At 32.1% G+C, this 57,671-nt stretch carries 51 protein-coding genes and 1 pseudogene (2 of these 52 running past the window's edge); 30 read left to right on the forward strand and 22 right to left on the reverse strand.

Annotated elements, in window-relative coordinates; translation table 11 throughout:
• The 4 genes from ileS to B2989_RS01755 form a co-directional block, all read left to right on the forward strand.
• Window positions 1–2,494, forward strand: partial view of an isoleucine--tRNA ligase gene (gene ileS, locus B2989_RS01740; protein WP_292943253.1) — the 3' portion only. It extends 914 nt beyond the left edge of the window; the window shows 2,494 of its 3,408 coding nt (coding positions 915–3,408); its start codon lies beyond the left edge, outside the window; its stop codon occupies window positions 2,492–2,494.
• Between the two features lie 4 nt (window positions 2,495–2,498).
• Window positions 2,499–2,882, forward strand: coding sequence for a TraR/DksA family transcriptional regulator (locus B2989_RS01745; RefSeq protein WP_145005623.1), 384 nt, complete (start codon window positions 2,499–2,501; stop codon window positions 2,880–2,882).
• Between the two features lie 76 nt (window positions 2,883–2,958).
• Window positions 2,959–3,585: a DUF4097 family beta strand repeat-containing protein gene (locus tag B2989_RS01750; RefSeq protein WP_292943257.1), complete on the forward strand. Its 627-nt coding sequence runs from the start codon at window positions 2,959–2,961 to the stop codon at window positions 3,583–3,585.
• Between the two features lie 23 nt (window positions 3,586–3,608).
• Window positions 3,609–4,235, forward strand: coding sequence for a lipoprotein signal peptidase (locus tag B2989_RS01755; protein ID WP_292943260.1), 627 nt, complete (start codon window positions 3,609–3,611; stop codon window positions 4,233–4,235).
• Here the strand turns inward: B2989_RS01755 and B2989_RS01760 are convergent.
• The 4 genes from B2989_RS01760 to B2989_RS01775 are packed head-to-tail and all read right to left on the reverse strand — an operon-like array spanning window position 4,232 to window position 7,075.
• A complete protein-coding gene (locus tag B2989_RS01760; protein ID WP_292943263.1) occupies window positions 4,232–4,795 on the reverse strand; it encodes a 5-formyltetrahydrofolate cyclo-ligase in 564 nt (187 codons plus the stop codon). The two genes, B2989_RS01755 and B2989_RS01760, sit on opposite strands and share 4 nt — an antisense overlap.
• A 6-nt stretch (window positions 4,796–4,801) precedes the next feature.
• Window positions 4,802–5,770 carry a succinylglutamate desuccinylase/aspartoacylase family protein gene (locus B2989_RS01765; RefSeq protein ID WP_292943266.1) on the reverse strand — a complete coding sequence of 323 codons (969 nt, stop codon included), beginning with the start codon at window positions 5,768–5,770 and terminating at the stop codon, window positions 4,802–4,804.
• A 3-nt stretch (window positions 5,771–5,773) separates the two neighbouring features.
• Window positions 5,774–6,652 (reverse strand): 30S ribosomal protein S6--L-glutamate ligase, encoded by an 879-nt coding sequence (gene rimK / locus B2989_RS01770; protein ID WP_145005641.1) that lies wholly within the window; start codon window positions 6,650–6,652, stop codon window positions 5,774–5,776.
• A complete protein-coding gene (locus B2989_RS01775; protein ID WP_145005644.1) occupies window positions 6,653–7,075 on the reverse strand; it encodes an ATP-dependent zinc protease in 423 nt (140 codons plus the stop codon). It lies immediately after the preceding gene.
• Between the two features lie 148 nt (window positions 7,076–7,223).
• On the opposite strand from B2989_RS01775, the gene uvrC reads away from it, so the two are divergent.
• The 11 genes from uvrC (at window position 7,224) to B2989_RS01830 (ending at window position 23,752) form a co-directional block, all read left to right on the forward strand.
• The gene (gene uvrC / locus B2989_RS01780; protein ID WP_292943272.1) at window positions 7,224–9,017 is read left to right on the forward strand and encodes an excinuclease ABC subunit UvrC; all 1,794 of its coding nucleotides are present in this window, start codon (window positions 7,224–7,226) and stop codon (window positions 9,015–9,017) included.
• A complete protein-coding gene (locus tag B2989_RS01785) occupies window positions 9,014–11,245 on the forward strand; it encodes a patatin-like phospholipase family protein (RefSeq protein ID WP_292943275.1) in 2,232 nt (743 codons plus the stop codon). Before uvrC ends, B2989_RS01785 begins: the two co-directional genes overlap by 4 nt.
• Window positions 11,246–11,582: 337 nt before the next feature.
• A complete protein-coding gene (locus tag B2989_RS01790) occupies window positions 11,583–12,743 on the forward strand; it encodes a homogentisate 1,2-dioxygenase (RefSeq protein ID WP_292943278.1) in 1,161 nt (386 codons plus the stop codon).
• A 140-nt stretch (window positions 12,744–12,883) separates the two neighbouring features.
• Window positions 12,884–14,047: a 4-hydroxyphenylpyruvate dioxygenase gene (gene hppD, locus B2989_RS01795; RefSeq protein ID WP_292943281.1), complete on the forward strand. Its 1,164-nt coding sequence runs from the start codon at window positions 12,884–12,886 to the stop codon at window positions 14,045–14,047.
• A gap of 144 nt (window positions 14,048–14,191) precedes the next feature.
• Window positions 14,192–14,974, forward strand: coding sequence for a DUF3108 domain-containing protein (locus tag B2989_RS01800; RefSeq protein ID WP_145005659.1), 783 nt, complete (start codon window positions 14,192–14,194; stop codon window positions 14,972–14,974).
• A gap of 7 nt (window positions 14,975–14,981) precedes the next feature.
• Window positions 14,982–15,905, forward strand: coding sequence for a tryptophan 2,3-dioxygenase family protein (locus B2989_RS01805; protein ID WP_292943285.1), 924 nt, complete (start codon window positions 14,982–14,984; stop codon window positions 15,903–15,905).
• Complete coding sequence (locus B2989_RS01810; protein ID WP_292943288.1) at window positions 15,863–17,182, forward strand: M23 family metallopeptidase; 1,320 nt, start codon at window positions 15,863–15,865, stop codon at window positions 17,180–17,182. The genes B2989_RS01805 and B2989_RS01810 overlap by 43 nt, the downstream gene beginning before the upstream one ends.
• A complete protein-coding gene (gene pgi / locus B2989_RS01815) occupies window positions 17,182–18,825 on the forward strand; it encodes a glucose-6-phosphate isomerase (protein WP_292943291.1) in 1,644 nt (547 codons plus the stop codon). The genes B2989_RS01810 and pgi overlap by 1 nt, the downstream gene beginning before the upstream one ends.
• Window positions 18,826–18,993: 168 nt before the next feature.
• A complete protein-coding gene (locus B2989_RS01820; protein WP_292943294.1) occupies window positions 18,994–21,525 on the forward strand; it encodes a TonB-dependent receptor in 2,532 nt (843 codons plus the stop codon).
• Window positions 21,526–21,537: 12 nt separating this feature from the next.
• Window positions 21,538–23,208: a choice-of-anchor J domain-containing protein gene (locus B2989_RS01825; protein WP_292943296.1), complete on the forward strand. Its 1,671-nt coding sequence runs from the start codon at window positions 21,538–21,540 to the stop codon at window positions 23,206–23,208.
• A 109-nt stretch (window positions 23,209–23,317) separates the two neighbouring features.
• Entirely contained in the window at window positions 23,318–23,752 is a 435-nt protein-coding gene (locus B2989_RS01830) for a hypothetical protein (RefSeq protein WP_145005677.1), read from the forward strand.
• A 55-nt stretch (window positions 23,753–23,807) separates the two neighbouring features.
• Here the strand turns inward: B2989_RS01830 and B2989_RS01835 are convergent, their stop codons facing one another.
• Window positions 23,808–24,902 carry an endonuclease/exonuclease/phosphatase family protein gene (locus B2989_RS01835; protein WP_292943302.1) on the reverse strand — a complete coding sequence of 365 codons (1,095 nt, stop codon included), beginning with the start codon at window positions 24,900–24,902 and terminating at the stop codon, window positions 23,808–23,810.
• A 140-nt stretch (window positions 24,903–25,042) separates the two neighbouring features.
• Here B2989_RS01835 and B2989_RS01840 point away from each other — a divergent pair, with 140 nt between their 5' ends.
• From B2989_RS01840 to B2989_RS01885, 10 genes are all read left to right on the forward strand, one after another.
• Entirely contained in the window at window positions 25,043–27,850 is a 2,808-nt protein-coding gene (locus B2989_RS01840) for a TonB-dependent receptor (RefSeq protein WP_292943305.1), read from the forward strand.
• 39 nt (window positions 27,851–27,889) lie between these two features.
• A complete protein-coding gene (locus B2989_RS01845) occupies window positions 27,890–29,251 on the forward strand; it encodes a DUF5689 domain-containing protein (protein WP_292943308.1) in 1,362 nt (453 codons plus the stop codon).
• Window positions 29,252–29,315: 64 nt separating this feature from the next.
• On the forward strand, window positions 29,316–29,693 hold the full coding sequence (locus B2989_RS01850; protein ID WP_292943311.1) for a hypothetical protein: 378 nt from the start codon (window positions 29,316–29,318) through the stop codon (window positions 29,691–29,693).
• A gap of 259 nt (window positions 29,694–29,952) precedes the next feature.
• Window positions 29,953–31,716 carry an OmpA family protein gene (locus B2989_RS01855; RefSeq protein WP_292943314.1) on the forward strand — a complete coding sequence of 588 codons (1,764 nt, stop codon included), beginning with the start codon at window positions 29,953–29,955 and terminating at the stop codon, window positions 31,714–31,716.
• Window positions 31,717–31,795: 79 nt separating this feature from the next.
• Complete coding sequence (locus tag B2989_RS01860) at window positions 31,796–32,668, forward strand: hypothetical protein (RefSeq protein WP_292943317.1); 873 nt, start codon at window positions 31,796–31,798, stop codon at window positions 32,666–32,668.
• Between the two features lie 81 nt (window positions 32,669–32,749).
• Complete coding sequence (locus B2989_RS01865) at window positions 32,750–33,343, forward strand: hypothetical protein (protein ID WP_292943320.1); 594 nt, start codon at window positions 32,750–32,752, stop codon at window positions 33,341–33,343.
• Window positions 33,344–33,407: 64 nt separating this feature from the next.
• Window positions 33,408–33,956, forward strand: a complete 549-nt coding sequence (locus B2989_RS01870; protein WP_292943323.1) for a hypothetical protein — start codon at window positions 33,408–33,410, stop codon at window positions 33,954–33,956.
• A gap of 8 nt (window positions 33,957–33,964) precedes the next feature.
• Entirely contained in the window at window positions 33,965–34,591 is a 627-nt protein-coding gene (locus B2989_RS01875) for a hypothetical protein (protein WP_292943326.1), read from the forward strand.
• Complete coding sequence (locus tag B2989_RS01880) at window positions 34,573–35,385, forward strand: sensor histidine kinase (RefSeq protein ID WP_292943329.1); 813 nt, start codon at window positions 34,573–34,575, stop codon at window positions 35,383–35,385. Before B2989_RS01875 ends, B2989_RS01880 begins: the two co-directional genes overlap by 19 nt.
• Entirely contained in the window at window positions 35,363–36,118 is a 756-nt protein-coding gene (locus B2989_RS01885; RefSeq protein WP_292943332.1) for a LytR/AlgR family response regulator transcription factor, read from the forward strand. Before B2989_RS01880 ends, B2989_RS01885 begins: the two co-directional genes overlap by 23 nt.
• A 4-nt stretch (window positions 36,119–36,122) precedes the next feature.
• Here the strand turns inward: B2989_RS01885 and B2989_RS01890 are convergent, their stop codons facing one another.
• From B2989_RS01890 to B2989_RS01910, 5 genes are all read right to left on the reverse strand, one after another.
• Window positions 36,123–36,512, reverse strand: a complete 390-nt coding sequence (locus tag B2989_RS01890; RefSeq protein WP_292943335.1) for a hypothetical protein — start codon at window positions 36,510–36,512, stop codon at window positions 36,123–36,125.
• A 28-nt stretch (window positions 36,513–36,540) separates the two neighbouring features.
• Window positions 36,541–37,089 carry a carboxymuconolactone decarboxylase family protein gene (locus B2989_RS01895; protein WP_292943338.1) on the reverse strand — a complete coding sequence of 183 codons (549 nt, stop codon included), beginning with the start codon at window positions 37,087–37,089 and terminating at the stop codon, window positions 36,541–36,543.
• 26 nt (window positions 37,090–37,115) lie between these two features.
• Window positions 37,116–37,283, reverse strand: coding sequence for a hypothetical protein (locus tag B2989_RS01900; protein ID WP_157814064.1), 168 nt, complete (start codon window positions 37,281–37,283; stop codon window positions 37,116–37,118).
• Between the two features lie 133 nt (window positions 37,284–37,416).
• Window positions 37,417–38,244 carry a helix-turn-helix domain-containing protein gene (locus B2989_RS01905; RefSeq protein WP_292943348.1) on the reverse strand — a complete coding sequence of 276 codons (828 nt, stop codon included), beginning with the start codon at window positions 38,242–38,244 and terminating at the stop codon, window positions 37,417–37,419.
• A gap of 39 nt (window positions 38,245–38,283) precedes the next feature.
• The gene (locus tag B2989_RS01910) at window positions 38,284–39,189 is read right to left on the reverse strand and encodes a histone deacetylase family protein (protein WP_292943351.1); all 906 of its coding nucleotides are present in this window, start codon (window positions 39,187–39,189) and stop codon (window positions 38,284–38,286) included.
• A 129-nt stretch (window positions 39,190–39,318) separates the two neighbouring features.
• On the opposite strand from B2989_RS01910, the gene B2989_RS01915 reads away from it, so the two are divergent.
• Both B2989_RS01915 and B2989_RS01920 read left to right on the forward strand, forming a co-directional pair.
• On the forward strand, window positions 39,319–39,663 hold the full coding sequence (locus tag B2989_RS01915; protein WP_292943354.1) for a hypothetical protein: 345 nt from the start codon (window positions 39,319–39,321) through the stop codon (window positions 39,661–39,663).
• A 93-nt stretch (window positions 39,664–39,756) separates the two neighbouring features.
• The gene (locus B2989_RS01920) at window positions 39,757–40,257 is read left to right on the forward strand and encodes a hypothetical protein (RefSeq protein ID WP_292943357.1); all 501 of its coding nucleotides are present in this window, start codon (window positions 39,757–39,759) and stop codon (window positions 40,255–40,257) included.
• A 57-nt stretch (window positions 40,258–40,314) separates the two neighbouring features.
• Here the strand turns inward: B2989_RS01920 and B2989_RS01925 are convergent, their stop codons facing one another.
• The 5 genes and pseudogenes from B2989_RS01925 to metG form a co-directional block, all read right to left on the reverse strand.
• Window positions 40,315–42,435, reverse strand: coding sequence for a Tex family protein (locus B2989_RS01925; RefSeq protein ID WP_292943360.1), 2,121 nt, complete (start codon window positions 42,433–42,435; stop codon window positions 40,315–40,317).
• A gap of 87 nt (window positions 42,436–42,522) precedes the next feature.
• Entirely contained in the window at window positions 42,523–43,230 is a 708-nt protein-coding gene (locus B2989_RS01930; RefSeq protein WP_145005732.1) for an OmpA family protein, read from the reverse strand.
• A gap of 5 nt (window positions 43,231–43,235) precedes the next feature.
• Window positions 43,236–43,706: a lipocalin family protein gene (locus tag B2989_RS01935; protein ID WP_292943365.1), complete on the reverse strand. Its 471-nt coding sequence runs from the start codon at window positions 43,704–43,706 to the stop codon at window positions 43,236–43,238.
• A gap of 141 nt (window positions 43,707–43,847) precedes the next feature.
• Window positions 43,848–45,275, reverse strand: coding sequence for a hypothetical protein (locus B2989_RS01940; protein ID WP_292943368.1), 1,428 nt, complete (start codon window positions 45,273–45,275; stop codon window positions 43,848–43,850).
• A 27-nt stretch (window positions 45,276–45,302) separates the two neighbouring features.
• Window positions 45,303–47,396, reverse strand: a pseudogene (gene metG, locus B2989_RS01945) (methionine--tRNA ligase); the annotation flags it as partial.
• 27 nt (window positions 47,397–47,423) lie between these two features.
• On the opposite strand from metG, the gene B2989_RS01950 reads away from it, so the two are divergent.
• Both B2989_RS01950 and B2989_RS01955 read left to right on the forward strand, forming a co-directional pair.
• Window positions 47,424–48,431 carry a S66 peptidase family protein gene (locus tag B2989_RS01950; protein ID WP_292943371.1) on the forward strand — a complete coding sequence of 336 codons (1,008 nt, stop codon included), beginning with the start codon at window positions 47,424–47,426 and terminating at the stop codon, window positions 48,429–48,431.
• Window positions 48,431–48,790 (forward strand): YraN family protein, encoded by a 360-nt coding sequence (locus tag B2989_RS01955; protein WP_292943374.1) that lies wholly within the window; start codon window positions 48,431–48,433, stop codon window positions 48,788–48,790. The genes B2989_RS01950 and B2989_RS01955 overlap by 1 nt, the downstream gene beginning before the upstream one ends.
• A gap of 70 nt (window positions 48,791–48,860) precedes the next feature.
• Here B2989_RS01955 and B2989_RS01960 read toward each other — a convergent pair whose 3' ends face one another.
• Complete coding sequence (locus B2989_RS01960) at window positions 48,861–50,207, reverse strand: TlpA family protein disulfide reductase (RefSeq protein WP_292943377.1); 1,347 nt, start codon at window positions 50,205–50,207, stop codon at window positions 48,861–48,863.
• Window positions 50,208–50,238: 31 nt separating this feature from the next.
• Window positions 50,239–53,577 carry a transcription-repair coupling factor gene (gene mfd, locus B2989_RS01965; protein WP_292943380.1) on the reverse strand — a complete coding sequence of 1,113 codons (3,339 nt, stop codon included), beginning with the start codon at window positions 53,575–53,577 and terminating at the stop codon, window positions 50,239–50,241.
• A 265-nt stretch (window positions 53,578–53,842) separates the two neighbouring features.
• On the opposite strand from mfd, the gene B2989_RS01970 reads away from it, so the two are divergent.
• Complete coding sequence (locus B2989_RS01970) at window positions 53,843–54,274, forward strand: TerB family tellurite resistance protein (RefSeq protein ID WP_145005756.1); 432 nt, start codon at window positions 53,843–53,845, stop codon at window positions 54,272–54,274.
• A gap of 50 nt (window positions 54,275–54,324) precedes the next feature.
• On the opposite strand, the gene B2989_RS01975 is transcribed toward B2989_RS01970, so the two are convergent.
• The 5 genes in view from B2989_RS01975 to fbp are tightly spaced (at most 49 nt apart) and all read right to left on the reverse strand, a layout consistent with a single transcriptional unit that may run on beyond the window.
• Entirely contained in the window at window positions 54,325–55,845 is a 1,521-nt protein-coding gene (locus B2989_RS01975; protein WP_292943385.1) for an ATP-binding protein, read from the reverse strand.
• Window positions 55,846–55,859: 14 nt separating this feature from the next.
• Window positions 55,860–56,351 carry a Rab family GTPase gene (locus B2989_RS01980; protein WP_292943388.1) on the reverse strand — a complete coding sequence of 164 codons (492 nt, stop codon included), beginning with the start codon at window positions 56,349–56,351 and terminating at the stop codon, window positions 55,860–55,862.
• Window positions 56,338–57,156, reverse strand: coding sequence for a cell envelope biogenesis protein OmpA (locus tag B2989_RS01985; RefSeq protein WP_292943391.1), 819 nt, complete (start codon window positions 57,154–57,156; stop codon window positions 56,338–56,340). The genes B2989_RS01980 and B2989_RS01985 overlap by 14 nt, the downstream gene beginning before the upstream one ends.
• A gap of 15 nt (window positions 57,157–57,171) precedes the next feature.
• Window positions 57,172–57,528 carry a fructose 1,6-bisphosphatase gene (locus tag B2989_RS01990; RefSeq protein WP_292943394.1) on the reverse strand — a complete coding sequence of 119 codons (357 nt, stop codon included), beginning with the start codon at window positions 57,526–57,528 and terminating at the stop codon, window positions 57,172–57,174.
• Window positions 57,529–57,577: 49 nt separating this feature from the next.
• A protein-coding gene (gene fbp, locus B2989_RS01995; protein WP_145005771.1) for a class 1 fructose-bisphosphatase crosses the window boundary here: on the reverse strand, window positions 57,578–57,671 show its 3' portion. Its footprint extends 914 nt past the window's final position; 94 of the gene's 1,008 nt are visible here — the last part of the coding sequence; the start codon falls outside the window, past its right edge; the stop codon is at window positions 57,578–57,580.

Genomic DNA, 57,671 nt, shown 5'->3' on the forward strand with positions numbered 1-57,671 from the left:
TAAGCAAATCCCTTTTTATGTTGTAAAAGAATTTAAAGGAAAAGATCTTGTTGGTATTAAATACGAACAATTATTACAATACGCATTACCAAATGACAATCCAGAGAATGCCTTTAGAGTCATTGCTGGAGACTTTGTAACGACTGAAGATGGTACAGGTATCGTACATACAGCACCAACATTTGGAGCAGATGATGCCTTAGTAGCAAAACAAGCTTCGCCAGAAATACCACCATTATTGGTAAAAGACGATAATGGAAACTTAGTGCCTCTTGTAGATTTACAAGGTAAGTTTAGACCAGAAATGGGAGAGTTTGGTGGAAAGTATGTTAAGAATGAATACTATAATGATGGCGAAGCTCCAGAACGATCAATAGATGTTGAGCTAGCGATTAAGTTAAAAGAAGAAAATAAAGCCTTTAAGGTTGAAAAATATAAGCACAGTTATCCACATTGCTGGCGTACAGATAAACCAATCCTATATTACCCATTAGATTCTTGGTTTATTAAAGTGACTGATGTTAAAGAAAAAATGGTAGCAAATAATGATACCATTAACTGGAAACCAAAATCAACAGGGACAGGACGTTTTGGTAATTGGTTAGCCAATGCAAACGATTGGAATTTATCTAGATCTCGTTATTGGGGAATTCCTTTGCCAATCTGGAGAACAGAAGATGGTAAGGAAGAAATCTGTATTGGATCTGTTGAAGAGCTTAAAGCCGAAATGCAAAAAGCAGTTTCAGCTGGTGTTTTATCTAAAGATATCTTTGAAGATTTTGAGGTTGGAAACAATTCCGAAGAAAACTATGCTAAGTTAGATTTACATAAAAATATTGTAGATGGTATTGTATTAGTGTCACCTAGTGGACAGCCAATGCAACGCGAAAGCGACTTAATAGACGTTTGGTTTGATTCTGGATCAATGCCTTACGCACAATGGCATTACCCATTTGAAAACAAAGAAAAAATAGATAATAACGAAGCTTTTCCTGCAGATTTTATTGCAGAAGGAGTGGATCAAACTAGAGGTTGGTTTTATACCTTGCACGCAATTGCAACAATGGTATTTGACTCGGTTGCCTATAAAAACGTAGTGTCTAACGGATTAGTGTTAGATAAAAACGGACAGAAAATGTCTAAACGTTTAGGTAACGCGACAGATCCATTTGAAACTTTAGATACTTATGGAGCAGATGCAACACGCTGGTACATGATATCTAACGCAAATCCATGGGATAACTTAAAGTTTGATTTAGATGGTATTGAAGAAGTAAAACGTAAGTTTTTCGGTACACTTTATAACACCTATTCATTCTTTAGTTTATATACTAACTTGGATAAGTTTAGTTACGCTGAAGCGGAAATTCCATTAGCAGAGCGACCAGAATTGGATCGATGGATTTTATCAGAATTGCATACTTTAATTCAGAAAGTTGATGAGTATTATGCAGAATATGAACCAACTAAAGCAGCACGTGCTATTTCAGATTTTACACAGGATTATGTAAGTAACTGGTTTGTACGTTTAAGCAGAAGACGTTTCTGGAAGGGAGACTATCAAACAGATAAGATTTCGGCCTATCAAACCCTATACACTTGTATGGTTACCATAGCCAAGTTAGGAGCGCCAATTGCACCATTTTTCATGGATAAGCTGTATTTAGATTTAAACTCAGTAACTAATAAAGAGGCTTTTGAGAGTGTGCATTTAGCAGAGTTCCCTAAGTTTGACGCTAGTTATGTTGATAAATTATTAGAGCGTAAAATGGAAAACGCGCAAACCATCTCTTCTTTAGTGCTATCATTAAGAGCTAAAGAAAAAATAAAAGTGCGTCAACCGTTGCAAAAAATTATGATTCCGATAGATTCAGAACAACAAAAAGAAGAAATTCTAGCAGTTGCGGATTTAATTAAGCATGAGGTAAACATAAAGGAAATCCAAATTTTAGAAGATGCATCAGATATATTAGTAAAACAAATCAAACCTAACTTTAAAACGTTAGGACCTCGTTTTGGTAAGGACATGAAAACTATCGCTGGAGCAATAAATAAAATGACTGCAGACGATATTAAAATTGTTGAACAAAAAGGAGAAATAGATGTTGATTGTAATGGAAAAATAGTTAAATTACAACGTGATGATGTCGAAATTACCTCTCAAGATATTGAAGGGTGGTTAGTTGCAAATGAAGGTAATATTACAGTAGCTTTAGACGTTACAATATCAGATGCTTTAAAAGAAGAAGGTATAGCTAGGGAGTTAGTAAACCGTATTCAAAATTTACGTAAAGACTCTGGATTTGAAGTAACAGATAAAATTAGTGTGCAATTACAAGAAGATGTTAACATCACGCAAGCGGTAAAAACAAACTTAGATTATATTAAAGCGGAAACTTTAACTGATGATCTAAAAATTATTAATCAATTAAATAGTGGTATAGAAATTGCTTTTGATGACGTAAATACCAAACTATTTATACAAAAAATTTAAAATTATGGCTTCAGATATTAATATTAGATATTCAGATAAAGAATTAGCAGGATTTAAAGTGCTTATTCAAGATAAAATAAAACAAGCTAAACATGATTTAGAGCTTATTCAAAGTGCGTATATGAATGACCATAATAATGGTACAGATGATACATCACCTACATTTAAAGCGTTTGACGAAGGAAGCGAAACAATGAGTAAAGAATCTAATTCAGCATTAGCGATTAGACAAGAAAAATTTATTCGTGATTTAAAAAATGCTTTAATCAGAATTGAAAACAAAACTTATGGTGTTTGTCGTGTAACTGGAAAGCTAATAAATGCAAAACGATTAGAACTAGTACCTCATGCAACATTAAGTATAGAGGCTAAAAATATGCAACAATAATAAAAGATAGAGTCTTTAATTTTATAAACGCTTCAATATATTTTGAAGCGTTTTATATTTAAAATAGTTTGACCTTTTGAAACTTAAAAGTACCATTTTATTACTATTAATAGCAATTACATCTGTATGTGCTCAAAAAAGTACTGAAAAAATATGGAATGCAGATGTGATTAATACAATAGTAATAGATGGAGAAAATGTGTTTAATATTACGGTTTCAAATAGTCTATCTAACACTATCTTATTAAAGGTAAAAATTGAAGGTGAACATGCTAATCAACTAGTAATGGTTGATAGTATTGTAAACAAGCAATTGTATATATCCTCATCATTTCAGCCATTATTTGTAAAAGACAACGACAAATTAAGTGCGCACAAGGTTATGTCTGTAGAGTATCAATTGTTGGTACCTAAAAATATTAAATTAGAGATTAAAAGTAATATTGGATCTGTGGATTTGGTTGGGACGTATCCATCGGTTTTTATTGAATTAAATCAAGGAAATTGTAATCTTAAACAGTTTTTAGGAAATGCCTCCATTAACACGGTAAATGGGGATATTAATATCGAAACAGATCACGCAAAAGTAGAAGCTTTTACTAAAACGGGACAGATTACATTAACCCAATTTAAATTTTTAAAATTTAATCTAAATTGTCATACCATTAATGGTGATATAAAGATTACTAAAACTGAAAAATAGCACTACTTTTGTTTAATTAGATTATGAATTTCAAAAAAGCCACAGCATTAATTTTTGTTATTTTACTTATTGATCAAATAAGTAAAATTTACGTAAAAACACACTTTGTTTTAGGCGAAGATGTAACTGTTTTTAATTGGTTTAAAATTTATTTTATTGAAAATAGTGGTATGGCTTGGGGAACAAAACTAAGCGATATTTTACCATTTATGACGGATAGAACAGCAAAATTAAGCCTGACAGTATTTAGGGTTTTTGCTATTATTGGTATTGGATATTGGTTAGTTAATACTATCAAAAAGCAACAATCTAAAACATTAATATTAGCATTAGTATTTATTTTTGCTGGTGCCTTAGGTAATATTTTAGACTCTGTGTTTTATGGTGTTATGTTTGAAGACAGTATTAGTCAAGTTGCTTCTTTTTTACCTGGTCAAGGTTATGATAGTTTATTACATGGTAAGGTTGTAGATATGCTATACTTTCCGTTATGGAAAGGCTATTTACCAGAATGGATTCCAGGAATTGGTGGTGATTATTTCACGTTTTTTGAACCTGTATTTAATATTGCTGATGTTGCAATTAGTATTGGTTTTGGAATATTAATTTTCTTTAACGGAAAAGCATTTCCTAAACATGAACAAGATTAAAATTTGTAAATCTGCTTCGGAGTTACGCAGTAATCCATAGGGATATCTCCATCAAAAACATCTTCAATTTCAGCTTCAGCTTCAAAAAAGGACAAGCCAATTTTAAGGGTATTGGGTTTGCAAGACGCTAATAAATTATCATAAAATCCTTTACCATAACCTACACGATTTCCTTTTAAATCAAACGCTAAAAGCGGTACAAATACGACGTCTATATTATGGTTTAAAATCTCAATGCCATCTATTGGTTCTGGGATATTATAATCACTTAATTTAAATGTGGTAGCGTCTGTTAGCAAATAGTTGGTTAACGTATTGTTGGTAAAATTACTTTTAGAAACAACTATGTTTTTATCCTTTCCTGATAAGATATTTAAAATATAATCGGTATTAACTTCATGTTGTGATGTGATAGTTAAAAATAAATGGTAAAAACTATAATCCCAAATAGGAAGGGTTAGTAACTGATTAGCAATAGTAATGCTTAGTGCTTCAATTTGATCTTGATTAAGTAAGCGTCTTAGTGATTTATATTTTTTTCGTAATTCAATCTTTTTCATCTTAAACTATTTTAAGACTTCTGTAGAGATATGAAACAATGCGTCACCTTGATAAACAATAGGTGATTGATTAATATTAATTATGTAACCAGAGTGTTTTGCTTTAACAAAGTGATTAAATTTACCATAAGGATCTGTTATGTTTCCTATGTCATCACCTATTTTAACCTCTATACCAACTTTTATAGTAGCTTTAAACATACCAGAGTGTTTAGCACGCATCCAAGAGCTTTCGGTTATTTTAACACACTCTTTTTTAGGCTCTGTAACCTTAAATTGTCTGCGTAACATCCCAAAATGATTCATGATGCGTTTTGCACCATTAACACCTGTATTAGTAACCGTATTGTCTAAATCAAAAGATTTTCCACCTTCATAAAGTAAGATGGGTTTTCCTAATTTGTTGCACGCGTTTCTAAACGATTTATTAAGGTTTTTAGAATATAAAATAAATGGTGCTCCAAATATTTCGGCCATTACATCATCATCTTCGCTGCCTTTTTCAATACGTATTTGTGGTGCATTAAAACGATAAGCACCTCCTGTATGAAAATCTACTATAAAATCTACATGTGGTACAACCTCATGTATCAACTCGTAAGCCACACGACTGGCTAATGACCCATTTTTTACTCCAGGAAACACACGGTTTAGATCACGACCATCAGGAAAAGCGCGAGCCATGTTTATAAAACCAAAAATGTTAAGTACTGGAATACAAATTGTGGTACCAATTTTAGGTTTATTTATCCCTTTAGAGATTAGTTGTCGTACAATTTCAATACCATTAATTTCGTCACCATGTATACCTGCTGTAAATAAAATAGTAGGACCAGGTTTTCTAGAGCGTTCTATAATAATAGGAACATCTACTGGAGTTCTTGTATGTAGCTTAGCAACATTAAAACTGACCTCTGCACTTTGACCAGGTTTTATAGCTTCACCTAAAATTTCTAAAACGTCGTTTGTTTGCATCAATTATTTTTTGGTATTTCTTTCTATGTAATTAATAATGCTTTTAGCAATGTTTTTACCTGTAGCATTTTCAATACCTTCCAAACCAGGACTAGAGTTAACTTCTAGTAATAAAGGACCTCTGTCCGATTGTAGCATGTCAACACCACATACTGGTAGCTTCAATGCTTGTGACGCTTTCATTGCAACGCTTAATTCAGCTTCACTTAATTTAATAATCTGTGCATTTCCACCACGATGTAAATTAGATCTAAATTCACCTTCTTTACCTTGGCGTTTCATAGCTCCAACAACTTGACCATCAACTACAAGCGCACGTAAATCAGCACCTTTAGCTTCTTTTATAAATTCTTGAACAATTACTCTAGCTTCTAAACCATTAAAGGCTTCTAAAACAGATTCGGCAGCATTTTTGCTTTCTGCTAACACAACTCCTAAACCTTGTGTACCTTCTAGTAATTTAATAATTACTGGCACACCACCTACATGTTCTATAACTTCTTCAACGTCTCTAGAGTAGTTTGTAAAAACCGTTTTTGGCATTCCAATTCCGGCTTTACTTAATCTTTGTAAACTTTTAAGCTTATCTCTAGATCTTAAAATAGCTTCAGAAGATGCTGTTGTAAAAACATTCATCATTTCAAATTGCCTTACCACAGCGCAACCATAAAAAGTTATTGAAGCACCAATACGTGGTATAATAGCATCTACATAATCTAAATAACGATCTTTGTAGTAGATGGTTGGTTTTTCTTTTTCAATAATAATATCACATTTTAAAGGATCTATTATTTCTATTTTGTGGCCTCTATTTTCGCCTTCTTCAACTAAACGGTCTGTGGAGTATAAGTTAGCGTTTCTAGATAAAATTACAATGTTCATTTATTTATTATAGTTAAAGGATTGGTTTTGTATATCGACATCTACTAAAAATTTTCGTTTTAAAAACTGTCTACCAATTAAAACCGGAAATCTCATATCGTCTCTTGTGCTTAAAGTTAAGTTAATCTTGTATGTTTTACCAAAAAAAACAACATCTGTTTTTATTTTATAACGGTTTTCTACAAAACCATTGCTGCTTTTTACATCAGTAAAAGTGTAATCTTTAAAAACTTTAGTTTTACTATTAAAATTAGGATGACCTTTGCTGTAAAATGTGCAATGTAAGCCATCTTCTTTAACTTCTACCAGAGAGCAGTGTATTGCAGACGTGTAAGCACCTGTATCTATTTTGCAGTCTATTTCAAAAAGATCTAACACTGGAAAGTTAATTTTGTCTGTTCTTCCTATGGTTTTTTTTGTCATTTGTAAAGTTTAAAAAGAGGTGCAAGGTACTAAATAACTAAGCGTGATTAATTTATTTTTAGGTTAAAATTTAGGCGATAAAGGTTAAGTTGTTTTTAAATAATTACCTTTGAATAACTATCAATTTTCTTCGATTTTAAAGTGTAAGATGAGTCAAACTTCTTTAGATGTACAACTTAAAACCCTTCCAGAATCACCTGGAGTTTATCAGTATTTTGATACAGAAGGTACAATAATATACATTGGTAAGGCAAAAAATTTAAAGAAGAGAGTAAGTTCGTATTTTACAAAAACTCACGAAAATGGTAAAACTAGAGTTTTAGTAAAACGTATTGCTAATATTAAACACATTGTTGTACAGACAGAAACAGATGCACTTTTATTAGAAAACAACCTAATTAAAAAACATAGACCACGTTATAATGTTTTACTAAAAGACGATAAAAGCTACCCATGGATTTGTATAAAAAAAGAGCGTTTTCCAAGAGTATTTAGTACAAGACGCTATATAAAAGATGGAAGCGAATATTTTGGACCTTACACCAATATTAAAACGGTTTATACCTTATTAGATTTAATTAAAGGCTTGTATCAGATTAGAACGTGTAATTATGATTTGGCAGAAAGCAAAATCGAGTCAGGAAAATATAAAGTATGTCTAGAGTACCATTTAGGGAACTGTAAAGGACCTTGCGAAGGTTATGAGGATGAGGAAAGTTATAACCAAAACATAAAGGCAATTAGAGAAATTTTAAAAGGAAATTTTAAAGAATCTTTAGGCGAATTTAAAGCACAAATGAGCCAATATGCTCAGGATATGCAGTTTGAAGAAGCCCAAAAAATTAAAGAAAAAATTCAGGTTCTAGAAAATTATCAAGCCAAATCTACTATTGTAAACCCTAAGATTAGCAATGTGGATGTGTTTTCCATAGTTAGTGATGCAGGTCATGGCTATATTAACTTTTTGCAATTATCATATGGGTCAATAATTAGGTCACATACTTTAGAGATTAAAAAGAAGTTAGACGAGACAGATAAAACCTTACTAGAATTAGCAATTGTAGAAATCCGAGCACGTTTTAACTCAAGGTCTAAAGAAGTTTACGTACCTTTTAAAGTAGATTTAGGTCAAGATATAAAAGTAACTATTCCACAATTAGGAGATAAAAAACATATCTTAGACTTATCTGTTAGAAATGCCAAATATTACAGATTAGAGCGTTTTAAACAGGTAAAAATTACAGATCCAGATCGTCATGCTAATCGTATCATGGCACAAATGAAGGTGGATTTGCGATTAGGAGAAGAGCCAAGACATATCGAGTGTTTTGATAACTCCAACATACAAGGTACAAATCCAGTAGCAGCTTGTGTTGTGTTTAAAAACGGAAAGCCTAGTAAAAAAGATTATCGTCACTTTAATATCAAAACAGTAGAAGGTCCTGATGATTTTGCCTCAATGGAAGAAGTGGTATTTAGACGCTACAGACGTTTGTTAGAAGAAAAACAACCTTTACCACAATTGATAATTATTGATGGAGGAAAAGGACAATTATCTTCAGCTTTAAAAAGTTTAGATGCTTTAGGGTTAAGAGGAAAAATAGCCATTATAGGAATTGCAAAACGATTAGAAGAATTATTCTACCCAGACGATCCAATTCCCGTATATTTAGATAAAAAATCAGAAACACTAAAAATAATACAACAGTTACGTAATGAAGCCCATCGCTTTGGGATAGAGCATCATCGTAACAAACGAAGTAAACAGGCATTAAATACAGAAATGGAAACCATTCCTGGTATTGGAGAAAAAACAATTGTAGAATTATTAAAAGTATTTAAGTCCGCAAAGCGAATTTCAAATGCTAAAATTGACGAGCTAGAAGAGGTTGTCGGAAATTCTAGAGCAACAAAAATTTATAATTATTACCATAAAGAATGAAGCAGATATACATTGTAATTATAACATTATTAGCGTTAAGTACCAATCTTAACGCGCAAGATGCACAAGCTGCAGAGCCAAAGGTTGGTCTAGTATTAAGTGGTGGTGGAGCCAAAGGTTTTGCTCACATTGGTGTTTTAAAAGTTGTAGACAGTTTAGGGATTAGGGTAGACTATATTGCAGGGACAAGTATGGGAGCAATTATTGGGTCACTTTATGCTTCAGGATATTCAGGTAAACAATTAGATTCTATTTTTAAAGGCGTAAATTTTGATGACATTTTAAATGATAATATCCCAAGATCAGCTAAGTCAACCTATGAAAGAGAAATTTCAGAAAGATACGCAATAACACTACCCTTTGATCATCTTAAAGTAAAGCTGCCAACAGCATTATCCAAAGGGCAAAACACCTTTAATTTATTAACAAAATTATTGCTTCATGTAAGTAGTGAGGACGACTTTTCTAAATTACCAATCCCTTTTTTCTGTATTGCTACAGATGTAGAGACTGGTCAGCAAGTTATTTTAGATAAAGGTAATTTACCACAAGCAGTTAAAGCATCAGGAGCTTTTCCTTCATTATTTCAACCAGTAGATATTGATGGTAAATTGTTAATCGATGGTGGTGTTGTAAATAATTACCCAATAAAAGAGTTAAAGGCAAAAGGCATGGATATTATTATTGGTGTAGACGTACAAGACGGATTAGCCAATAGAACAGATCTGTCTTCAGCACCACAAATTTTATTTCAGATAAATAATTTTAGAACCATTAATGACATGAAAATCAAGTCTAAAATGACTGATATTTATATTAAACCAGATATTTCTAAATTTAATGTCGTGTCTTTTGATGACGGAAATCAAATAATTCATAATGGAGAAGTTGCTGCAAAAAAAGAAATAGATATTTTAAAACAATTAAAAGCAAAGCAACATTACACACCAAGTAAAGAGCAAACAGACCTGTCTCCAGATAGTTTGCAAATTAATTATATAGAAACTAACGGAATAGATAAATACACAAGATCTTACATCCTAGGAAAATTAAAAATCAGACCTTACAGCAAAATTTCATACAACGACCTATCAGAAGGCGCTAACAATATTGTTGCAACCAATAACTTTGATAGCTTTTTTTACGAGTTAAAACCAGAACAAGACAATACTTACAAGATAATTACCAATGTGTCCGAAACTAAAAAAACAACCTTTTTAAAATTGGGATTACACTACGATGATTTATATAAAAGTGCAATTTTGGCCAACATAACTAAAAAGCAATTTTTATTAAAAAACGATGTAGTGTCTATGGATTTTATAATAGGTGACCACGTTAGATATAATTTTGATTATTTTATAGATAAAGGGATATATTGGAGTGTTGGTTTAAAATCAAGGTATAACGAGTTTAGTCAAGGCATTGTAGCCAACGCATTTTTAACACCAACACAAATTAACACAGGCATAAATAAAATAAATGCCGAGCTCTCAGACTTTAATAACCAAGTTTACCTACAAACCCTTTTTAGAAATGATTTAGTATTATCACTAGGTGTTGAGCATAAAAAATTAAGAGTAAAAACCGAAACTATTTTATCCTCAGAAGATGAAACAGAAACACTTTTTGAAAACAGTAACTATGTCAGTCTTTTTGGAGAATTAAAATACGATACCTACGATAGTAAATACTTCCCGACAGAAGGCGTGCTTTTCTCTGCGCAAGGTAATCACTATGTGTATTCCTCAGATTTTTCAAGCACATTTTCTCCATTTACAATTCTAAAAGCCGAGTTAGGATATGCTTTCAAAGTATCAGATAAATTATCATTTAACTTAGTCACAGATGGAGGATTTAAAATAAATCCTAAAGCAAATCGCTTTTTAGATTTTGTGCTAGGTGGTTATGGTAATAATTTTATCAATAATTTTAAACCCTTTTACGGATACGATTTTCTGTCCATAGCAGCAGATTCTTACATTAAAGGAGGCATAAGTTTAGATTATCAGTTTTTACCTAAAAACCACATAATGGTAGCAGCAAACTATGCCAATGTAGAAGACAGGTTGTTTGATGGTACAGATTGGTTTTCATGGCCAGAATATTCAGGATACGCAGTAGGTTATTCGTTTGAATCCTTCTTGGGTCCCATAGAAGCTAAGTACACCATCTCTCCAGAGACTAAACAAAGCTATTGGTTTTTTAACTTAGGGTATTGGTTTTAATTGGGCGTTTTGTACTTAAACCTTTAAGGGTTTAAATACAACCAGGTCATCCATTATATCTTTTTTTGCCATATATGGCAGCAAAAAAAGGATGCCATTATTACCCTTAACGCAAGGTTAGACGCAATGGTCTTTTTTTCAATTTAAAAACACTTCCTAAACTCATAAAATTTTACGATATTTGTTACACTATGAAGACAATTTGGAGCGATTTACTATCACATTTAAAATTCTTGATTAAGCGTAATCCAGAGTGATCTTTCTTCCTTGTTAAGCATTTAGTAAAGCGTCACAAGTTTCTTAGACGTTATTTTTTTCAATTTAAAACTATAACAAAATGCCATTTTATCATAAACTAGGAAAAATACCACCAAAAAGACACACACAGTTCAGAAAAGCGGACGGTACATTGTACGCAGAGCAGTTATTTGGTACCATAGGATTTGACGGTATGTCAACAAACTCCTATCACGAGCATAGACCAACACAAGTAAAAGAAATTAAAAAACAATACAGTGTTGCACCAAAAATTGCTAAAAAAAACCATATACAATCCTACCGTTTAAAAGGGTTTCAAGTCAAACCAGAAAACGATTATTTACAGTCTCGTAAAACAGTACTTATAAACAGCGATTGTAGTATCATTTTAGCAGCACCAAAACAATCAACAACAGATTATTTTTATAAAAACACAGACGCAGACGAGCTTATTTTTGTCCACAAAGGTACCGGAAAACTGCGCACACACCTAGGTAACCTAGACTTCAAATACGGAGACTATCTATTAGTACCAAGAGGTGTAATTTATAAAATGGATTTTGACACTGAGGACAATCGTTTATTTATTGTCGAGTCTAAAAGACCAATTTACACACCCAAACGTTACCGTAACTGGTTTGGACAATTATTAGAGCATTCGCCATTTTGCGAGCGTGATTTAAGACAACCACAAGAATTAGAAACACATAACGAAAAAGGAGACTTTTTAATGAAAGTTAAAAAGCAAGACGATATTTTTGAAATGGTTTACGCTACACATCCTTTTGATGTAGTGGGTTACGACGGTTACAACTATCCATACGCGTTTTCAATCCACGATTTTGAGCCCATTACAGGACGTATCCACCAACCACCACCAGTGCATCAAACTTTTGAGACAGATGCATTTGTAGTTTGTAGTTTTGTGCCAAGACTGTACGATTATCATCCAGACAGTATTCCAGCACCTTACAATCATAGTAATATAGATAGTGATGAGGTATTGTATTACGTTGACGGAGATTTTATGTCTAGAAACGATATTGATGCAGGACACATATCCTTGCATCCTGCAGGAATACCACATGGTCCACACCCAGGAGCAACAGAGCGTAGCATCGGGAAAGTAAAAACAGACGAGCTAGCAGTAATGGTAGACACGTTTAAACCATTAATGGTAACTGAGGAAGCACTTAAAATAGCAGACGAAGACTATTACAAATCGTGGCTAGAGCATTAAAATTAAAAAAGATTTCAAAACAATAATTAATTAAGATCGAATTAAAAATTCAAGAATTTTAAAAGACTACTAAAGTGTTATTTAATAACCACATAATCTTTTGTTCTTGTTGCTATATTCTTTCTTCTATATAAAGTATTATGAGTAAAAAAGAAGTAAAATCAGTAGACTACGGTTTAGAAAAAATATTTGAAGGTGCACAAGATTTCTTGCCACTTTTAGGAACAGATTATGTAGAGTTTTATGTAGGTAACGCAAAACAAGCAGCGCATTTTTATAAAACAGCATTTGGCTTTCAATCTCACGCATACAGAGGGTTGGAAACAGGATCAAAAGATTCTGTAAGTTATGTGTTAAAGCAAGACAAAATTCGTTTAGTCCTAACAACACCATTAAACAGTAAGTCACCAATTAATGATCATATTGTAAAACATGGTGATGGTGTAAAAATTGTGGCATTATGGGTAGAAGATGCTAGAAAATCTTACGAAGAAACTACAAAACGTGGTGCAAAATCATACATGGAACCAGTCGTAGAAAAAGACGAATTTGGTGAAGTAGTAAGAGCTGGAATTTATACTTACGGAGAAACAGTACACATGTTTGTAGAGCGTAAAAATTACAATGGACAATTTTTACCAGGATTTGTAGAGTGGAAAAGCGACTATAATCCAGAGCCAGTTGGATTAAAATACATTGACCACATGGTTGGTAATGTGGGTTGGGGAGAAATGAATACTTGGGTAAAATGGTATGAGGATGTTATGGGATTTGTTAATTTCTTATCGTTTGATGACAAGCAAATCCATACAGAATATTCTGCTTTAATGTCTAAAGTAATGAGTAATGGTAATGGACGTATCAAATTCCCAATTAACGAACCAGCAAAAGCTGCAAAAAGATCGCAAATAGAAGAGTATTTAGATTTTTATGAAGGACCAGGAGTGCAACATATTGCAGTAGCAACGGATGATATTATAAAAACAGTATCTCAGCTTAAAGCAAGAGGTATCGAGTTTTTACCACCACCACCACAAGCCTACTACGATGATATTCCAAACCGTTTAGGAGAGCATATGGAAATGATGAAAGAAGATATCAGTGAGCTTCAAAAGCTATCAATTATGATTGATGCAGATGAGGAAGGCTATTTACTTCAAATTTTCACTAAGCCAGTAGAAGATAGACCAACACTGTTTTTCGAAATCATACAACGTATGGGAGCACAAGGTTTTGGAGCAGGAAACTTTAAAGCGTTGTTTGAATCTATTGAAAGAGAGCAAGCTAAACGAGGAACACTTTAACAAAATTTTATAGTTTAGTAACAAAAAAATGCCATCAAATACTCAGATGGCATTTTTTTGTTTTATACTTTTGGAATAGTAATTGTATTATAAGTTATAATATAATCTGTAACTTAAAAATTAAGTTATATAATTACAATAGTTATGAAAAAACAAATACTTATAATATTAGCAATATTTACCGCTAGCATGTCTTTTGCTTTCCAACAAGAACCTGCTTTTAAAGATGGCGAATGGTTTAAATTTAAGATGAGCTATAGTGGTTGGATGAAAGCTGGTAATGCTACCCTTCAAGTAAAAGAAACAACATTAAACGGAAAACCAGTATTTCATGTTGTTGGAAAAGGTTGGACAACCGGAATGATTAAATGGTTTTTTAAAGTGGAGGATCGTTACGAAAGCTATTTTGATAAAAACACAATTTTGCCATACAAGTTTATCAGAGATATTGATGAAGGTGGTCACAAAAAAAATATCGAAATCGAGTTTGATCAAGCCAATAAAAAAGCGCTAGTTTATAACAAAAAACACGATACAAAAAAGACACTTACAACAAAGCCAAATGTACAAGATATGGTGTCTACATTTTATTATTTAAGAAATAAATTAGATACAAGTACACTTAAAGTTGGTGACGAAATTAAATTGGATATGTTTTTTGACGAAGAGAACTATGGTTTTAAGCTAAAATTTTTAGGAAAAGAAAATCTAAGTACAAACTTTGGAACTGTTGAAACACTTATGTTTAGACCATATGTAATGGCTGGACGTGTTTTTAAAGAAGAAGAAAGTTTAACGCTTTGGGTGTCTAATGATAAAAATAAAATACCTTTACGTATTAAAGCAGATTTAGCTGTGGGATCGTTAAGAGCAGATTTAGAAGCCTATAAAGGATTAAAGCACAGCTTCAAAATTATTGTAGACTAATTAAAGCATGAGTGTAGACCAAAAAATAACCAACCAGTTAGAAGATAAATATAACGCATTAGATCAAAATGTAAATACACATTTAGAGGGTTTATTGCATAGTAAGCCTATCGATTATTGGGACTACATTCAAACAGATGCGCTTTTAAACTTACAAGTACAACGCACAACCTTGCCAGACGAAATGGTCTTTTTAATGTACCATCAGGTAAATGAGTTGTTGTTTAAAATGATTTTGTGGGAGATTGACCAAGTCGCAAAAAAAGAAAATATAACAGCTTCTTTTTTTGAAACTAAAATCATGCGTATCAGTCGCTATTTTGATGTATTAACATCTTCGTTTACAGTAATGAAAGATGGAATGGATGTCGAACAGTATAATAAGTTTCGTAATTCCTTAACACCTGCAAGTGGTTTTCAGTCTGCACAATATCGTAAAATAGAATTTGCTTCAACCGAGTTGATTAACCTTATTGACAATAGGTTTAGAGAAACTATAGACAGAAACACGTCTTTTGAGCATGCTTTTGAACATTTATATTGGCAAGCAGCAGGAAAGGATTATAAAACAGGTAAAAAAAGCTATACATTAACAGTTTTTGAAGCCAAATACAAAGACGAATTTATTAGATTTGCAGAATTCTATAACACACATAATTTGTGGACTATTTTTAAAAGTTTACCACAAGACTTTAGAGAAGATAAAGATTTAATCAAAGCAATGCGTCATTACGATTACACAGTAAATATTACTTGGGTAATGGCACATTATAACACTGCAAATCACTATTTAAATATTGGTGGAAAAACTGCAGAAGCAACAGGAGGAAGTGAATGGGTAAAATACATGCATCCAAAGTATCAAAGACGAATATTTTTTCCAGATTTATGGAGCAAACAAGAATTACAAGATTGGGGCAAAAATGTTTAATATTACTAGCTTTTGCTTTAGTAATAATTAGTTGTAAAAAAGAAGATAAAACACCAATAGATACTGTTTCGGTTATTGAGCCTGAAGAGGTTTATGAGTTTGGTTTTAAACTTAACGATTATGTTGTTAAGCGTGATACCATTAGAAAAGGTGATAGCTTTGGCGAAATCCTTCAACGTAACCAAATAGATTATTCTAAAATATTTCAAATAGCACAACAAACAAAGGATAGTTTTGATATTACACGATTACAAATCGGAAAACCTTACACCTTGTTATGTTCAAACGATTCGCTTCAACAACCAAAATGTTTTATATATCAACCTACTAAAACGGACTATGTTGTAATCAATTTTCAAGATTCAATTCATGCCTATTCAAGCACTAAGCCTATAAAATTTGTAGAAAAAGAAGTCTCAGGAGTTATTGAGTCTAATATATCTGAAGCTTTTGCAAAGCAAGGTAAAAGTGTATTATTAGCTTATAAAATGTCTGATATTTACGCTTGGACGATTGACTTTTTTAGACTTCAAAAAAACGATAAATTCAGATTAATTTATACCGAAAAATATATCGATGATAGTATTTATGCTGGAATTGATAATATTAAGGCAGCTTACTTTCAGCACAACGGAGAAGATTTTTATGCTTTTGAATTTGAAACAGATACAGTTAGAGGACTTAAAGATTACTTTACTGAAGATGCTAAAAACTTAAGACGTGCCTTTTTAAAAGCACCTGTTGAGTATAAACGTATTTCTTCTAGATATAATTTAAACCGTAGAATTGCTTTGTATGGTAATCGCGTAAGACCACACAAAGGGACTGATTTTGCAGCTAATATTGGTACGCCAATTAGAGCAACCGCAAATGGGACTGTAATTGAATCTGCAAAACGTGGCGGAAATGGTAACTATGTAAAAATTAAGCACAACTCGACCTACAGCACGCAATACTTGCACATGAGTAAGCGTAAAGCTAAAGTAGGCGATTTTGTTAAACAAGGAGATGTTATTGGTTATGTAGGTATGACAGGTAATACATCTGGACCACATGTCTGTTATCGTTTTTGGAAAAACGGAAAACAAGTAGATCCATTTAAACAAAAATTACCAGAAGCCGAAGCGATTTCGGATAGCTTAAAAGCTAAATATTTAAAATTTGTAAAACCACTTAAAACACAATTAGATGGGATTGAATTTATCCTTCCAATTGACGAAAATCAAATTTTAGATATTCAAGAAACGTCTAAAAACTCAATAACTTATACTAAGTAATGGCATTACCTTCAATCAACCCGACGACCACTAAAGCTTGGAAAAAATTACAAGCACATTTTGAAAACGTAAAAGGTTTAGAAATGAAAGATTTGTTCGCTCAAAATAATGATAGAGCAAATCAAATGGCCATTAATTGGGAAGATTTTTATGTAGATTATTCTAAAAACAGAATTACTTCTGGAACTATTAACTTACTACTAGAATTAGCAGAAGAAACAAAGTTAAAAGACGCTATTCAGTCTCAGTTTTCTGGAGAAGTTATAAATAAAACGGAAGGTAGAGAGGTGTTGCACACTGCATTGCGCGCTAAAGCTACAGATACTATTTTAGTTGAAGGCAAAAACGTTATGCCTGAGATTTTTGAAGTAAAACAAAAAATTGAAACATTCTCTAATCAAGTAATTTCTGGAGCATTAAAAGGATATACAAATAAAGCCTTTACAGATATTGTAAATATTGGTATTGGTGGTAGTGATTTAGGACCAGCTATGGTTGTGGAGTCGCTTCAATATTATAAAAATCATTTAACAACGCATTTTGTGAGTAACGTAGATGGTGATCATGTTAACCAGGTTTTAAAAACATTAAATCCAGAAACAACTTTATTTGTAATTGTATCTAAAACATTTACAACGCAAGAAACGTTATCTAATGCTAATACTATCAGGGCTTGGTTTTTAGAGCATGCTAAACAAGAGGATGTTGCAAAACATTTTGTAGCAGTGTCTACTAATATTGAAAAGGTAAAGGCGTTTGGGATTGATCAAAATAACATCTTTCCAATGTGGAATTGGGTTGGTGGTCGTTTCTCGTTATGGAGCGCAGTTGGATTAACAATCAGTTTATCGGTTGGCTACAAAAATTTTGATTCGCTTTTAGCTGGAGCAAATAAAATGGATACGCATTTTAAAAGTACAGACTTTGATCAAAATATTCCAGTTGTTTTAGCCTTATTAAGCATTTGGTATAATAATTTTTTTAATGCTGAAAGCGAAGCAGTAATACCGTACACACAATACTTAACTCAGTTTGCAACGTACTTGCAACAAGGGATTATGGAAAGTAATGGTAAAAGTGTAGACCGTAATGGTGATCTTGTTAACTACCAAACAGGAACATTAATTTGGGGAGAACCAGGAACAAATTCGCAACATGCATTCTTTCAATTAATTCATCAAGGAACTAAATTAATTCCAGCAGATTTTATTGGTTTTGCTCAGTCACTACATGGTAATCAAGATCATCAGGATAAATTAATGTCTAATTATTTTGCGCAAACAGAAGCGTTGTTAAATGGTAAAACAAAAGCAGAAGTTGAATCAGAATTTGAAGGTCAAAACCTTTCAGTAGAAAAAATAAAAGAATTAACACCATTTAAAGTATTTGAAGGTAATAAGCCAACAAATACCATCTTCATTAAAAAGCTTACACCAGAAAGCTTAGGTAAGTTAATCGCTATGTATGAACATAAAATATTTGTACAAGGAATAATCTGGAATATATATAGTTATGATCAGTTTGGAGTTGAGTTAGGAAAGCAACTGGCAAATAAAATTTTAAATGAGTTTGACAATCAGTCTTTTGACAATCATGACGGTTCCACGTTAAATTTGCTTAATATCTACAAAAAATTAAGGTAAGCATTGTTAAAAACTTTGTTTATTGTTTGATTTGATTTGTATTATGTAGTACTAAAAAGTATACGTAACTTGCATTGTGTAAATTTGTTAACATTAAGTTAATATTACAACTATAATTAGTCGTATTTTTGCACAAAATTTGAAACTAACAAATCATAATTAAACACAATGAAAAACACAATTAAAGTTATGTTTTTAGCAGTAACACTTATGTTTACTGCATTTACTATGGCTCAAAGTACTGTTACAGGAACAGTTATGGATGCCGATTTAAACTCACCACTACCTACTGCTAGTGTTGTAGAAAAGGGTACTACAAATGGAACTACTTCTGATTTTGATGGAAATTTTACTTTAAAAACTAAATCGCCTTCAGGAGTTATCGAAATTTCTTATGTTGGTTATGGTACAATTAGCATGCCATTCAACGGAGATACTAACTTAGGTAATGTGTCTTTAAGTTCAGGTAATTCTTTGGATGAAATTATGATTATTGCATCTGTAGCAGTTGACAGAAAAACACCAGTTGCAGTGTCTACAATTAAAGCTAAAGATATTGAGCTTAAATTAGGAACTCAAGAATTTCCGGAAATATTAAAATCTACACCAGGAGTTTATGTAACTAAGCAAGGTGGTGGTTATGGAGATAGTAGAATTAACCTTAGAGGATTTAACTCAGAAAACGTTGCTGTAATGATTAACGGTGTTCCAGTTAACGATATGGAAAATGGAGCTGTTTACTGGAGTAACTGGGCAGGTTTAGGTGATGTAACATCTACTATGCAAGTACAAAGAGGTTTAGGAGCGTCTAAAGTAGCAGTAGCTTCTGTTGGAGGTACAATTAATATTATTACTAAAACTACTGACGCTGAAGAAGGAGGAAGTTTTGGTACAAGTATCGCTAATGATGGATATTTCAAATACGGAATGACATATTCAACAGGTTTAAGTGATAAAGGTTTTGCAGCAACAGTTAGTGCTTCAAAAATTTCAGGAGATGGTTATGTTGACGGAACAGAGTTTTCTGGATATAATTATTTTCTTAGTTTATCACAACAAATAAACGAAGCTCACAGATTATCATTTACAGCTTTTGGTTCTCAACAAGAACACGGTCAACGTTTTAATCGTTCTACTATTGAAGAATTACAAGATACAGATTCAGGACCGCAAAAAGCAAATAGAGATTGGGGTTATAAAAACGGAGAAGTTTATCACCAATCTTATAACTTTTACCACAAACCACAAATGTCTATAAATCACTTATGGAATATAGATGATAATTCAGCTTTATCTACAGCAGTATATGCTTCTTTTGGTTCTGGTGGAGGACGTAGAGATGAAGGATCTAAAATTGGATCTGATGATTACAGAATTGGTACTTCAGGTTTACAACCTATCGATTTTGATAAAATAGTTGCAGAAAATCAAGCTAATGGAGTAAATGGTTCTAGTGATATTATTTCTTCTTCTAGAAACTCTCACGAATGGTATGGTTTATTATCCACGTATAAAACATCTATCAATGATAAATTAACATTATCAGGAGGTTTAGATGCACGTTATTATGTTGGGTCACACTGGTACCAAGTGGATGATTTATTAGGAGGTCAATTTTTCTTAGATAATGAGACTGATACATTTGCTTTTGGACAACCACTTAAAGTAGGAGATAGATATAATAAAGATTACGACGGTGTTGTTAATAGATATGGTTTGTTTGCACAAGCAGAATATCAAGTTTCTGAGAAATTAAATGTGTTTATTGCTGGAGATATTTCTAACAGTAACTATAAGCAAAGAGAATACATGAACAATACTATATTTGGTAGCAGAGAGTCTGACGCAGTTGATTTTTCTGGTTATGGTATTAAAGGAGGTGGTAACTATAACTTAGACATAAACAATAATGTTTTTGTAAATGTTGGTTATTTCTCTAAAGCGCCATTTTTAGATGATGTATTTTTAGATGAAGATGGAATTGTTCCAAATGGAGGAGCAGTAAACGAAAAAGTGTTTAGTGCAGAGTTAGGTTACGGTTTCCGTAGCGAGAAATTTAGTGCAAACGTAAACGTTTACCATACTAAATGGTTAGACAAATCTCTTAACGGTTCAATTGGTACTGGAGATAACTTATTTTTCTACAACTTACAAGGGATCGATGCTTTACACCAAGGTGTTGAGGTTGATTTTAGATATAAAGCAAATGACAATATTACGTTAACAGGTATGGCTTCTTTAGGAGATTGGCAATGGAAAAGTAATGTATCAGCAATTATTAGAGATCAAGCAGGAGATGCAATTGACGTTGTAGAAGTTGTTGCAGATGGAATTAAAGTAGGTGATGCTGCTCAAACTACATTCGCTTTAGGTTTAGATTATAAATTAGCTCAAAAATCTAATATTTATGTTGATTATAACTTTGCAGGTGACAACTATGCTTCTTATGATGTAACAAACAGAGGGAGTGCAGATTTACCAGATGTATGGGAAGTGCCTGATTTTGGATTATTTGATGTTGGTTTAAGACATGGTTTTGCAATCGGATCTTTTGATGCAACTTTAATAGGAAAAGTAAATAATGTTTTCAATACAGAGTATGTTTCTGATGCTAATGACATCGATGGTACTGCTTTAAAAGCTCAAGTATATTATGGAGCTGGTAGAACTTACAGTGTAGCATTAAAAGTTAATTTTTAAAAAATATTTAAAATGAAAAGAATAATTTATTGTTTAGCAATTTTAGGGATAACCTTAGTGGGTTGTAACCCTATTGAAGACATCTATAATGACTTAGATGCATCAGCAGATCCAATTCAAGGATCAGAATCTTACACACTTACAAGTGATGATTATGATGAGTTAGAATTAGGTTTTGGTAGTTTTAATTCTGTTGAGGAAGCTAAAGCGCTTTTGCCAGATTTTTTAGCTAATAAATATCCATTTTGGGGTCAAGGATCTTCAGTTTTAGTTGGATACCAATTATATGTTGGAAACGCTGAAGGTGTAAGTGATTTAACTAATTCTGATATTTACCAATTAACTAATTCTGATTATGCAACTACAGGTAGTGATGCTTTTGGATTTTACCCAAATGTAAATGCAACATCTCAAATTCCTGATGTATTAACTGCTCAAATCACTGCTCCTACTGAAGGACAAGTAGTTTTAGCAAAATACAAGCAGTATACAGAAAACCCAGTTGTTGGTTTAGCTAACTTAGTAGAGTATAACTTTGCAGGTAGTTTTGAAGGATGGACTATTGTTGAAGAAACTGGAGCTGACGATGTTTGGACATCTTCAACAGGATACCTTCAAGGAAATGGTTATTTTGGATCAGCAGTAACAAATGAAGAGTGGATTGTTTCTCCTTCAGTGGACTTAACTGACGAGAGTGATCTTAAATTTCAAATTACACAAGAACTTGATTTTGCAGATGATGCTTCATTAGTTAAAATTTTAGTGTCTACAGATTACACAGGAGATGTATTAACTGCTACTTGGGATGAGATTACATTAGCAAATCCTGCTACTGGTGATATGGCTGCTTCAGAAGATTACGATTTTTCTGCTTACGATGGTCAAGTTATTAATGTAGCTTTAAAATATGAGTCTATAGGTGATGATCCTGCAACGACTACAGTTGATGAAGGTGACGCTGGAAGATGGAGAATCTCTAACATAGCTATTAAAACTCTAGGTGCAACAGGTACAACAAACTCTAAAGGAGAATACTTTATGTACTCAGGTGGTACATGGGTAGCAATGGAAGGTGTTTATTACTTAAGTTCTGCAGATTATGACGCAATGGGTACAGCTTCTGGACAACCAGGTGAGTATAATAACTTTAGTAGTTCATTATCTCCAAACTCTTATTTACCAACGTTCTTAGATTTAAATTTCCCTTACGGTCAAGAGGATGAGGAGTTATTTATTGTTTACGATTATTTCTCTAGTTCTTCAGGAGCACAAAGAAGAGGTAACTTGTACACTGTAGTTAATGGCGAGTTTGAAGCTCATCAATCTACTATATCTACAACGCTTCAGTTTGGATTTGATAACGGTCTTTGGGTACCAGATAATACAATTAGATATACTTTAGCTGCTGAAGATTACGCTACTATAGCATCTGCTTTAGAGGCGGATTATCCAACAGCAACATCTAGTATGTTAAACTATGGGAATATGGACAGAAGAGTTGGTAACAGTGCAGAATGGACAAACCCAATGGTACTTGAAGCTGTAGCTGTGGTGTTAAACCAAATGGATCCTTCTGCTGCTGAAGAGCAAAAGTATGTTGTTACTATAGAAGTTTACAATGGTAGTAATACTACTGAAGACTTTGCTGTTATTAAAATGGGAGGAATTTGGGTATACCAATAGATTTCTAATTTATAACACATAATAAATTTTAAAAGCCTCTTCAATTGAAGAGGCTTTTTTTATGTAATTAATTATTACCTTTATACCTTAACTAATAAACTAAAAATATATGTATTCAACATTAAAATGGTTACATCATTATTGGGCATATTTAGTGCTTTTTATGATTGTAGTGGCAACTTTTAACGCAGTGTATAAAACAGTGACAAAAAAGGAGTATGAAGCAAGAGATTTTAGAATGTCTCTTTTTACATTAATTGTATCTCATATACATTTGTTAATTGGTATTGTGCTTTGGTTTGCTGCAGACTACTTCTCTGAAATGAGTATGGGCGAAATCATGAAAAATGCAACAATGCGATCAAATGTTGTTGAGCATCCTGTTGCTATGATTCTAGCTGTAGCCTTAATTACTATTGGATATTCTAAGCATAAAAAGAAACTAACATCTACTAACAAACTTAAGTCAATTGCAATCTTTTACAGCATTGCATTAGTTTTAGTGTTAGCTAAAATACCATGGAAAGCATGGTTAAATTTATAGTATAAAAAAAGCGACCTTAATTAAGGTCGCTTTTTTTATTTATATAATTTAAAAATTAATTCTTCTTAACTTCTGTTTCAGTTGTAGTATCTATGTCTTTTACCTCCTTAACTAGGTAGATGTAAACAGGGAAGTGGTCACTAAACCCATTAGTAAATCCACCATCAGCAAAACTTCTTAAAGGATAACCTTTGTAACGACCCTTTTTGTTTACTAAATAGTATTTATTAAATATACCTGCTTTATAGTAGGTAAAGTTTGAATAATCCTTGTCTAAAAAAGGCTTAGTTATCATGATTTGATCAAATAAACTCCATGCATCTCTATAGGCAGTAGTACCTAATCCCTCTTTTTTAAACATATCAATATAAGGATTGTAAATACCTTTAAAGTCAACTTTGTTTTTATCGCTTTCAGCTTTTAAAACATCCTTAACACTAGAATTTGTTGGGTCATCATTTAAATCTCCCATAGTAATAATTTTTGCATAAGGATCTATAGATTGTAAACTATCAATGATACTTTTGTTTAGCTTAGCAGCAGCAACACGTTTTGGTCTACTTCTAGCTTCTCCACCACTTCTAGATGGCCAGTGGTTAACAATAATGTGCATTGTTTCTCCTTCTAGTTTTCCTGTAACTAATAGTTGGTCTCTTGTGTTAACGCGTTTACGTGTTTTATCATCGTAAATTTTTAAAGTATGTGTGCTTTTTGATACTACTTGAAATAATGATTTTTGATAAAGTAACCCAACATCAATACTTCTGTTATCAGGACCATCAAAATGTACTATACCATAATCCTTACCTAATAATAAAGGGTCGTTTACAACATCTTCAATTACATTAATGTTTTCAACTTCACAAATTCCGATAAGTGCAGGTGTGTTATTAGTAACGTCACTTCCAACATCTGCGATAACACGTGCCATGTTATGTACTTTTTTCTTGTACACTTCAGAGCGATCTGCTTTAAGTTCCATCATTGGACTAGCCTCATCATATTTTGTTGGATCATTAATCGTGTCAAATAAATTTTCAAGATTATAAAAAGCAACAGTATGTACTTTAAACTTCTTCTTTTCTTGAGCATTTACAGAAAAAACAACCGTTAAACAAAACGCTGCAGCCCAGAATTTAAAATTTTTCATGTATTCTAATATTATGTTATAGTTATGTTAATACAAAACTCCTGCCAAAAGTAGATATTTATTATAAATAATGTAAATTTGCACGCCTTAAATAATGATTATTTAACGGTTAAGCATTTTTATTAACTATAATTTCTAGTATGAAAAAAAGTTTTTTAATTTTTTTATTCGGAATTTTCTCAACGTTTACGCTTGTTGCACAACAAACTACAGTTAAAGGTAGTGTTAAGGACGCAGTAACGGATGAGCCTATTCCAGATGTAACAGTATCCATTCAAAAAACAGTATTGACTGAAAAAACAGATGGGTTTGGTCAGTTTACTTTTAAGAATGAAGTCCCTTTAGGAGAGCAAATTCTTAAAATTGAAAAAGATGGATTTACTACAAAGTTTTATCCAATCATTATCAACGAAGGTAAGACGCTTGATATCCAAGATATGACTTTAGATCTAGCAGTTACAAACGAGCAGGATTTATTTACCATTACTTTATCTGATGACGAGTTAAATGATGACACAAGTGGTTCTGATAATATTTCAGGATTGTTATCTGCTTCTCAAGACATTTTTCAGCGTACAGCTGCTTTTGAATTTAGTTCTTCATTTTTCAGAATTAAAGGTTTAGATTCTGACAACGCCAAAGTATTAATTAATGGTGTTGAAATGAATAAGCAAGATACTGGTCGTCCACAATGGAGTAATTGGGGAGGATTAAACGACGTCATGCGTAACCAAGAGTTAAGTTTAGGGTTAACACCATCAGCTTACACATTTGGAGGTGTATTAGGATCTACAAATATTAATACTAGAGCTTCTAATTACAGAGAAGGTGGTCGTATTACTTACTCTTCTTCAAACAGAAGTTATACAAATCGTTTAATGGCTAGTTATGCTTCTGGATTAATGGAAGATGGTTGGGCATATACACTTATGATTGGTAGACGTTGGGGAGACGAAGGTTTTCAGGATGCGTCATTATATGATTCAAATTCATTTTTTGCTTCTGTAGAAAAGAAAATAAACGATAAGCATAGCATTAACTTTACATCTATATACGCACCAAACAGAAGAGGAAAATCTTCTGCAAATACACAAGAGGTTTATGACCTTAAAGGTATTAAGTATAATGAGTTTTGGGGAGATCTTGATGGAGAGCAAAAAAATTCTCGTATTAAAGAAGTGGAAGAGCCAATTTTAATGTTAAACCATTATTGGGATATCACTGAAAAAACTAGCTTAAATACAAACATAGGTTACCAATTTGGTAAAGTAGGAAACAGTCGTTTAGACTATGCTGGAGGAGAAAATCCAAGTCCTGCATACTACCAAAACCTACCAAGTTATTTTCTTGAAGATGACGATTTAGCTGGTGCATATGAAGCTGAACAAGAGTTTTTAAATGATGGTCAAATTGATTGGAACAGAATTTTAGATGCTAACTTAACTAATAATATAACTGGTGCAAATGCTGCCTACGTATTATATGAAGATAGAAACGATGATAAGCAATTAACATTAAATACTATTTTTAATACTGAGATTAACCAAAACATTCTGTTTAATGCAGGTGTAAATTATAAAAAATTAGATTCTGAAAACTTTGCTGAAATTATTGATTTATTAGGAAGCACAACAGGAGCTTTAAATGTTGATTCTTTCAGTCAAAATCAATTTGATTTAAACAATCCTGACCAAGTTGCTTTTGTAGGAGATAAATTTAGATACAACTATAATTTATATGTTAACGAAATATCTGGTTTTGCTCAAGCACAATTCAAATACAACAAAGTTGATTTTTATTTAGCAGGAAGCATAACAAAAACAGATTACCAAAGAGAAGGTTTATATAAAAACGAAAACCAAGTATATATCGAAAACGGTATTGAAAGAGATAACTCATTTGGTAAAGGAGATAAAATCGAATTTACAGGATATGGTGCAAAAGCAGGATTTACTTATAAAATATCTGGTAAACATTTATTAGATTTTAATGGAGCTTATATCGCTAAAGCACCTTCTATTAGAAACACGTATACAAACTCAAGAGAAAGTCATGATTATGTTGGTGTTATTAATGGTGTAAATAATACAGATATTAATATTACTGAAGAGAAAATCTCATCAGTAGATGCAAGTTATATCTTTAGATCTCCAATTATCAAAGCTAAATTAACAGGTTTTTATACTAAAATAGAAGATGCTAACGAAGTAGGTTTCTTCTTTACACAAGGTAGTACTACAGGATTTATCCAAGAGGTATTATCAGGAGTAGAAAAACAACACATTGGTGGAGAGTTTGGTATAGAAGCACAAGTAACACCTACTATTAAATTAAAAGGTGCAGCATCTGTAGGACAATATACTTACAACAATAATCCAAACTTATATGTAACATCAACTTCAGAGGATTTTATTGATGTACAAGGTGGAGATGTTGTTAACACATCTGGATTAGTTAGTACATCTAACTTAAAGGATTATAAAGTGGCAGGTGGACCACAAACAGCTTATTCAGTTGGATTTGAATACAGAGATCCAGATTACTGGTGGTTTGGTGCAACAGCTAACTTTTTTGATAATGCTTACATAGACGTAAGTCCATTATCTAGATCGACTGATTTTTACACAGATGCAGATGGATTACCGTATAACGATTACGATCCAGCAATTGCAAAAGAGTTATTACAACAAGAAAAATTTGATAGCTACATGGTTGTAAATTTAGTTGGAGGTAAGTCTTGGAAGATTGGGGATAAATTTATTGGTTTCTTTGCAAGTGTAGGTAACCTTTTAGATAAAGAATACAAAACTGGAGGTTTTGAACAAGGTAGACGTGCGGATTACAGAGCTTTAAGAGATGATGTAAACCTTGAAAAAAGAGTTTTTGGACCTAAATACTGGTATGGTAGAGGTGCTAATTACTTTGTAAATGTGTATCTTAGATTTTAAAAAGAAAAAGAAAAATTATTAATAATTAACATTACAATTATGAAAACGAATAAATTTTTAACATTAGCATTTAGTTTTATGGCTTTATTGGCTGTAACTTCTTGTGTAGAAAATGACGATTATTCAGTTCCAGAATCTCAAGGAAATGAAGAGAATGCTGCCTTAAATAAATTACTTTCTAAAATTGAATCAGGAGAAGTTGAGTTACAAACAATAACTCAAGTTAAATCTAACTTTGTACAATACGAAGCGACGCAATTTGTATCAGAAATAGCGGTTAAAGGTTATGTGTCTTCAAGTGACGAAACAGGAAACTTTTATAAAGAATTTTTTATCCAAGACAGTCCAACAGACCCAACACAAACTTTAAAGGTAGTGTTAAATCAAGCAGATACTTATAACCAATTTAATAAAGGTAGAGAGGTTTATATCTATCTTAAAGATTTATACATTGGTGAAACTAATACTGGTGATGATGTTGTAACTATTGGTGGTAAATTTGATACGTTTGATAACGATGTTTTAGAAATGACATCTAACCAAATACCTAACCACTTATTTAGATCAACAACTACAGAAACACTTATGCCTGTAGAATTAGAATTATCTGATGTAGGAGAAGAGCATATTGGTATGTTTGTAAAATTAGTTAACGTACAATTTCCTGCAGGTTTAGAAAACAAACCTTACGTAGATCCTACAGACGATTTTGATTCTCAAAGATCTATTGAAAGCTGTTCAGACGCTGGTTCTTTTACTTTAGAGTCTAGTACTTTTGCTGCTTTTAAAAATGAATTATTACCAACAGACGGAAAAGGATCTATCTCTGGGATAGTAAACAAAACTTATGATGGTTACGACTTAATTATCAACTTAAATACTACAGATGATGTAGTAATGGATAGTTTTAGATGTGATCCTTTATTTCAAGATTCATTCTCTGCTGCTAACTTAGATAAGTGGACAACGTTTAGCGTTACAGGAGCACAAGAGTGGTATTATAACAGCTTTGGTAATCCAAGTGATAGTGCAACTATGAATGGTTTTGCTAGTGGAGCACAAACAAACGAAGATTGGTTAATCTCATTACCAATTGATTTATCTTCGGTACCATCTGCATTTTTATCTTTCCAAACAGTAAAACGTTATGGTGGTAATAACTTAGAAGTATTTTATGCTACAGATTATACAGGAGGAAATCCTAATACAGACGGAACATGGGTTGCATTAGCACCAACGCTAGATACTAACGAAGGTAGCTGGTCATCTTGGACAGATTCTGGTAGCTTAGATTTATCTGCTGCTGCTGGTGGAAATGTATTTATTGCTTTTAAATATACTTCAACAAGTTCAGCTGCTTCAACATGGGAAGTAGATAACGTAAAAATTTCTGCAGAATAATTTTTGCAAAAACTAATATCTAAAAAAAACCTGCTACATTGTAGCAGGTTTTTTTATTCAATTTATGACAACATTCGATCAACTTTTTTTTACTGTTTTTACTGCGTTTAAAGCGCGTTTTAAACAAAAGGCTAATTCTATTGCTTTAGCTTATATCTCTTCGCTACAAATCGCTTTATTCTTTTTATTAGGTGTTTTCACCGCAACGTTTTTAACCAAAATGAATGCCTCTACTATTTCAAGTCAAAAAGCATGGACCTTATTTGTGCTTATTGCGATAGCAATACATATTAAAAACTGGTTAAAGTACAGTGGTAAATCTAGAAAGGTACTTAACGCTAAGTTTAACAGAAGTAAAGCAAGCAGTCACAATCTAACATTATTGTTAAGTTTGCCTTTAGTTAGTTTAATACTTGCAATAATTTTACTGCAAAGTATGTAATCCTACTTAACGTATTAAAAAAAAGCCTGCTATATAATAGCAGGCTTTTTTTATGTCTCATGATTTGATTATAACCAGTAATGGATTCAAAACGACCAATAGCCTATTTGGTCTTTGTTTACAGGGTCTAACTCTAGACATTTGTGCTATAGCGACAACTCCCAAAAAATTGATTAATGCAAATTTTAATAAAGAAGGGTAACAAAACTAAAGGCTTCTTTATATAAACGTGTATAACTAAAATTTAAAAATGTAAATCATGAAAACTCTATTAAAATTTTTATTAATCGTATTTGTATTTGCTTCGGCATTTACTACAAACGCACAACAGGATGACAATAACTATTTTCAATTGTCACCAAGAATTGGTTATGACTTTCCAAGTTATAACAATAACACACCTTTTATAGATTATAATGGTGGAATGGATTTGGGATTATCCTTAGATTATTACTGGAATTGGTTTGGTCTAGGGTTTGATTTTGATTACATCAAAAACCAACCAGAAAGCACCTATCCAACAGACAATCTTTTTTACGCAGGAGGAGGTCGAATTAATAATTTCATTTTGTCAGAAGATGATATTTCTAGAGTCTTCTTTGGTATAGGTCCAAATTTCCAATATCGTAGTCAGTCTAGACGTTTCTCTGCAGAGCTGAATACAAGAGTAGGTTTAGCGTCAATAAAAGGTGGAAGAACATTGTTAACAGACGATCCAGCGTCAACACTACTAAACTTTCATTCTGGTTACGACCTATCTAGTGTTTTTAGTCTTAAAGGACAATTGCGTTTTACGTATTACTTAAACGATAATTTTGGAATTAATGTTGGCGCTTATTATTTAAAACATTTTAGTGCTACAGAGCAATTGGATCCAACATTAAATATAGCTGCAGGATACCATCCTTTTAACACGGTTAACGATGTAGACGTAAATTTTAATAGCCTAGATCAAAGTGGTCCAGTGTTAAGAGAAGAACCTTGCGATTGTGATATATCTTCAGTAGGACTATTTGCAGGTGTAACTTTTAAATTTAATAAAAAAGAAAAAGAATCTGTTTGCGAAGTTTGTGGAGAAGACCATATGCCTAGATGTTGTGCAACTTGTGGTTGTGGTGTAACGGTTACTGCTAGAGATAAATATACTGACGAAACATTACCTTATACAGATGTTGTTTTAACGGATTTAAACGGAAATATTGTACAGTCTGGTATTACTAACGCATATGGTGTTGTGGTGTTTAATGATGTTGCCGAAGACAATTTAATTGTTAAAGGAAAATTATATGGTGTTAATTTGGAAGAAACAAGTATTACCAAGGAGGACTTTAAAGCGTGTAAGAAAGATGGTAATAGTATTCAAAAGGTTATTAGATATGGTGATTTAAACTTCATCTTAAAAGGAAACGTAGTAGAGTGTAATACAGACAAAGGTATTCAAGGGGTTGATATTCTTCTTAAAGATAAAGTTAAAGCTGGACAAAAAAATACGTTGTCTGACTTAGATGGAGCATTTATCTTTCACTTAAAACAAGCATCAACCTATGCTTTAAATGGTAATAAAGATGGCTATTTTTCTAATGAAGTAGAAGTGTCTACATCAGATGTTGATCGTAATAAATCACTGTTTATTGATTTCGAAATGTGTGTGAATCCTTGTGGTCAAGCCATTAAATTAGATAACATTATTTTTAATTTAGATAAATGGGATATTCTTCCTGCAGCAAGACCAGACTTAGATTATGTTGTAAAATTAATGCAAGATAATCCAACTATTAAAGTGGAAATGTCATCGCACACAGACTCTAGAGGTAGTAACCAATACAACCAAGAGTTATCTCAAAAAAGAGCACAATCTACAGTAGATTATTTAATGACTAAAGGTATTTCTAGAGACCGTTTAATTGCTCGTGGAGCAGGTGAATCAGAATTATTAAATCGTTGTGCAGATGGCGTGCAATGCTCGGAAAACGAACACACCATTAATCGTAGAACAGAATTTAAAGTTGTGTGTATCAATTAAATTAAAAGCTATAAATCAATGTCAAATTAAGGCAGTATATAAAACAAACAACTGCCTTAATTTATTAAAAATTATAATTATGAAAACAATATATAAAATGAAAAACAACGATTCAGAATCTAGATTTTTCACATCAATAAAATTAGTAGTAGTAACCGTTTTAGCTTTATTTGCTTCTGCATGTAGTGATGACGAGGCTTGCGATTATACCACACCAACAGATACCTTTCCATTTTCATGTGACTCTGGTATGGACGTAGCGTTTTTAATAGACTATACAGGTAGTATGGGTGAAGCTATTGAAGGTATTAAAAGTTCAATTTCATCAATAGCAACAAGTATTGTAACAGAGTCTGGTGGTGATTACCGATTGTCGTTATCAGTTTTTGACGAGGTTACTGCAGGTACTACTCCTAGTTACAATACTCAGGTTGGATATACTAATTTACCTGCTGCGCAAAAACAAGTTATTACTACAGGTACAACTACTGCGCAATACTTAACCATGATGGAGCCATTTGCTACTGCAAATCAAACAACTTTTAGCACGCAATTAGCTAATTTAAATAGTGCAAATATGTCATTGGGTTCTGGTAATGGTTTTGCAGAGCCAGGAGCATTATTATTAGATCAAATTTTAAATAATAATTTTTCGGGATCTTGGAGATCTGGTATAACTAAACTAGTATTTATAATTACAGATGCACCAGCAGGTGGAGATGATGATATTAATACTGCTATTGATGATACCTTTTTAAATGGATTGGCTACTCAAGCTAATTTGGATAACGTGCAATTAGTTTTAGTATCCACATTAGCATCGTCTAATTATGAACTAGAGCTTATTAATAATAATATTTTAGGAGATAAAATGATTGTCCCTAATTTTAATAATATAGCTGAAAATATTATCACACTAATCGAAAATATTTGCGACGGAAACGAAGAATAATCATTACATAATTTCAAAATTAGTCTAACAAACTCAAGACTGTTAATACAAATAGTCTTGAGTTTTATTAAATTTTAAACAATGAAAAAACTATTTACACTACTAATAATATCTCTTATTTTATCGTCATGTACGGATGCAAATAATGGTTTAACTAAAGCATTAGCTTTACAAAACATTAAAGCTTGCGATGCTGAAAATCCAGTGGAATTTATAAAAGGAATTTATGTTGGTAAAATGACCTATCAAAATGCAGGAACAAGTCTAGTAGAGTTAGGTTATATTAAAAAATTAGCAAAATCTGGGATTGTAGTCTTGGATTCATTATCCTCTAACAATCAACAAATGTCAGATCATATCAGGATAAATACCGTTTATAATGTTTCCATTAAACCAGAATATAAAAAGCATATTACCAAACAGAAGGACAATATTGCTTATGTTAGATTAGTCTCTAGAGAAGTACAAGAAGTAACATCTATTACATTAAAAAACGACGTTAGAGCAGATGTGATGGCAACTTTTAAAAAGATAAAAACACCATTTTATGACATTCAATTTGATCAATCAACCAGGTTAAAAACAAGACAAGATGTGTTTACAGAAGTCATTGGTTTTAATAAATCAAATAAAGACGGTTGGACAAGCTGCTTTTTAAAAGAAAACAAACAGTAATAAAATATATTAAAAAGTAAAATACTAACTTAGTAATCTAGCTATTAATTTAAACCACCAACCAATGAAAAATTTAACATCAAAGTCATTACTAATCATTTGTTTAGTACTAGGGTTTTTACTCTTTCAAGAGTGTCAAAAAAACAACGATTCTTACAAAGAACCAACAGGTTTAATCTCATTAAAAAAAGCAGAAATGTATGAGAAAAACTATCTTGAAAATCAGTATAAATTTATAAACGAAAAATTAAATCAGCCATTAGTGGATACCATAGAAGGTGTCGACATGCAGGACAATAAATATATTAAAGACTCTAGAGCTATTCGTTTTAGTCTTGAAGAATTAGAAAACTACATAAAATATGTCAAATCTTATACTGATAAAGAATATGCAAAAGACGAAATTAGTTTAAGAGCATATTTTGGAGCCAAAAATGTAAAATTTGAAAAAGACAAGGATAGCGTCATGCGCTCTACCTTATTTTTTATTCCAACGGTTAAAGAAGTTACTAGAAACACCGAAGCTCCACATCAAAACATTAACCAGTTAAACCCACTTAACTATGGTAGTGCAGGAGATCCTGATAGTATAGAATATAAAACCAAAGGATAATCTAAATTATGCTTAGCCAAGATATTATATTAAGATTAATAATGTGGTTACCACAAATTGCAGCTTTTGTATTAGCAATTGTAATGTGGCCAAATTATAAAAACACTACGCAACGTAATTTTAGATACTTCTTAGGTTTTGTGTTGGTTATTGAGTGTTTAGGCTATCTATTACCAATTATATGTGATATTAAAAGTGGCTATGTATATAATGTTTATACTATAATATCCGGATTGTTTTTACTTACTTGGTTTAAGTCCATATTGCAAACAAAAAGACTGGTCATCGTCTTTATTTCTGTCTTCATTGCATCAATTGGTTATTGTCTGTTTTTTCAAGCGTTTGGTGTATTATGGAAAATCCCCTTAGTCGTTTTAGCAATTGCAATACTAATTTGTAGCACAGTATTTTTTTCTGATTTATTAACCAAAAATGAAGTCGTCAATTTTAAAACCGATCAGAAATTTTGGATTGTTACAGGGTGTTTAGTGTTTTATATTGGCTATTTACCATTAGTATTGTTGCAAAAATATTTTGGGTTGTCAGGTATTTATTATCGTATTCCAATTACGATTAACATCATTTTAATGTTTGGATTTATAATAAAAAGCTTTTTATGTCTGAAAAAGAGTTAATTTTCATAGCATTATTTTCAGTTGCTTTATTAGTGGTTTTATCACTAATATTTCTGTTTATGACATTCAACAATCGTAAAAATAAACTTATCCAGGAGCAGTTAGAAATCAAACTAAACAATCAAAAACGTCAACACGAGTTAGAGTTAAACGCGCTTAGAGCACAAATGAATCCGCATTTTGTGCACAATTCGCTTAATGCTATTCAATATTATATTCAGTTAAACGAAGTCGAAAAAAGTGAAGATTACCTCTCTAAATTTTCAAAATTAATGCGACAATTTTTCGAGTATTCTCGTAAAGAACGTATTTCGGTTGAACACGAAATTTCGTTATTAAAAAATTATTTACAAATAGAAAAGCTTCGTTTTGAAGACGATTTTGACTTTCAATTAAATATAGATAAAGCATTGGATACACAAGATTTATTTTTGCCTCCAATGATTTTACAACCCATTGTAGAAAATGCTATTAATCACGGTATTTTTCATAAAAAAGGAAAGGGAAAAGTTAGTATTGACTTTGTAAGTATCAACGATTATAGCTTTAAAGTTGAAATTACAGATGACGGAATTGGTATTAATAAGTCTAAACTTATGAATGCTAAAAAGAAGCAAACGCATACAGAACATTCTAGTTTTGTTTTAGAAGAGCGTTTGACTTTACTTAAGGAAAGTAAACATTGGGATGTCGCGTTTACAATTCAGGATCGTGCAGATACATCTAATAAAACAGGAACAAAAGTTACCTTGATTTTTAAGGAAGGCTTAAATGAAATTGACTATGACCATTAAAACCATATTAATTGACGACGAGCGTAAAGCGCTGGCTATTCTAAAAAATAAGCTAGAACGTTTATGTCCAAATGTCCAAATAATTGCAGAAACGCAAAGTCCAAAAGAAGGGATTGCACTAATTAAAAGCCTAAAACCAGACTTGGTGTTTTTAGATATTGCAATGCCAGAATTAAGTGGGTTTGATGTGTTAAAACAGTTTGAAAATCCTGATTTCGAAATTATTTTTGCAACAGCTTTTGATAATTATGCTATTGAGGCTATAAAACATTGTGCAATTGGTTACTTAGTTAAACCTGTTGATAATAAAGATCTGGTAGAAGCTGTGGCTAATGCCGAAAAAAATATTGGTGATAAATCTGCGCTTCAAAAAAACAAGCAGTTAATTGAAAACTTAGGCGTACAAACGTTTCAAAAAAAGAAAATTATAATTCCGTCTGTGGAAGGCTTAGAGTTTATTAAAATTGAAAATATAGTGCATTGCGAAGGCGAAGCGGGTTATACCAAAATTCATTTAAAAGAAGGTAAGCCATTATTAAGCTCTAATAGTATTGGGCATTTTAATAAATTATTAGAGCATAACGACTTTTATTTAGTACATAAATCACATTTAATAAACTTAAGTTATATCCAAAAATATCTGAATGAGGGTTATGTGATTTTGTCTGGAAATGCAAAAATTCCTGTCTCGCGTAATCGCAGACAGGAATTTTTAGATCAACTTAAAAGCTGATATATTACTGTACAGTTAACGTGTACTGTGGTGTTTTATTTAATGGGCAAAAGTATGTGTATTCTCCTTTTGCTAATGTTGTTGCGCTAGACGTTTGTTTGTCACCATCCTTAACAACACTAGTTACATAAGCAGTTTTGATGTGGTTTTCTGGGTTAGAAGCATCAGCACCTTTTTTAATTAGTACAAATCCAACATCTGTTCCAACAGCGTTATTTGCTATTTCAAAAATATAAGTCCCTTCACTTATCGTTAATCCTTTTTGGGTAAACTCACCCGTAGTTTGCTCTAATGCTACTGTTTTTACAGCATCATGTTTCATCATTTTGTCTTGTGCATTAACAGATACTAAAAGGGTTAATGTTAATACTAAAGTTGCGATTAATTTTTTCATTGTTATTTATTTTTAAGATTATAATTAATTAAGATATTACTGCTTCTAATGGTTGTGCTACTGGAAAATCTACAGGGACTTGTGTTGTATTGTGGATGTAGTTAGAGATTGTTTTATCACCAACTAAAGCAATAACATCAATTAAATTTCCGTGGTTATAACCAGCTTCTAAAAAGTTGTTTAAGATAGTTGCGTTTGTTTTCCCTCTAGTTTCTGTAATGTTTTTAGCTAAGGCTGCTAATGCATTAAATTTAGTGTCAAAAGAGGCTTTTCCTGCTCTTAATTCTAAAATTTGGTCGTCTGTAAAGCCATTCATTTTACCAATTGCAGTGTGTGCAGATAAACAGTAAATACAGTTGTTTACTTCACTTACAGCAAGATTTACTACTTCTTTTTCTTTCGCTTTTAAAGATGTTTTTGCATTTGCAAAGTTTAAGTAATTCTCTAAAGCGGTTTCGCTATTTGCATAGGTTGCGTATAAATTTGGTACAAATCCAACCGCTTTTTCTAATTGGTCAAAAATAGCTTGATTAGTTGCGTTTACTTCGTCTCTTTTAAGTGCTTTAATAGGTGTCATAATTTTATGTTTTTAATGTTGTGTTTTTATATAATTGAATTGTCAATAATTCCTTTGTTGATTTCTGCATCACAATAGTAATCGTGTAATTGTTTATGCTCACAATGTTCTTGTGGGTTGATGGATTTGGTTAGCTTTCTTTTAGCTTTTGTAAAGATTTCAATTAGATTGAATATAGATATGGTCGTTTTCATAATGCTGTTGTTTTTATATTACAATGCAAAGATGCGAAGCGAAAGCGGGTTTTAAAACGACGATATTACCTTAGTAGTTGTCGATTTTTCCCAAATGGTATTTTTATGAAGAAATAATGGCTTTAAATAAAGCTTATAAACCTTTTTTAAAGTCAGAAAGGGTAATGCTAGTTTGTTTTTTAAACAATCTGCTTAAGTGTGAAGCATCTTCAAAACCAATATCGTAAGCAATTTGCTTAGCAGTTTTGTCAGTATACATTAATTGACGTTTGGTTTCTAATACTAAACGGTCATGAATAATCTTTAAAGGACTTTGTCCCAATTTAGCAAAGCTATTGGATAATGTTTTGGGCGACTTAAATAATTTTTCTGCGTAAAAATTAACTTGATGTGCTTCTTTAAAATGGGTTTCTACTAATAAGTTATACTGTCGTAAAGTTTCGTCTGTAGCTTTGGTAAGTATTGAAGTAGGTATTTCGTTTTTAAGTAAACGTGTGGTTTTAATTATAAATCGTGCTAATAACATTCTTAGCATTTCGGCCTGAATAGTATCTTCTGTTTCAATTTCATCTAAAAACATATCATGCAGCACATTAAATTTATGCTGCTCATTTTTATTTAAGGAAATCACCGGAATAGTATCATTCCCAAAAAACAAAACACCAGCACAACCCACCTCTTTATCATGGTCTTTTATGCAATAAAATTCGCGATTAAATTGATAGACAACACCATAATCACCTTCAATAAATTGAAAATATTGAATTGGAGTTAATGACAATATTTGGTGTGGTTTTAAAACAATAGGAACACCATCGACAAGCACAGTAATAGTGCTTTTACCAGAGATAATAAAAGTATACAAGCCAATTTGTTCTGAGCTAGTAAATGTTTGTAATAGGCTTTGGTCAGATATTTTTAATGTTCCGTTGGTGGATAACTCTGTAAATGTTTTTAGCATAACCATGTAGTCTTAAAAACCAGCATAAAATTACAAGTATTAAAAATAAATATCTTGTGCTAATCTAAACGTATTGGCATGCGCGTCTACTATTGTTTTTATGTCAGGACTATAACCTCCTCCCATACTGCACATAATTGGTAGGTTGTTAGTTTTGCAAGTTTCTAATACAAATTGATCACGAGTTTTGCAGCCTGTAACCGACAGTCCTAATTTCCCTAATTTATCTGTAGCAATTACGTCTACACCACATAAATAATAGACAAAATCGGGTTGAAAGTTTGTAATTAGTTTGGGTAATGTGTCCTTTAAAATTGAAAGATATTCCGTGTCTCCAACATTGTTTTCTAAAGCAATATCCAAATCGCTTTGTTCTTTTTTAAACGGATAATTATGTTTTCCGTGTATAGAAAACGTAAAAACAGAAGGGTCATCCTTAAATATCTCAGCTGTTCCGTTACCTTGATGCACGTCCAGATCTACGATTAAAATACGTTTTGCTAGTCCTTTTTTTTGAAGAAATCTAGCACCAATCGCTTGGTCATTTAACATGCAAAAGGCTTCGCCACGATTAGAATAGGCATGATGTGTTCCGCCAGCAATATTCATAGCAATGCCATATTTTATGGCATATTCACTTGCTTTTATGGTGCCATCTGCAATAACTATTTCACGTTCAATTAAAACCTCACTTAACGGAAAACCTATTTTACGTGCAGCTCGCGGATCCAATGTAATATTAAGTAAGTCGTAAAAATACTCAGGATCGTGTACTGCCAATATTGGCGCTTCGTTTAGCATTCTATTCGGTTCAAAAAAGTTAGCCTCAGTACAAGTGCCTTCATGGATTAATTGCTCAGGAAGCAACTCGTATTTTAACATCGGAAAACGATGTCCTTCAGGCAATGGATGACAGTAAATAGGATGATAAGCTATTTTAAGCATAGGTAGATTAACGGTTCAAGTTTTAAATTTAATACTAACTCTTTTCAAAAAAAAATTATCGAAGTTTTATAATTTAGCATCTTCTTAACAACTTATCGTATACCTTTGTACTTCAAATTAAAGTATAACATGGCAAGACTTAACTTTTTAGTTATTTCTCTTTTAATAGGGTTGTCTACCTTCTTCAGTTCTGAAGTTGAGGTAGCATCTGTCGTACAAAATACTTTTCCGCAACATACAGTACAGTCTAGTGCAGCCTTACACTCTCAAGGTATAATTGTAAATTCTCAAATTGATCTTACAGTTAACGTACAGCCAGAAGACAGTATTACTTTTTTTAAGCAGTTAGCTTTTATAAATGCAGTTAGTAAAGAGCAACAAGAAAATTTCTTGGTGTATCAAAAAACTAACAGGTCTATAGATGTTGGACTGTCTAAAACACAGATCATTTACCCTTTTCATTGGTTTACATAAGCGCAATACGTTTTTATTAACTATTGCAATACATGTCTTTTACTTAAAGACAATGTATTGATTTCTTATACATTAAATCAAAATATTAAAACAATGAAAATTTCATTCACACTACTAGCTATTCTAGTATCATTAAGCGTATTCGTGCCTTTTTTTATATTCATCTTTAAAGGTTTAAATAACACTACAAAAACAAAGCATAAAGCCGAAAATTTATTAAAATCCAACGGGTTTAAGTACAATTTAAAAGAGGTTTGGAACAATAAATTTATCGGTTTAACCGAAGATAAAAAAGTGCTATCCTATATTGCTTTTAAGGAAGATGAAAACCAAGTGTTTAATTTAGAATTGTCTGAAATCAAGTCATGTGAAGTACTTTCTGACTATAAAAAAGACATAGATAAAGTAACAAGATTAAAACATTTGGACTTAAAAATCTCTTTTTATACGCCAAATAAAGAAGCTGTCGTGATCAGTTTTTTTGACACAGATGAAGCTTTTACAGAAGATTATGAAGCACGAAGAATAGAAAACTGGAAAGACATTATTGACAATAACTTAAAGGTTACAGTCAAAGCTAAAATGGCATCTTAACGCTATTAAATTAGTTTTATTTAAAGCATCAATCTAACCTATAGATTGATGCTTTTTTTATTTGTGTAGTTTTAATTGGATGCGCTTTCGTGGCACATCAACTTCTAAAACTTTAACAATAACCTGTTGGTGTAAATGGACATGCTCATTAACATCTTTTACAAAACTATCCGATAAGTTAGAGACATGTATTAAACCACTTTCTTTAATTCCGATGTCCACAAAGCATCCAAAATTAGTGATGTTATTGACTATTCCTGGTAATAATTGACCAGCAACTAAATCGTTTATTGTTTTAATATTTTGATTAAAAGTAAATACTTTAGCTTCTTCTCTAATATCTAATCCTGGCTTTTCAAGTTCTTTAATAATATCTTCTAAGGTCAGTAAACCAACAGTATCAGTACAGTATTTTTTTAAATCTATGTTTTTTAGCAACTCTTGATTGCCAATCAAATCGTTTAAAGTAACCTTTAAATCTTTGGCCATTTTTTCGACTATATTATAACTTTCAGGATGTACTGCCGAGTCGTCTAACGGGTTTTTAGCCTCTCTAATTCTTAAAAAAGCAGCGCCTTGTTCAAACGCTTTTCCGCCTAAGCGTGGTACTTTTTTTATTGCATTTCTACTAGTAAAAACACCATTTTCGTTTCTGTAATTAAAAATGTTTTCGGCCAGTTTTGGACCAATTCCGGAGACATAACTAAGTAAAGAGGTACTTGCAGTATTAATGTTTACACCAACACTATTGACACAGTTTTCTACCACAATATCCAGTTCTTTCTGTAGTTTGCTTTGATCCACATCATGTTGGTATTGTCCAACACCAATAGATTTAGCATCAATTTTCACCAATTCTGCCAAAGGATCTTGTAGGCGTCGTCCAATAGAAACACTACCTCTAACGGTAACATCGTAATTAGGAAACTCGTCTCTTGCAATTTTTGAAGCCGAGTAAATACTTGCTCCAGCCTCGCTAACCACAAAGACTTGTATGTCGTTTTTAAATTGAATCTTTTTTACCAGCGCTTCCGTTTCTCTGGATGCTGTACCATTACCAATTGCAATTGCTTCTATTTTATATGCTTCCGTTAAGGTGGATAGTTTTTTTATAGCACCAATACTATCGCTTTTTGGAGGATGCGGATAGATGTTTTCGTTATGCAGTAAAACTCCTTGGGCATCTAGGCAAACCACTTTACAGCCTGATCTAAAACCAGGATCAATTGCAAGTACTCGTTTTTCGCCTAAAGGCGAACCTAATAATAGTTGTTTTAAGTTTTTTGCAAATACCGAAATAGCAGATGCATCAGCCTTCTCTTTTGCTTTTTGTAACGCTTCATTACTTAGAGATGGGAATAATAGTCGTTTGTACGCGTCGCTAATAGCTAGCTCAATCTGATCTGCGCAGGCGTTTTCGCTTTTAATAATACGTCTATCAATGTTTTCTAACGCCTTTATTTTATCTATTTCAATTTTAACACGAATATAACCTTCTTTTTCAGCTCTTAAAATGGCTAATAATCTATGAGACGGAATACGACTTAACGCTTCTTCCCATTCAAAGTAGTCTCTGAATTTTTGAGCATTTTCATCTTCTTTTTTTGATTTTACCACTTTCGTGGAAATCATAGCATGACGCTCCAATTGGTTACGTAAATTATTACGTATATCTGTACGCTCGTTAATCCACTCTGCAATAATATGTCTTGCACCTTCCAAAGCATCAACAACCGTTTTGACGTCGCCTTTTACATATTTAAATGCGATAGATTCCACATCATTTGCATTTTGAGACATGATGATTTTGGCTAAAGGTTCTAAGCCATTTTTTCTTGCAGTTTCTGCCTTAGTTTTTCTGCTTTTTTTATACGGTAAGTATAAATCCTCAAGCGTTGTTAAGTCAGTACAAGCTTCGACTTTGGCTTGCAAAGCATCAGTTAAAACATCTTGCTCTTCGAGTACTTTTAATATTGCTGTTTTTCGTTTTTCTAAAGTTTCAAATTCTTCTTTATATTTTACAATATCTCCAATTTGGACTTCATCTAAATTTCCAGTTGCTTCTTTTCTGTACCTTGAAATAAACGGAATAGTTGCGTCCTGATTTAATAGGTCAATCGTATTTTTTACTGATGTTTCAGGTAATTTTGTCTTAGAAATTATATAGTTTAAAAGCATAAAAAAAGACCTTATTTTTTTATAATAAATAAGGTCTTGTAATATATTTAACTCTGATTAATTTTCCGAGGAAAATCGGACAAAATTCTAGTTTTCTCCAGACTCCATTTTAGCGTCATTAATCATTTTTTCATTTGGTAAAATGGCTACGTTTACACGTCGGTTTTTTGCTCTACCTTCTGCAGTTGTATTATCATTAGTAGGTTGTGTTTCTCCAAACCAATTTGTTGTAAATCTACCGCTACTTAAACCTTGGTTTGTTAAGTAATTGGTAACAGCGTTAGCTCTGTTTTTAGATAATGTCATGTTGTTTTCTTCGCTACCAACACTGTCTGTATGTCCAACAACTAAAATATTAGTATCTGGATACTCTTTAAATACAGCTACAAGTTTGTTAAGTGTCTCTTGCGACGCACCATTTACGTTATATTTTGCTGTGTCAAAATACACACCACTATTTTCGTCAAAAGTTACCACAATACCTTCGTCAACACGCTCCACTGTAGCACCAGGAATTTCTTCCTCAATTTTTTGTGCTTGTTTATCCATTTTGTTTCCAATTAGGATTCCGGCTCCACCACCTACAACTCCACCAATAACAGCACCTAATTCTCCGTTACCACCTTTACCAACATTGTTACCAATTATGGCTCCTAAAATGGCTCCTCCAGTAGCACCAATGACACCACCTTTTTGTTTATTATTTGCATTTTTTACACTGCTACAATTAGTAAAGCTAAAAGCCATAGCGACTGTTAATGCACTTATTGATATTTTTTTTAATATAGATTTCATAGTTTTTATAATTTAGAAAAGTTCATGTTAATTGTAAATGGTTTACCATCAACTGTAAGGGTTTGTTCCCATCTCATGTTAGTTTCTGATAATTGGGCTAATTTTAATCTAAACCCTTGATTGGTTTCACTTTTCCCTTTAGCATCGGTTGGCTTTAATAAGAAGTTGTATAAACCTGTAGTTTCGTCTACCTCCTGAATAGTAAAGTTAAAGTTTCTTTCTCCTGTATTACAATTTGGAGTGTTTATGGTATAAATACCTGTATTATTATTTGGGATAAACTGCCAAGTACTTTGCTCAAAACATTCCTTAGATGTGTCATTTAATAATGATACATTATAAGTGCCTGATTGATTGTAATTAATGGTGTTTAAAACCCATTGACCTTTAATGGTTTTTTCTGATTGTCTTACTGTTTTTGAAGATCCACAGCTAAATAGTAGACTTAAAAACAAAACGGTTATTATTTGCTTCATGATTGTTTAATTTATTTGATACAAAGGTGCAATATTACTTGATATTTGATATTACACGATTATTAATATAGGTTATATAATTACCATTTTTAAAATTGTAATTGCTAAGGTAGAGAAGGTGTATGCTTGCGATTAGAAGAATTAATTGTCAAATTTAGTAAGTGTATATTCTCCAGTCCTTTTATTATAGTTTCCTAAAAAGAAGCTAGATTGATACTTAAATAAGGTTTGTAAATGTGCATTATTGTACGTTCTGTTAGCGTCTTGAAAGTTTTTGATTTGATCAAATTCGTTTAACGGAATGTCTCCTGTTTTGTGATTTAAATCGTTGTCAAATAAACAGCTTATTCTAGTAGATTTTGTTCTAGTGTAGCTATTAAAGCTGTCTAATATTAGACCATATGCAATTACGCCAAATGCGCCAAAATTGACCATAGCAAAACCACCTCTATCTATTTCTACGCTAGCTCCTAATGTTATAATTAAGTCCTCATTTTTTGAATAAGCAGTTATACCTATTTTAGACTGTGTTATTTTTCTTAAAAATTTAGAGGTTTTTTCTAGTTCTCGGTAATCGTCAAATGCACCACCTTCCTGAATTATTGGTGTGTTTTTAAACGTGATTTCTTCTTTGTCGTTAATATTAAACGTTTTTATTAACCCAAAATCATCTAAATTATAGGCACTAAAACTTAAGTTATCTAATGTAGAATAGATGGTTAACAGTTTATCTTTATGAATAAAGGAATTAGAATTTGCGCCATGATGATTATTAGTATAACCTGTATTGATAATGCTATTAAAGCTATAAGAATCACTTTCTAGATCTAAACTAATAACGTAAGTATACTTGTTAAAAAGATTATTGGTAATTGTAAGATTATTATTGTCTACATATAATTTTGTAAACGCATTAGTTTGCTCTAAACTGTTGGGAACATTACTATTAACAACCTCAATAGCTGCGTAGTTAGGGTTGCCAAATAGCAAAGGATATAATGGGTAATCTCTGTCAATGTTATTAACTATTGCTTGCGATGATAAATCGTAATTAGTTGTCTTAATAAGACCCTTATCAGTTAATGTTCTAGATATTAAAACATCTTCTTTCCTACTAACAGATAAAATATGAAGCTTATTTTTTAAGACTAGATATTCGACTATTTTTTCTTTTTTAAATTCAATGTTTAAGTCTTCTGTTATTTTAAAGTTTCCTGTTTTAAAACTTAACGAAACCGAACTAAAATGAGATTTGTTATTATTACTAAAAAACAGCGTATAAGTCTCTTGGTCATATATTGCACCAATTAAAATCTTACCCTTTTTAGGAATGATTACATTATTTATTGAGCCGATTAATTGTTTATTTTGATCATGAAGATTTCCAAAAATCACCTTTCTATTTGTAAAAAACATGGCGATTTGGTTATTGTCTTCATTAACAACAGGAATAACGTCCTTAGGGTACAGTTGTTTTGTTTCTTCTTCAATATTAAATCCAACCCATTCTTCTTGAGCAGAAGTTAAGGTGCTAAAAACAAATGCAAATAGTATTAAGGCGTACTTCATAAACTTATTTTACAATAATAATTTTGGTTAACTAATGTGTAATCCATTACTAACATTGGCATAATCGGGATTTACAAATACTAATTTGCCTTCAGCATTTTCTGTCATTAAAATCATACCTTGACTCTCTACACCACGTAGTGCTCTTGGTGCTAAATTAACTAAAACGGTCACTTTTTTACCAACAACTTCTTCTGCAGTAAAGCTTTCTGCTATTCCAGACACTATTGTGCGTACATCAATACCTGTATCCACTTTTAAGATTAAAAGTTTTTTAGCTTTAGGCATTTTTGTAGCTTCTAAAATGGTTCCAACACGTATGTCTAACTTAGTAAAATCATCAAAAGTGATTTCATCTTTTTGCGGCTCAACGACTTTGTTAGCAGCTTCATTAGCTTTTTTACTTGCTTCTAGCTTATCTATTTGCTTTTGGATTGTTTCGTCTTCTATTTTACTAAACAACAATTCACCTTTACCTATTTGGTGCAAAGCAGGAAGTAATGTGTTTTTGGTCGATATATCGTTCCAAGAGTTTTCTGTTGTATTAAGAATGTTTTTTAATTTGGTAGAAGTAAATGGTAAAAACGGTTCTGATAATGTTGCTAAAGCGCTAGCTATTTGCAATGCGACAAACATAATTGTTTTGGTTCTAGCTTCATCTGTTTTAACTAGTTTCCAAGGTTCTTCATCTGCTAAATACTTGTTTCCAAGTCTTGCTAAGTTCATTAACTCCTGACCAGCTTCTCTAAAACGGTAACGCTCTAAAGAGCTTTCAATAACTGCAGGATATGCTTTGACAGTCGCTAAAGTTTCTTCGTCTATAGCGGAAAAATCAGATGGTGTCGGTACAACACCTTCATAGTATTTATTAGTTAAAACTACAACGCGATTAATAAAGTTTCCGAAGATTGCTACTAGCTCGTTATTGTTTCTTGCCTGAAAATCTTTCCAAGTAAAATCATTGTCTTTAGTTTCTGGCGCATTAGCAGTTAAAGCATAACGTAACACATCCTGTTGGTTAGGAAAATCTTGTAAATAATCTGGCAACCAAACAGCCCAATTTTTAGAAGTCGATAGTTTGTTGCCTTCTAAGTTTAAAAACTCGTTAGCTGGAACATTATCAGGCAAAATATAGCTGCCTTCTGCTTTAAGCATAGCAGGAAAGATTATACAATGAAATACTATATTATCCTTACCAATAAAGTGTACTAATTTAGTGTCTTCATCCTTCCAGTATGGTTCCCAATCTTTACCTTCTCTTGCAGCCCATTCTTTAGTTGATGATATGTAACCAATTGGTGCATCAAACCATACGTAAAGCACTTTGCCTTCTCCTCCAGGAACAGGAACCGGAATTCCCCAATCTAAATCTCTAGTTACAGCACGAGGTCTTAATCCATCATCAATCCAAGATTTAACTTGACCATAAACGTTAGGTTTCCAGTCTTTTTTATGACCTTCCAAGATCCATTCGCGTAAAAAAGCTTCGTGTTTATTTAAAGGTAAAAACCAATGTTTTGTTTCTTTTAAAGTGGGAACATTACCAGTTATTGCCGATTTAGGATTAATTAAATCTGTTGCATTATGTGACGTTCCACATTTTTCGCATTGGTCACCATAACTTTCTTCGTTACCACATTTTGGACACGTACCAATTACAAAACGGTCTGCTAAAAATTGGTTAGCTTCTGCATCATATAATTGTTCTGACACTTCTTCAACAAATTCATTTTTATCATACAAAGTTTTAAAAAACTCAGAAGCAGTATCGTGGTGAATTTTGGCAGACGTACGTGAGTAGTTATCAAACGTAATTCCAAATTCTTCAAAAGAATCTTTTATAATTTTATGATAGCGATCTACAATTTCCTGAGGTGTAACACCTTCCTTTTTTGCTTTAATAGTAATTGGCACACCATGCTCATCACTACCACAAATAAAGGCTACGTCGTTGCCAGTTAGTCTTTTATATCTAGCGTAAATATCTGCTGGAACATAAACACCTGCTAAATGTCCAATATGTATTGGTCCATTAGTATAAGGTAATGCTGCAGTAATTGTATATCTTTTTGACATCTTTGTTATCTTTTGAAGGTGTAAAAATACGTAATTTGACAGCCATTTAGAAAAAAAATGTAATTTTACATTATGTCAAAAAAGAGATTATTAGTGATAGTGTGTTGTGCTGTTTTTTTCTTAGGAAATACAACAGGATTTGCGCAAAATAAAACCGAAACTAAATTGATACAGCCACCTTATTTAAAAGCAGGAGACACTGTTGCTATTGTTGCGCCTTCTGGTGTTTTAAAAAATAGATTTGATGAAGTAAATCGTGCGAAGCAGCTTTTAGAAAGTTGGAAATTACATGTCGTTATTGGTAAGCATGTTTTTAATCAGGCAAACCACTTTGCAGGTACAGATCAAGAGCGTTGCGAAGACTTTCAGATGGCTTTAGATGACCCTAAAATTAAGGCTATATGGTCTGCTCGTGGTGGTTACGGAACCGTTAGGATTTTGGATAGCTTAGATTATACCAAATTTTTAAAGCAGCCTAAATGGATTATTGGTTACAGTGATATTACAGCGTTACATAACCAAATACATAATTTAGGAGTGCAATCACTACATGCAATAATGGGAGTAAGTTTACCTGAAAATTTAGAGGATATTGCAGACAGTATTGCAACTTTTAAAAATACGCTTTTTGGACAACCTTTACGTTATGCTTTAAAGGGATCAAAATATAATAAATCTGGAGATGCTAATGGTGTTTTAGTAGGTGGAAACCTAACTATTTTACACACTATGTTAGGCTCTAAAGATAGTATAGATACGGATGGTAAAATTTTATTTATTGAAGAAATAGGAGAGTACAAGTACCATATAGATCGTATGTTACAAAGTTTAAAACGTGCTGGTTATTTTGATAATTGTAAAGGTGTTATAGTTGGTGACATGAGCAGAATGCGAAAAAACACAACATTATGGGGAACTTCAATTGAGCAATTAATTTTGGATGCGTTGTCTGATTATAATTTCCCTATTGCGTTTAATATGCCTGCAGGACATGAAAAGGATAACAGAGCTTTAATTTTAGGACGTCAAGTAGTATTAAAAGTAGATAAAAGTAAATCGACTTTAATTTTTGAAGAATAATGGCTAGTCACAATGAACTTGGTAAAAAAGGAGAGCAACTAGCTGTAGATTTTTTAATTGAAAACAAGTACGAAATAATAGAACAAAATTATCGTTTTGATAAAGCTGAGGTGGATATTATTGCTCAAAAAGCTGATGTTTTAGCCATAATTGAAGTCAAAACAAGATCTACAGATACCTTTGGTAACCCTCAAGACTTTGTAAAACCAAAACAAATCCAACGTTTAGTAAAAGCGGTGGATGAGTATGTTACGGTAAATGGATTGGATGTTGAAGTCCGTTTTGACATTATCGCAATAGTCAAACAGAATAATCAATTTAATATCAAACATTTAGAAAATGCCTTTTATCATTTTTAATTTGTCGTGATTACTATAAAAAAAGTGTCCTAATAAAAATTAGTACTTTGATGTTTAACTTTTTAGTTACTTATTCTTCTTTTTTTGGTTGAGGTAGTGTTTTAAAATAAGCTTCAAACGCTTTAAAATCGTATGGTTTTTTGATTATTTTTTTATCACTATCTAATACAAAATAACTTGGTGTAGATTTTACGTTATAGTTGTTTCCAATCTCATTATCCCATTTTCCTTCACCAAAAACATGGTAAAACTCAGGATAGTCATAGGTCATGTCTTTCCATCTGTAACGGTCTTCATCTAAAGCAATCGCAATAACCTTTAATTGTTTATTGTCTAAAATTTTTACATACTTGCGTAGTTCTGGAATCTCTTCTAAACAGTGTGAGCATGTTGTGCTCCAAAACACGATTAGGTAATTATTAGACTCATCTAATTGATATAGGTTTTTTACAGTTGCTTCGCCTTCTTCATCATAGATTACTATTTCAAAATCTTGTCCAATAGTACCAACAGATGCATTTTTAAAATAAGTTAAATCTTCTATTAATTGCGTGTCGTTTTCCGCTTTAGCTAAAGCTAATAAATGGGTGTCTGTAATATGGTTAGCAACAGGTTCAACTTCTTCTAAAGCAAATTGATTCCATAAAATTTCTAACATTACTTTTTTAATCTTAGGATTGTTGCCAATAGCTTTTACTACTGTGTCTATGTTATTTTTGTAGGAAGTAATTTGGTCATTACTATCACTAAAATTGAATACATAATTTAATGTTGCTTCAATTAAAAAGTTTGAATTTTGAAGTACTGGGTTTCCAAAATTGATATGTTTAAAGTAGCTGGTTTTAGCATTTTCTGTAAACGTTTTGGCGTCAATTAAATTTTCAGGAATGTAAGGTTGGCTGGCAGTTATAAAATTAAGTACTAATTTACCTTCCGATGCCTTTTCAAACTCTGACTGCGTTGTTTTTAAGATGTCAATAATGTTTTTAAAATCTTTTTCTTTTTTACCTCCAGAAGAATAAAAAGCATTTAAGCTCTGTCCAATCATAGACATGCTATTATTGTAAGAAATCCAAAGTTTGTTTTCTTCGGAAGTTACAAATTCTAGACCTTTTTCTAAATCAAACGTTAACTCAATATCCTCGTTGTTATACAAAAAATCGAAGTTATATTCATCTTGTGGTTGTGCATAAACAATACGATACGTGCCAGGAGCTTGTGTTTTTTTAAGATTAAAAATAAAGCTTCCGTCTGCTGCAATATCTGCATTGTCTACAAAAATTGAAGTGTCTGCAGTAACTTGGTATAGAAATGCAAATTTAAATTGATCTGCTGGAGTAAAAGTTCCTTTAATTGTGTTTTGAGCCATCAAAAGGGTTGGCAATATGGCAAATAAAAACAGTATTTTTTTGTTCATTTTTTGTGATTTTCTTTTATAATTTCAAAAACTATTCCAATATTGGTTGTAAGGCAATTAAAGCTTTTTTAACCGTTTTTATATTGTCAAAGGTAAGTAATAAACGTAAGCCATTTCTGGTTTGTTTTTCTTTCATTTTACAAGCCTGAGGATGAGTTTGCACATACTGTAGTAATTTTGTAAAATTTGGACTTTGATAAAAACTGCTTTGTTGATCATTAATAAAATAACAAATTAGCTTTCCTTGTTTCATTATTACTTTTTCAATACCTAATTTGGTAGCTACCCATTTGATGCGTACGCTATTTATTAAATCTACAACCTGTGTTGGTAACTCTCCAAAACGATCAATAAGTTGTGTTTCAAATTCGGTTAATTCAGCTTCGGTTTTAAAATTGTTTAATTGGGTGTAAAGACTCAATCTTTCGGCAATATTGTTAACATAGTCGTCAGGAAATAAAAGTTCCATGTCTGTGTCAATAGTAATGTCTTTAACGTATTCTTTATTTTCTAAAGGTTCATCATATAACTCTTTAAACTCATTTTCTTTAAGTTCTTCAATTGCTTCATTAAGGATTTTTTGATAGGTGTCAAAACCAATTTCATTTATAAATCCGCTTTGTTCCCCTCCTAATAAATCTCCTGCTCCTCTTATTTCAAGGTCTTTCATAGCAATATTAAAACCACTACCTAACTCGGTAAACTGCTCTAAAGCTTGTATACGTTTTCTGGCATCATCTGTCATTGCAGAGTATTCTGGAGTTATAAAATAACAAAACGCTTTTTTATTACTACGTCCAACACGACCACGCATTTGATGCAAATCACTTAATCCAAAATTATTGGCGTTGTTAATAAAAATGGTGTTGGCATTTGGTACATCCAAACCGCTTTCAATAATAGTAGTACTAACCAGCACGTCAAATTCGCCATCCATAAAACCAAGCATCAAGCTTTCTAGTTTTTTACCTTCAAGTTGTCCATGACCAATACCTATTTTAGCATCAGGTACAAGCCTTTGGATCATTCCAGCAACCTCTTTAATGTTTTCAATACGGTTGTGAATAAAAAAGATTTGTCCACCACGTTCTATCTCGTAGCTTACAGCATCTCTAATAGACTCCTCTGTAAATCTAATCACGTTACTTTCTATTGGATAACGATTTGGTGGAGGTGTAGTAATGACTGATAAATCTCTTGCTGCCATTAAACTAAATTGCAAGGTTCTAGGTATTGGAGTTGCTGTTAACGTTAATACGTCTACATTATCCTTTAAAGTTTTTAATTTTTCTTTTACAGCTACACCAAATTTTTGCTCTTCGTCAACGATAAGCAATCCTAGATCTTTAAACTTAACATTTTTACTTGCTAGTTGATGCGTGCCTATAATGATATCGACGTGACCTTTTTCTAATTTTTCTAAGGTTTCCTTTTTTTGTTTTGCAGTCCTAAAACGGTTAACGTAATCCACAGTTACCGGAAAGTCTTTTAAACGTTCAGTAAAGGTTTTATGGTGTTGAAAGGCTAATACAGTTGTTGGTACTAAAACTGCAACTTGTTTACCATTATCCACTGCTTTAAAAGCTGCACGAATGGCTACTTCAGTTTTGCCAAAACCAACATCTCCACATATTAAACGGTCCATTGGACGCTCGCTTTCCATGTCTGCTTTTATATCTGCAGTTGCAGTAATTTGATCAGGTGTATCTTCGTATAAAAAAGAAGCCTCTAGCTCGTGTTGTAAATAGCTATCAGGTTTATATTGGTATCCTTTTTCTAGCTTACGTTTTGCGTATAATTTAATTAAGTTAAAAGCGACATGCTTAACTCTAGATTTGGTTTTTTCTTTAAGAACTTTCCAAGCTTTACTTCCTAATTTGTATACTTTAGGAGGTTTACCATCTTTACCATTAAACTTAGTTATTTTGTGTAATGAGTGAATGCTTAGATATAGGACATCACGTTCTCCATACACTAATTTAATAGCTTCTTGTTTTTTACCCTCAACATCAATTTTTTGAAGTCCTCCAAATTTACCTATTCCATGATCAATGTGTGTTACATAATCACCAATGTCAAGGTTTGTAAGCTCCTTTAAGGTTATGGCTTGCTTTTTAGCATATCCATTTTTAAGATGAAATTTATGATAACGTTCAAAAATTTGGTGATCTGTATAAACGACTATTTTAAGGTCGTGATCTATAAATCCTTGGTAAAGTGATTGGGTAATGGTTTGGTAATGGACGTCTTGCTCAACATCGTCAAATATATCATGAAAACGTTTTGCTTGTTGCTCACTGACACAAGCTATATAGTTTGTGTAATCGTTATTATGATTGCTATTTAGGTTGTCTATTAATAAGTTAAACTGCTTATTAAATGTAGGTTGCGGTGTGGTATTATGTTGTATGACTTGTGTCGCACTAAAAATTGAGTCTGTACCAAGCTCTACAATACTAAAATCTAATAGTTGTTTTTTTAGCTCGGCAGCATTACAAAATAACTCTAGTGGTTCTGCGTGTTTGATGTCTTTGTTTAATTTAACAAAAGCAGCAATTGCTTTGTCAAAAAAGTCGTCCACACGATCAAAGGTTAAGTCAAAATTTTTGCCAAAAACGACTGTTTTTTGAGCAATGTATTTTAAAAAACTTTGTCTGGACTCATCCATTAATTTATTAGCAACATTTGGTATGATACTAATTTTTTTAATTTGCTCTGTAGATAGTTGTGTTTCTACATCAAAAGTCCTGATACTATCTACTTCGTCACCAAAAAACTCGATTCGGTAGGGCTCGTCATGACTAAATGAAAAAACATCTACAATTCCTCCACGTACTGAAAACTCTCCAGGTTCTGTTACAAAATCAACACGTTTAAATTTATACTCAAATAGGACTTCGTTAACAAAGTCTATTGATAGGCTATCATTAACGGTTATTTTAAGTGTATTACGCTCTAGCTCTTTTCTGGTGACTACTTTTTCAAACAGTGCATCAGGATAGGTAACGATTATAGCGGGTTTTTTGCGTGAGTTAATACGGTTTAAAACTTCGGCACGTAAAAGTACGTTTGCGTTGTCAGTTTCTTCTATTTGATAGGGTCTACGATAGCTTCCTGGATAAAATAGGACGTCTGTCTTGTTAATGAGTTGTTCTAAATCGTTTAGGTAAAAAGCAGCTTCTTCTTTGTCATTAAAAATAAGTAAAAAGGGTAGCTGTGTTTGTTTAAAAGATTGTGCTACAAGGTAGGATAATGATGAGCCTACAAGTCCTTTTAAATGTGTTTTACTTTGGGTTTGGGCAATAGCAGTTTGCAGTTTTTGCAATTGCAAAGACTGTAAATAGGTTTGCGAGATTAAGGTTTTACTCACTATAACTTTAGTTTGTGCAAATATAAGCAATGCATAAATTATTAGCTTTTAGATTTACAAAATTTAACTTTTTAGAAATGTCCATGGGTAGATGCGTTAAGGATGGAGTGGTTTGTCTGAGCTCCTCGCAGAGAGCGAGCCACGAGAGCCTGGTTTTTTACACCTATTAAAGGGTGTAAAATAAACGCCCAAAAAAATAGAAACTTTTAATTTTAAAAGGTGTACGGTTTGACTATATTTGTAGTCTAAAATTAAACAAAAAAGTATGTCATTTTCAGATTTATTCGATAGTGGATTTAAAAAGCGCAATGAGGATCATTTTGCTGCAATTGTACGTGTAGCAATGAGTGATGGTGTGATTAGTGAGTCAGAAAAAGCGTTTTTAGATCGTTTAGCACGTAATTTAGATATTAGTGAAGGCGAGTATAAGCAGATATTAATTGATTATAAAGAGCATCCAATTAACCCTCCAACATCTTATGACCAACGTTTAGAGCGTCTGTATGATTTGTCAAGAATGGTTTGGGCTGATCATATTGAAGGTCCTAAGCAAACAGCTGTATTGGAGCGTTTATGTGTTGGTTTAGGTTTTAAATCTAGCAATGCAAAATATATTACGCATAAGGCTTTAGAGCTAGTACATGAAGGTGTTGATTTAGATACTTTTGCTGAAGAAATTAAAACGATGAACAGATAATCCTGTTTGATAACTATAAAAAAAAAGCGAACTTTAAAGTTCGCTTTTTTTTATTTTAAATATTCTTCTATTTTGGTAATTAAGGCGTTTTCGTCAAATGGTTTTTGGATAACATCATTAATTCCTGCTTTTTTATAGCGTTTTAAATCGTCTTTCATTACACGAGCGGTTAACGCTATTACTGGGATTTTTTTATGTTCGCGTTCTGGCATTTTTCTAATTAGTTTGGTAATCTCGTCACCATAACTATTAGGTAATTTTATATCCATAAGTATTAGGTCAAACTCAGAGTTTTCTATTCTTGGAATAACGTCTTCTCCTTTTGTTACTATGTCTAAAAAGTAATTACCTCTAGAGGCTAATATTTTTAGTATGGATAATTGAGTAATTTCTGAATCTTCAACTAATAAAATACTGTATTTTTTATTTGATCGTGGTGAAGTTGCAACGTCTTTCTTTTTAGTTTTTAGTTTATGGTTTTTATCTAAGCTAAAATTGATATTGGTAGAAAACGTGCTACCTTCCCCTTCTGTACTGTCTACGCTAATTTTGCTATGTGTTAAGCTTACTAAATGTTTAGCTATTGCCAATCCTAATCCTGCACCTTTGTAGGTTTGAGAGTTGTTTAATTGTGTAAAACTTGTGAAGACATCTTCTATTTTGTCTTGAGGGATTCCTATTCCTGTATCTATTATTTGGAAGTGTATGCTTGCTTTTTGAGCTCTGATTTGATTTAAAGACGCATTAAAGGTAATTGTACCTTCTTCTGTAAATTTTATAGCATTTTCTAGAAGGTTGCTTAATACTTGTCTTAATCTTAAAGGATCACCACCAACAACTTCTGGTAGGTTATCATTAAAATTAGTGATTAACTCTAATCCTTTTTGTTGTGCTTTAATTTCAAAAATACTTTTTATGTCTTCTAGTAATTGTCTAATATCAAAAGGACTAATGACAAGGTCTAACTTACCTGCTTCAATTTTAGAGATGTCTAAAATATCTTCTATTAATTGTTTTAGGTAAGTAGATGACGAGTCTATTACTTTTAAGTAATTTAATTGCTCGTCATTTAAATGGGTCTTTTTTAATATATCAGAAAACGTTAAGATTCCTGTTAAAGGGTCTCTTAACTCATGACTAAAGTTTGCAATAAATGCATTTTTAAAGGCTTCTTTTTCTTGTAGGTACTCGTTTTTTAACTCTAAAATTTGAGAGTTTATAACTGACTCATTTCTAACCTGAGCTGTTGTTTGGTAATTGTCATAATGCGTAGTAAGATCTAAAACAACAACTAAAGGCGGTTGTTTACCTTCAAAAGTTTTTACAATAATGTCTGTTATTATTGTTTGGTTTTCAGGATTTGTTAAATGAATACAAGAAAATACGTGTCTTTGGTTTGGTTCTAGAAGTGTACTATGTATACTTTCAAAAAAAGGATGAATTGTGGAAATGTTTTTTCCAACTACCTCAGTAAATATAACATCGTCAGACTCTAATATTTTACCATCTAAGTCTACAACTATGTATTGATTTGTGGATTGCGAATATTCTTTTTTGTATTGTTCTAGCATTATTTTTTCGCTTGTTAAATTACAGCTTCTGCTAAATTAATAAAAACATCGTCAACGTTAGTCCCAGATTTTGCACTTGTATAAAAATCGACAAAGCGTCCAAAAATGTCTTTATTCTGTTTGATAAACTCGTTAGTAACCAAATCTTTTTTGTTACCAATAACTTTAATTGGCGTTTTTGGATAACGGTCTTTAATGTAATCTAAATCAACTTCTATGTTTTGATAGGTTGCAGGTCTAGTCATGTCAAAAACATATAAAAACCCATTAGTACCTATAAGGTATGATGGTCTAGTATTTGTAATGTCATCGTTTCCTTCTAAGTCCCAAATAACAAGTGTTATGTCTTTATCTGATTTTGGTATTGATACTTCTTTTTTTAAAATGTGTACACCAATAGTTACTTTGTAGTCTTCTGTAAACGTGTCTTCTACAAATCGTCTTATTAAAGAGGATTTACCAACACCAAAGTGGCCTATTAAAACTATTTTTTTAGATATTTTCATTGTCAAAGTAATCTTTTAGTTTAGTGTTAAAAATATCACTGTTTTCTAAATCTGTTTTGTTTATAATGTTTTGTGCAAAGTCTAGAAGTTTGTCTTCAAGTTTGCTTCTAAAGGTAGCTGTAAATGCACCTGAAATTACAACAGCAATATAATAATTAGAAAAATTTTGAAGATGAATGTGGTAGTTTTCATATTCTATATATTCTAAATTTTGAATTTGAGTTGTAAAGGCATCTTGCGCAAAACTTTTTATGGCTGTTAACATACCAGCAACCGTATCTTGGTCTATTCCTTGGGTTTTTGAGTATTCTGATACAATTAGTCCAGAGCCACTTTCAATAACCATTATTTGCTCTATCTTAGATTTAAATTGATCGTGAATAATCATATCTCCTTCTGATACTCCTGATTTTTTTGATCTAAATTTTCTTTTTATCGAAGCCCAAGAAAAGGTGTTGTTTAAGCTTTTATTTATGTTTTCAGATAGGATTTGTATTTCTTTCTGTACATATTTTTTAATCATTTTACCCATTATTGGGTATAAGGCTTCAACTACTGCATCCTGAGAGTTTTTAATTTCTTCTTGTAACGTTTGCGTAATTGTTGGTCCTAATGTTTTTGGCATTTCCTTGATAAACGCTTCTAGTTTATCTTCTAGAATAGGGTCTATATGTTTAGATAAATTATTTTGCTTGTTAATTAAATCTTCAAGTTTTTTAAGCTTTTCTTCAATTGACAAGGCGTACTCATGCTCATCTTTAAGTAAGATGTCCTTAAGGATTTTTAATTTATCTTCTTGGTTCATGCGGAAGCCAATTTGTTATTGACTTATTTTTTCGCCTAATTTGGTAAATAGTTCACCTAAAAGTTTACGATCCACTTTTTTCTCGTTTAAATCGTCAACTTTATCTTCTAAATTGTTTTCTAGCTCTGTGATTCTAATATTAATATCAGTGCTTAGGTTATCAATGTTTTGAAGCAACTCAGACTTAACTTCGTCCATCAAAGCTTCTAATTCTTTTTTCTTAGCAAGGATATCTTTTTTTAGTGTTTCAAACTCACTATCGTAAGCTTGCATGTTTTCACCAAAAATAAGTTGCTTAATCGCATCTATTTTTGAAGTTGCTTCAGAAGATGTTTGCATGTTGTCTTCGTTGATTTTGTCTGTATTTGCCATCAGGATAATTTATGTTTCAAAAGTAGCAAAAAAATAAACACAATGTTAATTAATCAGCGTTTTGCATGAATTCTTCAGCTTTAAGTACCATGTTTTTGCTTCCGCAGAAAAAAGGAACGCGTTGGTGTAGTGCTGTTGGCTCA

The sequence above is a fragment of the Olleya sp. UBA1516 genome, assembly GCF_002323495.1.
GTDB lineage: Bacteria > Bacteroidota > Bacteroidia > Flavobacteriales > Flavobacteriaceae > Olleya.

What these genes read in the sequence shown, in the direction of transcription:
- uvrC (WP_292943272.1), top strand. Translation starts at nt 7,224, where the DNA reads ATGAGTCAAACTTCTTTAGATGTACAACTTAAAACCCTTCCAGAATCA.
- B2989_RS01900 (WP_157814064.1), bottom strand. Translation starts at nt 37,283, where the DNA reads ATGAAAACGACCATATCTATATTCAATCTAATTGAAATCTTTACAAAA.
- B2989_RS01870 (WP_292943323.1), top strand. Translation starts at nt 33,408, where the DNA reads ATGAAAAATTTAACATCAAAGTCATTACTAATCATTTGTTTAGTACTA.
- B2989_RS01925 (WP_292943360.1), bottom strand. Translation starts at nt 42,435, where the DNA reads ATGCTTTTAAACTATATAATTTCTAAGACAAAATTACCTGAAACATCA.
- pgi (WP_292943291.1), top strand. Translation starts at nt 17,182, where the DNA reads ATGGCATTACCTTCAATCAACCCGACGACCACTAAAGCTTGGAAAAAA.
- B2989_RS01930 (WP_145005732.1), bottom strand. Translation starts at nt 43,230, where the DNA reads ATGAAATCTATATTAAAAAAAATATCAATAAGTGCATTAACAGTCGCT.
- B2989_RS01960 (WP_292943377.1), bottom strand. Translation starts at nt 50,207, where the DNA reads ATGAACAAAAAAATACTGTTTTTATTTGCCATATTGCCAACCCTTTTG.
- B2989_RS01980 (WP_292943388.1), bottom strand. Translation starts at nt 56,351, where the DNA reads ATGAAAATATCTAAAAAAATAGTTTTAATAGGCCACTTTGGTGTTGGT.
- B2989_RS01785 (WP_292943275.1), top strand. Translation starts at nt 9,014, where the DNA reads ATGAAGCAGATATACATTGTAATTATAACATTATTAGCGTTAAGTACC.
- B2989_RS01885 (WP_292943332.1), top strand. Translation starts at nt 35,363, where the DNA reads ATGAAATTGACTATGACCATTAAAACCATATTAATTGACGACGAGCGT.
- B2989_RS01990 (WP_292943394.1), bottom strand. Translation starts at nt 57,528, where the DNA reads ATGGCAAATACAGACAAAATCAACGAAGACAACATGCAAACATCTTCT.
- B2989_RS01910 (WP_292943351.1), bottom strand. Translation starts at nt 39,189, where the DNA reads ATGCTTAAAATAGCTTATCATCCTATTTACTGTCATCCATTGCCTGAA.
- B2989_RS01800 (WP_145005659.1), top strand. Translation starts at nt 14,192, where the DNA reads ATGAAAAAACAAATACTTATAATATTAGCAATATTTACCGCTAGCATG.
- B2989_RS01975 (WP_292943385.1), bottom strand. Translation starts at nt 55,845, where the DNA reads ATGCTAGAACAATACAAAAAAGAATATTCGCAATCCACAAATCAATAC.
- B2989_RS01790 (WP_292943278.1), top strand. Translation starts at nt 11,583, where the DNA reads ATGCCATTTTATCATAAACTAGGAAAAATACCACCAAAAAGACACACA.
- B2989_RS01855 (WP_292943314.1), top strand. Translation starts at nt 29,953, where the DNA reads ATGAAAACTCTATTAAAATTTTTATTAATCGTATTTGTATTTGCTTCG.
- B2989_RS01755 (WP_292943260.1), top strand. Translation starts at nt 3,609, where the DNA reads ATGAATTTCAAAAAAGCCACAGCATTAATTTTTGTTATTTTACTTATT.
- B2989_RS01810 (WP_292943288.1), top strand. Translation starts at nt 15,863, where the DNA reads ATGGAGCAAACAAGAATTACAAGATTGGGGCAAAAATGTTTAATATTA.
- B2989_RS01915 (WP_292943354.1), top strand. Translation starts at nt 39,319, where the DNA reads ATGGCAAGACTTAACTTTTTAGTTATTTCTCTTTTAATAGGGTTGTCT.
- B2989_RS01745 (WP_145005623.1), top strand. Translation starts at nt 2,499, where the DNA reads ATGGCTTCAGATATTAATATTAGATATTCAGATAAAGAATTAGCAGGA.
- B2989_RS01830 (WP_145005677.1), top strand. Translation starts at nt 23,318, where the DNA reads ATGTATTCAACATTAAAATGGTTACATCATTATTGGGCATATTTAGTG.
- B2989_RS01805 (WP_292943285.1), top strand. Translation starts at nt 14,982, where the DNA reads ATGAGTGTAGACCAAAAAATAACCAACCAGTTAGAAGATAAATATAAC.
- B2989_RS01935 (WP_292943365.1), bottom strand. Translation starts at nt 43,706, where the DNA reads ATGAAGCAAATAATAACCGTTTTGTTTTTAAGTCTACTATTTAGCTGT.
- B2989_RS01845 (WP_292943308.1), top strand. Translation starts at nt 27,890, where the DNA reads ATGAAAACGAATAAATTTTTAACATTAGCATTTAGTTTTATGGCTTTA.
- B2989_RS01905 (WP_292943348.1), bottom strand. Translation starts at nt 38,244, where the DNA reads ATGCTAAAAACATTTACAGAGTTATCCACCAACGGAACATTAAAAATA.
- B2989_RS01820 (WP_292943294.1), top strand. Translation starts at nt 18,994, where the DNA reads ATGAAAAACACAATTAAAGTTATGTTTTTAGCAGTAACACTTATGTTT.
- B2989_RS01920 (WP_292943357.1), top strand. Translation starts at nt 39,757, where the DNA reads ATGAAAATTTCATTCACACTACTAGCTATTCTAGTATCATTAAGCGTA.
- B2989_RS01895 (WP_292943338.1), bottom strand. Translation starts at nt 37,089, where the DNA reads ATGACACCTATTAAAGCACTTAAAAGAGACGAAGTAAACGCAACTAAT.
- B2989_RS01955 (WP_292943374.1), top strand. Translation starts at nt 48,431, where the DNA reads ATGGCTAGTCACAATGAACTTGGTAAAAAAGGAGAGCAACTAGCTGTA.
- B2989_RS01880 (WP_292943329.1), top strand. Translation starts at nt 34,573, where the DNA reads ATGTCTGAAAAAGAGTTAATTTTCATAGCATTATTTTCAGTTGCTTTA.
- B2989_RS01760 (WP_292943263.1), bottom strand. Translation starts at nt 4,795, where the DNA reads ATGAAAAAGATTGAATTACGAAAAAAATATAAATCACTAAGACGCTTA.
- B2989_RS01950 (WP_292943371.1), top strand. Translation starts at nt 47,424, where the DNA reads ATGTCAAAAAAGAGATTATTAGTGATAGTGTGTTGTGCTGTTTTTTTC.
- B2989_RS01940 (WP_292943368.1), bottom strand. Translation starts at nt 45,275, where the DNA reads ATGAAGTACGCCTTAATACTATTTGCATTTGTTTTTAGCACCTTAACT.
- B2989_RS01850 (WP_292943311.1), top strand. Translation starts at nt 29,316, where the DNA reads ATGACAACATTCGATCAACTTTTTTTTACTGTTTTTACTGCGTTTAAA.
- B2989_RS01865 (WP_292943320.1), top strand. Translation starts at nt 32,750, where the DNA reads ATGAAAAAACTATTTACACTACTAATAATATCTCTTATTTTATCGTCA.
- B2989_RS01860 (WP_292943317.1), top strand. Translation starts at nt 31,796, where the DNA reads ATGAAAACAATATATAAAATGAAAAACAACGATTCAGAATCTAGATTT.
- B2989_RS01890 (WP_292943335.1), bottom strand. Translation starts at nt 36,512, where the DNA reads ATGAAAAAATTAATCGCAACTTTAGTATTAACATTAACCCTTTTAGTA.
- B2989_RS01840 (WP_292943305.1), top strand. Translation starts at nt 25,043, where the DNA reads ATGAAAAAAAGTTTTTTAATTTTTTTATTCGGAATTTTCTCAACGTTT.
- B2989_RS01765 (WP_292943266.1), bottom strand. Translation starts at nt 5,770, where the DNA reads ATGCAAACAAACGACGTTTTAGAAATTTTAGGTGAAGCTATAAAACCT.
- B2989_RS01985 (WP_292943391.1), bottom strand. Translation starts at nt 57,156, where the DNA reads ATGAACCAAGAAGATAAATTAAAAATCCTTAAGGACATCTTACTTAAA.
- B2989_RS01825 (WP_292943296.1), top strand. Translation starts at nt 21,538, where the DNA reads ATGAAAAGAATAATTTATTGTTTAGCAATTTTAGGGATAACCTTAGTG.
- B2989_RS01775 (WP_145005644.1), bottom strand. Translation starts at nt 7,075, where the DNA reads ATGACAAAAAAAACCATAGGAAGAACAGACAAAATTAACTTTCCAGTG.
- B2989_RS01875 (WP_292943326.1), top strand. Translation starts at nt 33,965, where the DNA reads ATGCTTAGCCAAGATATTATATTAAGATTAATAATGTGGTTACCACAA.
- B2989_RS01970 (WP_145005756.1), top strand. Translation starts at nt 53,843, where the DNA reads ATGTCATTTTCAGATTTATTCGATAGTGGATTTAAAAAGCGCAATGAG.
- B2989_RS01835 (WP_292943302.1), bottom strand. Translation starts at nt 24,902, where the DNA reads ATGAAAAATTTTAAATTCTGGGCTGCAGCGTTTTGTTTAACGGTTGTT.
- rimK (WP_145005641.1), bottom strand. Translation starts at nt 6,652, where the DNA reads ATGAACATTGTAATTTTATCTAGAAACGCTAACTTATACTCCACAGAC.
- hppD (WP_292943281.1), top strand. Translation starts at nt 12,884, where the DNA reads ATGAGTAAAAAAGAAGTAAAATCAGTAGACTACGGTTTAGAAAAAATA.